The 56,855-nt window shown below is 33.4% G+C and carries 62 protein-coding genes and 5 tRNA genes (2 of these 67 only partly in view); 31 read left to right on the top strand and 36 right to left on the bottom strand.

The window, feature by feature from the left end; all coding sequences use genetic code 11:
- Positions 1 to 5, top strand: the final stretch of a protein-coding gene (gene lpxK, locus QO190_RS03905; RefSeq protein ID WP_371461887.1) for a tetraacyldisaccharide 4'-kinase. 1,027 nt of this gene lie to the left of the window's left edge; the window shows 5 of its 1,032 coding nt (coding positions 1,028-1,032); its start codon lies beyond the left edge, outside the window; the stop codon is at positions 3 to 5.
- Positions 1 to 804, top strand: partial view of a purine-nucleoside phosphorylase gene (locus QO190_RS03900; protein WP_371461886.1) — the 3' portion only. Its footprint begins 12 nt before the window's first position; the window shows 804 of its 816 coding nt (coding positions 13-816); the start codon falls outside the window, past its left edge; it ends in the stop codon at positions 802 to 804. The genes lpxK and QO190_RS03900 overlap by 17 nt, the downstream gene beginning before the upstream one ends.
- Before the next feature lie 365 nt (positions 805 to 1,169).
- Positions 1,170 to 1,493 carry a PadR family transcriptional regulator gene (locus QO190_RS03895; RefSeq protein WP_069799540.1) on the top strand — a complete coding sequence of 108 codons (324 nt, stop codon included), beginning with the start codon at positions 1,170 to 1,172 and terminating at the stop codon, positions 1,491 to 1,493.
- Between the two features lie 10 nt (positions 1,494 to 1,503).
- Positions 1,504 to 2,205 carry a hypothetical protein gene (locus tag QO190_RS03890; protein ID WP_371461885.1) on the top strand — a complete coding sequence of 234 codons (702 nt, stop codon included), beginning with the start codon at positions 1,504 to 1,506 and terminating at the stop codon, positions 2,203 to 2,205.
- Position 2,206: 1 nt separating this feature from the next.
- A complete protein-coding gene (locus QO190_RS03885) occupies positions 2,207 to 2,935 on the top strand; it encodes a hypothetical protein (RefSeq protein WP_371461884.1) in 729 nt (242 codons plus the stop codon).
- A 4-nt stretch (positions 2,936 to 2,939) separates the two neighbouring features.
- On the top strand, positions 2,940 to 3,653 hold the full coding sequence (locus QO190_RS03880) for a hypothetical protein (protein ID WP_371461883.1): 714 nt from the start codon (positions 2,940 to 2,942) through the stop codon (positions 3,651 to 3,653).
- An 87-nt stretch (positions 3,654 to 3,740) separates the two neighbouring features.
- Positions 3,741 to 4,832, top strand: a complete 1,092-nt coding sequence (dinB, locus tag QO190_RS03875; RefSeq protein WP_213196712.1) for a DNA polymerase IV — start codon at positions 3,741 to 3,743, stop codon at positions 4,830 to 4,832.
- 76 nt (positions 4,833 to 4,908) lie between these two features.
- Complete coding sequence (locus tag QO190_RS03870) at positions 4,909 to 6,387, top strand: alpha-amylase (protein ID WP_371461882.1); 1,479 nt, start codon at positions 4,909 to 4,911, stop codon at positions 6,385 to 6,387.
- 1 nt (position 6,388) lies between these two features.
- On the opposite strand, the gene QO190_RS03865 is transcribed toward QO190_RS03870, so the two are convergent.
- The 24 genes from QO190_RS03865 to truA form a co-directional block, all read right to left on the bottom strand.
- Complete coding sequence (locus QO190_RS03865; RefSeq protein WP_371461881.1) at positions 6,389 to 7,666, bottom strand: ectonucleotide pyrophosphatase/phosphodiesterase; 1,278 nt, start codon at positions 7,664 to 7,666, stop codon at positions 6,389 to 6,391.
- A 94-nt stretch (positions 7,667 to 7,760) separates the two neighbouring features.
- Positions 7,761 to 8,063, bottom strand: a complete 303-nt coding sequence (locus tag QO190_RS03860; protein WP_069799559.1) for a DUF3467 domain-containing protein — start codon at positions 8,061 to 8,063, stop codon at positions 7,761 to 7,763.
- A gap of 89 nt (positions 8,064 to 8,152) precedes the next feature.
- Positions 8,153 to 12,421 (bottom strand): DNA-directed RNA polymerase subunit beta', encoded by a 4,269-nt coding sequence (gene rpoC, locus QO190_RS03855; RefSeq protein ID WP_371461994.1) that lies wholly within the window; start codon positions 12,419 to 12,421, stop codon positions 8,153 to 8,155.
- Between the two features lie 30 nt (positions 12,422 to 12,451).
- The gene (rpoB, locus tag QO190_RS03850) at positions 12,452 to 16,279 is read right to left on the bottom strand and encodes a DNA-directed RNA polymerase subunit beta (protein ID WP_213196716.1); all 3,828 of its coding nucleotides are present in this window, start codon (positions 16,277 to 16,279) and stop codon (positions 12,452 to 12,454) included.
- Between the two features lie 307 nt (positions 16,280 to 16,586).
- Positions 16,587 to 16,955, bottom strand: a complete 369-nt coding sequence (gene rplL, locus QO190_RS03845; protein WP_104794381.1) for a 50S ribosomal protein L7/L12 — start codon at positions 16,953 to 16,955, stop codon at positions 16,587 to 16,589.
- Positions 16,956 to 17,022: 67 nt separating this feature from the next.
- A complete protein-coding gene (gene rplJ / locus QO190_RS03840; RefSeq protein ID WP_371461880.1) occupies positions 17,023 to 17,625 on the bottom strand; it encodes a 50S ribosomal protein L10 in 603 nt (200 codons plus the stop codon).
- A 13-nt stretch (positions 17,626 to 17,638) separates the two neighbouring features.
- The gene (gene rplA, locus QO190_RS03835; RefSeq protein ID WP_069799569.1) at positions 17,639 to 18,331 is read right to left on the bottom strand and encodes a 50S ribosomal protein L1; all 693 of its coding nucleotides are present in this window, start codon (positions 18,329 to 18,331) and stop codon (positions 17,639 to 17,641) included.
- A gap of 11 nt (positions 18,332 to 18,342) precedes the next feature.
- The gene (gene rplK / locus QO190_RS03830; protein WP_274780699.1) at positions 18,343 to 18,786 is read right to left on the bottom strand and encodes a 50S ribosomal protein L11; all 444 of its coding nucleotides are present in this window, start codon (positions 18,784 to 18,786) and stop codon (positions 18,343 to 18,345) included.
- 317 nt (positions 18,787 to 19,103) lie between these two features.
- A complete protein-coding gene (locus tag QO190_RS03825) occupies positions 19,104 to 19,898 on the bottom strand; it encodes a GLPGLI family protein (RefSeq protein WP_371461879.1) in 795 nt (264 codons plus the stop codon).
- 61 nt (positions 19,899 to 19,959) lie between these two features.
- Entirely contained in the window at positions 19,960 to 20,139 is a 180-nt protein-coding gene (locus tag QO190_RS03820; protein ID WP_371461878.1) for a hypothetical protein, read from the bottom strand.
- A 63-nt stretch (positions 20,140 to 20,202) separates the two neighbouring features.
- Positions 20,203 to 21,474 carry a DUF4113 domain-containing protein gene (locus QO190_RS03815; protein ID WP_371461877.1) on the bottom strand — a complete coding sequence of 424 codons (1,272 nt, stop codon included), beginning with the start codon at positions 21,472 to 21,474 and terminating at the stop codon, positions 20,203 to 20,205.
- A gap of 147 nt (positions 21,475 to 21,621) precedes the next feature.
- Positions 21,622 to 22,164 carry a transcription termination/antitermination protein NusG gene (gene nusG, locus QO190_RS03810; RefSeq protein ID WP_069799576.1) on the bottom strand — a complete coding sequence of 181 codons (543 nt, stop codon included), beginning with the start codon at positions 22,162 to 22,164 and terminating at the stop codon, positions 21,622 to 21,624.
- Between the two features lie 10 nt (positions 22,165 to 22,174).
- Positions 22,175 to 22,381, bottom strand: coding sequence for a preprotein translocase subunit SecE (secE, locus tag QO190_RS03805; RefSeq protein ID WP_069799577.1), 207 nt, complete (start codon positions 22,379 to 22,381; stop codon positions 22,175 to 22,177).
- Between the two features lie 12 nt (positions 22,382 to 22,393).
- A tRNA-Trp gene (locus QO190_RS03800) sits at positions 22,394 to 22,464 on the bottom strand.
- 53 nt (positions 22,465 to 22,517) lie between these two features.
- Positions 22,518 to 23,705 (bottom strand): elongation factor Tu, encoded by a 1,188-nt coding sequence (tuf, locus tag QO190_RS03795; protein WP_069799579.1) that lies wholly within the window; start codon positions 23,703 to 23,705, stop codon positions 22,518 to 22,520.
- 212 nt (positions 23,706 to 23,917) lie between these two features.
- Positions 23,918 to 23,989 (bottom strand) — tRNA-Thr (locus tag QO190_RS03790).
- Between the two features lie 49 nt (positions 23,990 to 24,038).
- A tRNA-Gly gene (locus tag QO190_RS03785) sits at positions 24,039 to 24,111 on the bottom strand.
- 85 nt (positions 24,112 to 24,196) lie between these two features.
- Positions 24,197 to 24,279, bottom strand: a tRNA-Tyr gene (locus tag QO190_RS03780).
- Positions 24,280 to 24,300: 21 nt separating this feature from the next.
- Positions 24,301 to 24,374 (bottom strand) — tRNA-Thr (locus QO190_RS03775).
- Positions 24,375 to 24,481: 107 nt separating this feature from the next.
- Complete coding sequence (locus QO190_RS03770; RefSeq protein WP_069799581.1) at positions 24,482 to 24,772, bottom strand: HPF/RaiA family ribosome-associated protein; 291 nt, start codon at positions 24,770 to 24,772, stop codon at positions 24,482 to 24,484.
- Between the two features lie 35 nt (positions 24,773 to 24,807).
- Positions 24,808 to 25,692, bottom strand: a complete 885-nt coding sequence (locus tag QO190_RS03765; RefSeq protein WP_371461876.1) for a tyrosine-type recombinase/integrase — start codon at positions 25,690 to 25,692, stop codon at positions 24,808 to 24,810.
- Positions 25,693 to 25,777: 85 nt separating this feature from the next.
- Positions 25,778 to 25,975, bottom strand: a complete 198-nt coding sequence (rpsU, locus tag QO190_RS03760; RefSeq protein WP_371461875.1) for a 30S ribosomal protein S21 — start codon at positions 25,973 to 25,975, stop codon at positions 25,778 to 25,780.
- A 70-nt stretch (positions 25,976 to 26,045) separates the two neighbouring features.
- The gene (locus QO190_RS03755) at positions 26,046 to 27,797 is read right to left on the bottom strand and encodes an ABC transporter ATP-binding protein (protein ID WP_371461874.1); all 1,752 of its coding nucleotides are present in this window, start codon (positions 27,795 to 27,797) and stop codon (positions 26,046 to 26,048) included.
- 7 nt (positions 27,798 to 27,804) lie between these two features.
- On the bottom strand, positions 27,805 to 28,536 hold the full coding sequence (gene truA / locus QO190_RS03750) for a tRNA pseudouridine(38-40) synthase TruA (protein ID WP_371461873.1): 732 nt from the start codon (positions 28,534 to 28,536) through the stop codon (positions 27,805 to 27,807).
- A gap of 467 nt (positions 28,537 to 29,003) precedes the next feature.
- Between truA and QO190_RS03745 the strand changes: the two genes are divergently transcribed.
- From QO190_RS03745 to QO190_RS03735, 3 genes are read left to right on the top strand one after another with little or no spacing between them, the layout of a single operon-like run.
- Positions 29,004 to 29,495: a metallophosphoesterase gene (locus tag QO190_RS03745; RefSeq protein WP_371461872.1), complete on the top strand. Its 492-nt coding sequence runs from the start codon at positions 29,004 to 29,006 to the stop codon at positions 29,493 to 29,495.
- 11 nt (positions 29,496 to 29,506) lie between these two features.
- Positions 29,507 to 29,851: a hypothetical protein gene (locus QO190_RS03740; protein ID WP_371461871.1), complete on the top strand. Its 345-nt coding sequence runs from the start codon at positions 29,507 to 29,509 to the stop codon at positions 29,849 to 29,851.
- Between the two features lie 7 nt (positions 29,852 to 29,858).
- Complete coding sequence (locus QO190_RS03735; RefSeq protein WP_371461870.1) at positions 29,859 to 30,353, top strand: Smr/MutS family protein; 495 nt, start codon at positions 29,859 to 29,861, stop codon at positions 30,351 to 30,353.
- Here QO190_RS03735 and QO190_RS03730 read toward each other — a convergent pair.
- Positions 30,340 to 30,657: a DUF6370 family protein gene (locus tag QO190_RS03730; protein WP_371461869.1), complete on the bottom strand. Its 318-nt coding sequence runs from the start codon at positions 30,655 to 30,657 to the stop codon at positions 30,340 to 30,342. The two genes, QO190_RS03735 and QO190_RS03730, sit on opposite strands and share 14 nt — an antisense overlap.
- A 66-nt stretch (positions 30,658 to 30,723) precedes the next feature.
- Here QO190_RS03730 and QO190_RS03725 point away from each other — a divergent pair, with 66 nt between their 5' ends.
- The 3 genes from QO190_RS03725 to rsmD are packed head-to-tail and all read left to right on the top strand — an operon-like array spanning position 30,724 to position 32,408.
- A complete protein-coding gene (locus QO190_RS03725) occupies positions 30,724 to 31,434 on the top strand; it encodes a DUF3822 family protein (protein WP_371461868.1) in 711 nt (236 codons plus the stop codon).
- Between the two features lie 11 nt (positions 31,435 to 31,445).
- Positions 31,446 to 31,799: a four helix bundle protein gene (locus tag QO190_RS03720; RefSeq protein ID WP_213189810.1), complete on the top strand. Its 354-nt coding sequence runs from the start codon at positions 31,446 to 31,448 to the stop codon at positions 31,797 to 31,799.
- A gap of 33 nt (positions 31,800 to 31,832) precedes the next feature.
- Entirely contained in the window at positions 31,833 to 32,408 is a 576-nt protein-coding gene (gene rsmD / locus QO190_RS03715; protein WP_371461867.1) for a 16S rRNA (guanine(966)-N(2))-methyltransferase RsmD, read from the top strand.
- Positions 32,409 to 32,417: 9 nt separating this feature from the next.
- Here rsmD and murI read toward each other — a convergent pair whose 3' ends face one another.
- From murI to QO190_RS03690, 5 genes are all read right to left on the bottom strand, one after another.
- Positions 32,418 to 33,239, bottom strand: a complete 822-nt coding sequence (murI, locus tag QO190_RS03710) for a glutamate racemase (protein WP_371461866.1) — start codon at positions 33,237 to 33,239, stop codon at positions 32,418 to 32,420.
- A gap of 63 nt (positions 33,240 to 33,302) precedes the next feature.
- Positions 33,303 to 34,427 carry a radical SAM family heme chaperone HemW gene (gene hemW / locus QO190_RS03705; RefSeq protein ID WP_371461865.1) on the bottom strand — a complete coding sequence of 375 codons (1,125 nt, stop codon included), beginning with the start codon at positions 34,425 to 34,427 and terminating at the stop codon, positions 33,303 to 33,305.
- Positions 34,428 to 34,503: 76 nt separating this feature from the next.
- Positions 34,504 to 35,454 carry a PorP/SprF family type IX secretion system membrane protein gene (locus QO190_RS03700; protein ID WP_371461864.1) on the bottom strand — a complete coding sequence of 317 codons (951 nt, stop codon included), beginning with the start codon at positions 35,452 to 35,454 and terminating at the stop codon, positions 34,504 to 34,506.
- Between the two features lie 56 nt (positions 35,455 to 35,510).
- Positions 35,511 to 36,575, bottom strand: coding sequence for an RluA family pseudouridine synthase (locus QO190_RS03695; protein WP_371481259.1), 1,065 nt, complete (start codon positions 36,573 to 36,575; stop codon positions 35,511 to 35,513).
- 68 nt (positions 36,576 to 36,643) lie between these two features.
- Complete coding sequence (locus QO190_RS03690) at positions 36,644 to 37,612, bottom strand: PASTA domain-containing protein (protein WP_371461862.1); 969 nt, start codon at positions 37,610 to 37,612, stop codon at positions 36,644 to 36,646.
- A gap of 105 nt (positions 37,613 to 37,717) precedes the next feature.
- Here QO190_RS03690 and QO190_RS03685 point away from each other — a divergent pair, with 105 nt between their 5' ends.
- From QO190_RS03685 to QO190_RS03670, 4 genes are all read left to right on the top strand, one after another.
- Positions 37,718 to 38,701, top strand: coding sequence for a D-alanine--D-alanine ligase (locus tag QO190_RS03685; protein ID WP_371461861.1), 984 nt, complete (start codon positions 37,718 to 37,720; stop codon positions 38,699 to 38,701).
- 76 nt (positions 38,702 to 38,777) lie between these two features.
- Positions 38,778 to 39,236 (top strand): pantetheine-phosphate adenylyltransferase, encoded by a 459-nt coding sequence (coaD, locus tag QO190_RS03680; protein WP_069799615.1) that lies wholly within the window; start codon positions 38,778 to 38,780, stop codon positions 39,234 to 39,236.
- Positions 39,237 to 39,286: 50 nt separating this feature from the next.
- On the top strand, positions 39,287 to 39,646 hold the full coding sequence (locus QO190_RS03675) for a four helix bundle protein (protein WP_371461860.1): 360 nt from the start codon (positions 39,287 to 39,289) through the stop codon (positions 39,644 to 39,646).
- A 36-nt stretch (positions 39,647 to 39,682) separates the two neighbouring features.
- Positions 39,683 to 40,315, top strand: a complete 633-nt coding sequence (locus QO190_RS03670; protein WP_371461859.1) for a trimeric intracellular cation channel family protein — start codon at positions 39,683 to 39,685, stop codon at positions 40,313 to 40,315.
- A 155-nt stretch (positions 40,316 to 40,470) separates the two neighbouring features.
- Here QO190_RS03670 and QO190_RS03665 read toward each other — a convergent pair whose 3' ends face one another.
- Together QO190_RS03665 and QO190_RS03660 are read right to left on the bottom strand one after the other, a co-directional pair.
- Positions 40,471 to 41,037 (bottom strand): hypothetical protein, encoded by a 567-nt coding sequence (locus QO190_RS03665; RefSeq protein ID WP_069799619.1) that lies wholly within the window; start codon positions 41,035 to 41,037, stop codon positions 40,471 to 40,473.
- A 51-nt stretch (positions 41,038 to 41,088) separates the two neighbouring features.
- On the bottom strand, positions 41,089 to 41,583 hold the full coding sequence (locus QO190_RS03660) for a dihydrofolate reductase (RefSeq protein WP_371461858.1): 495 nt from the start codon (positions 41,581 to 41,583) through the stop codon (positions 41,089 to 41,091).
- A gap of 88 nt (positions 41,584 to 41,671) precedes the next feature.
- Between QO190_RS03660 and QO190_RS03655 the strand changes: the two genes are divergently transcribed.
- Genes QO190_RS03655 through QO190_RS03645 form a run of 3 tightly spaced genes read left to right on the top strand, consistent with a single transcriptional unit; the run spans position 41,672 to position 43,483 of the window.
- A complete protein-coding gene (locus QO190_RS03655) occupies positions 41,672 to 42,280 on the top strand; it encodes a LemA family protein (RefSeq protein WP_371461857.1) in 609 nt (202 codons plus the stop codon).
- Entirely contained in the window at positions 42,280 to 42,708 is a 429-nt protein-coding gene (locus QO190_RS03650) for a TPM domain-containing protein (RefSeq protein WP_371461856.1), read from the top strand. Before QO190_RS03655 ends, QO190_RS03650 begins: the two co-directional genes overlap by 1 nt.
- Entirely contained in the window at positions 42,689 to 43,483 is a 795-nt protein-coding gene (locus QO190_RS03645) for a YgcG family protein (protein WP_371461993.1), read from the top strand. Before QO190_RS03650 ends, QO190_RS03645 begins: the two co-directional genes overlap by 20 nt.
- A 98-nt stretch (positions 43,484 to 43,581) precedes the next feature.
- On the opposite strand, the gene QO190_RS03640 is transcribed toward QO190_RS03645, so the two are convergent.
- The gene (locus tag QO190_RS03640; protein ID WP_371461855.1) at positions 43,582 to 44,385 is read right to left on the bottom strand and encodes a head GIN domain-containing protein; all 804 of its coding nucleotides are present in this window, start codon (positions 44,383 to 44,385) and stop codon (positions 43,582 to 43,584) included.
- Positions 44,386 to 44,510: 125 nt separating this feature from the next.
- On the opposite strand from QO190_RS03640, the gene QO190_RS03635 reads away from it, so the two are divergent.
- From QO190_RS03635 to QO190_RS03625, 3 genes are all read left to right on the top strand, one after another.
- A complete protein-coding gene (locus tag QO190_RS03635) occupies positions 44,511 to 46,640 on the top strand; it encodes a M3 family metallopeptidase (protein WP_371461854.1) in 2,130 nt (709 codons plus the stop codon).
- A gap of 129 nt (positions 46,641 to 46,769) precedes the next feature.
- Complete coding sequence (locus QO190_RS03630) at positions 46,770 to 47,219, top strand: DUF4442 domain-containing protein (protein WP_371461852.1); 450 nt, start codon at positions 46,770 to 46,772, stop codon at positions 47,217 to 47,219.
- A 155-nt stretch (positions 47,220 to 47,374) separates the two neighbouring features.
- The gene (locus QO190_RS03625) at positions 47,375 to 48,025 is read left to right on the top strand and encodes a ComF family protein (protein ID WP_069799636.1); all 651 of its coding nucleotides are present in this window, start codon (positions 47,375 to 47,377) and stop codon (positions 48,023 to 48,025) included.
- 3 nt (positions 48,026 to 48,028) lie between these two features.
- On the opposite strand, the gene upp is transcribed toward QO190_RS03625, so the two are convergent.
- Together upp and der are read right to left on the bottom strand one after the other, a co-directional pair.
- Positions 48,029 to 48,679, bottom strand: a complete 651-nt coding sequence (upp, locus tag QO190_RS03620; protein ID WP_371461850.1) for a uracil phosphoribosyltransferase — start codon at positions 48,677 to 48,679, stop codon at positions 48,029 to 48,031.
- 139 nt (positions 48,680 to 48,818) lie between these two features.
- On the bottom strand, positions 48,819 to 50,126 hold the full coding sequence (gene der, locus QO190_RS03615) for a ribosome biogenesis GTPase Der (RefSeq protein ID WP_069799639.1): 1,308 nt from the start codon (positions 50,124 to 50,126) through the stop codon (positions 48,819 to 48,821).
- 253 nt (positions 50,127 to 50,379) lie between these two features.
- On the opposite strand from der, the gene QO190_RS03610 reads away from it, so the two are divergent.
- Genes QO190_RS03610 through murA form a run of 4 tightly spaced genes read left to right on the top strand, consistent with a single transcriptional unit; the run spans position 50,380 to position 53,263 of the window.
- Positions 50,380 to 50,871 carry a heme-binding domain-containing protein gene (locus tag QO190_RS03610; protein ID WP_371461847.1) on the top strand — a complete coding sequence of 164 codons (492 nt, stop codon included), beginning with the start codon at positions 50,380 to 50,382 and terminating at the stop codon, positions 50,869 to 50,871.
- Position 50,872: 1 nt separating this feature from the next.
- Positions 50,873 to 51,277, top strand: coding sequence for a thiol-disulfide oxidoreductase DCC family protein (locus tag QO190_RS03605; protein WP_371461845.1), 405 nt, complete (start codon positions 50,873 to 50,875; stop codon positions 51,275 to 51,277).
- Positions 51,278 to 51,323: 46 nt separating this feature from the next.
- Positions 51,324 to 51,950: a DUF4290 domain-containing protein gene (locus QO190_RS03600; protein ID WP_371461844.1), complete on the top strand. Its 627-nt coding sequence runs from the start codon at positions 51,324 to 51,326 to the stop codon at positions 51,948 to 51,950.
- The gene (gene murA / locus QO190_RS03595; RefSeq protein ID WP_371461842.1) at positions 51,950 to 53,263 is read left to right on the top strand and encodes a UDP-N-acetylglucosamine 1-carboxyvinyltransferase; all 1,314 of its coding nucleotides are present in this window, start codon (positions 51,950 to 51,952) and stop codon (positions 53,261 to 53,263) included. Before QO190_RS03600 ends, murA begins: the two co-directional genes overlap by 1 nt.
- 31 nt (positions 53,264 to 53,294) lie before the next feature.
- On the opposite strand, the gene QO190_RS03590 is transcribed toward murA, so the two are convergent.
- A complete protein-coding gene (locus QO190_RS03590) occupies positions 53,295 to 53,753 on the bottom strand; it encodes a DUF1801 domain-containing protein (RefSeq protein ID WP_371461841.1) in 459 nt (152 codons plus the stop codon).
- Positions 53,754 to 53,857: 104 nt separating this feature from the next.
- On the opposite strand from QO190_RS03590, the gene QO190_RS03585 reads away from it, so the two are divergent.
- From QO190_RS03585 to murB, 3 genes are all read left to right on the top strand, one after another.
- The gene (locus QO190_RS03585) at positions 53,858 to 55,051 is read left to right on the top strand and encodes a pyridoxal phosphate-dependent aminotransferase (protein WP_371461839.1); all 1,194 of its coding nucleotides are present in this window, start codon (positions 53,858 to 53,860) and stop codon (positions 55,049 to 55,051) included.
- 59 nt (positions 55,052 to 55,110) lie between these two features.
- Positions 55,111 to 55,629, top strand: a complete 519-nt coding sequence (locus tag QO190_RS03580; RefSeq protein WP_213189831.1) for a DUF2199 domain-containing protein — start codon at positions 55,111 to 55,113, stop codon at positions 55,627 to 55,629.
- A gap of 110 nt (positions 55,630 to 55,739) precedes the next feature.
- Positions 55,740 to 56,759: a UDP-N-acetylmuramate dehydrogenase gene (gene murB / locus QO190_RS03575; protein WP_371461837.1), complete on the top strand. Its 1,020-nt coding sequence runs from the start codon at positions 55,740 to 55,742 to the stop codon at positions 56,757 to 56,759.
- Positions 56,760 to 56,855 lie beyond the last annotated feature (96 nt).

The raw sequence follows: 56,855 nt of genomic DNA, 5'->3' as shown, positions 1-56,855 counted from the left end.
ATTAAACAAACCGCCGAATTCATCCAAAATATCATTCAAGAAACTCCTGATTTCGCCATCGTTTTGGGTTCTGGTTTAGGCAAATTACAAGAAGAAGTAGAGGCTATTCACACTTTAGAATATCATGAAATTCCTAATTTCCCGCAAACTACAGTAGTAGGACACGGTGGAAAACTCATTTACGGGATTTTAGAAGGCAAAAAAGTATTGATGATGAGTGGTAGATTTCATTACTACGAAGGTCATTCTATGGAAACAGTAACTTTTCCTTTCAGAGTTTTTAAACTTTTGGGAATTCAAAATTTAATCGTTTCTAATGCTTCTGGAGGAGTAAATCCTAATTTCAGAGTTGCAGATATTATGATTATCGAAGACCATATCAATATGATGCCAGAACATCCGCTTCGTGGTAAAAACATTGATGAATTAGGACCAAGATTCGTAGATATGAGCGAACCTTATAACCGAAAAATGATTGCAGTAGCAGAAGAAACCGCTAAAAATTTAGATATTAAAGTGCACAAAGGTTGTTACCTTGCGCTTCAAGGTCCTACTTTCGAAACACCTGCGGAATACGGGATGGTAAGAGCAATTGGTGGAGATGCAGTAGGAATGAGTACCGTTCCAGAAGTGATTGTAGCGAAACACATGGGAATGGATTGTTTCGGAATTTCTATCATTACGGATGTTGGCGGACCAGAAATCGCTTTCACCGTTTCTCATGAAGAAGTTTTACAAGCTGCCAATAAAGCAATGCCTAATGTGATTAAAATTGTAAAAGGCTTGGTGAAAAATTATCAATAAATGAATTTTTGCTTCGCAGTGAATTTTCTGCAAGTGAATTTTTAAAATATTACGCTTCAATTTTTTGGAGCGTTTTTTTATGAAAATTCTATAACGTTACTATAAAATTTTGTAAAAACTAAATGGCATTCTTAGCATAATTTTGCTTCAAAGTAAAAAAGGAAAAAAATGAATACGTTTAGATTAGTTGCCTTTAAAGTAGCCTATCTCCTTCTCAGAAGGAAAGATAACTATACCTAATCTAAATATTTTTCATAGGAAGCACCTCGATTTTCGAGGTGTTTTTTTTGTTTCTAAGTTTTTAAAAAAAATTTTCACACATAAGAAAATTATGTATATATTTGTAATGCATAATTTATATAGGTATGAAGAAAAACGCATTATATAAAGGAACTTTACAAAATATTATTCTGAAACTTCTCGCTTCAGAAGTAAAAATGTATGGTTATCAGTTGACGCAACGCGCTAAAGAACTTACAAAAGGTGAACTGGAGATGACAGAAGGTGCGCTTTATCCTTTGTTACACAAATTAGAAAATGAAGGAGTTATTTATTCTGAAATGCAACAAGTAAATGGTAGAGATAGAAAATATTATTTGCTGACCGAAAAAGGAAAAAAACAACAAGCCTTACAAGAAGAAGAAATGAAATCTTACCTATTTAATCTGAATGCAATTTTTAATATTTAAAAACTAAAGCATGATTACCAAACAACAAGAATCAGAAATCCGCAATTATCTGCTCTCAAAAAAACTGCCGATTGATATTTTAATAGAAGTAAATGACCATTTTGTTTCTCAGATTTCAGATTTGCAAAGAGAAGAAAATTTGAGTTTTGAAGAAGCTTTTGAGAAAAGTAAAGAAAATTGGAAAGAAGAGTTAAAGACTACTGTTCCTTTTTATGTTCTTGCCAACAAAGACAAAGGAGCTATCACAAATTTTGAAAAAAAGATTAGAAAAATAGAAAACTATAATGTGTTAAAAACTTCTTTAGCTATTTCCTTTATTCAATTGTCTCTATTTTTCATATTATCAAATTTTTATGATGTAAAAAATTTAAGAACCTATTTTTTCATATTTTTCATTTTTCCCGTTTTAACTATCGTTTATAATTATATTTTCAATTCTTTTGCCTATAAAGAGAAATTTAAGGAAATCAGATTTTCTGTTTATCATTGGCGAATTTTCTTAATCTTTTCTTTAGGATATTTTGGTTTACAATACATAAAACCTTTTGATGAAGTCATTTCTAATTTATATCAAAATAAGCTGGATTTTGAAACCATTACTAAACTTATTGTTTTTATTATTTTAGTAATTGGTTTCAATTATACCGGAGTTGCACAATTTAAATTTGCAAAAACAATGAAAAAAGTAAAACCTTTCTTAAAATATTTATAAAATGCTTTCAGAATCACAACTCTCAGAAATCCGCAATTATCTGCTTTCAAAAAAACTGCCGATTGATATTTTAATAGAAGTAAATGACCATTTTGTTTCTCAAATTTCAGATTTGCAAAGAGAAGAAAATCTATGTTTTGAAGAAGCTTTTGAAAAAACCAAAGAAAATTGGAAAGAAGAATTAAGTTTTAGCACAATTTATTCGAATAACTCAGACGTAGTACTATTAAAAAAAATCAAACAGAGACAAAATCTTAATTTTTTCATATTATCTCTAAAAATATTCTTTGCTATTCTTATAATTAGTTTAATGATTTCTAATTTTAGTAATGTTAAAATTTTTACCTACTATTTTTCTTTCATTCAAATTATTCTATTTACATTACCAATAGTGATTAAAATAGTAAACTATAATGATTTTGAACTTTCAAGCAAATACAAAAAAATTAAACTTAATTCATTACAGAGCATCTCAAATGTTGGAGCGGTCTCCATCTTTTATATCTTAACCTTTTCAAAAGATATATTAAAAAGAGCAGAACAAATATTTTATATTCTAAATGGTAATTACAAAAGAATTTTAAATATCAATGAGACTAATGCAACATTACTCTGCATATTAACATTCTTAATCATTTTAATGTTTACTTTCTTTTCTATAAAATTATACTTTTACATCAAAAAAATTAAAGAGGTAAGACCATTTTTATCTGATTATCTAAAAAACTAGTAAAATGACTGAACGTCAACTCACAGAAATCCGCAATTATCTGCTCTCAAAAAAACTGCCGATTGATATTTTAATAGAAGTAAATGACCATTTTGTTTCTCAAATTAATGATTTGCAGAGAGAAGAAAATTTGAGTTTTGAGGAAGCTTTTGAGAAAGTAAAAGATGATTGGAAAGAAGAGTTAACACTTTCTTGGAACGGAAGCATAGATTTATTAGACACGAGTCCATTTATTAGAGGTGTAAGACAACAACTAGCTGTAGAGAATCTTATTTCTGCATCAAAATATACAATTTTAACAATCAGTTTAATTATTATATCTGCATTGATATTTAATAAAAATATTTTTAAATACTTTTGCCTTTTAACTTTTTTATCTTTTTCTATATTTCCTTTATTTGTTTATATTAAAAATTTTAAAAAATTTCAGCTAGCGAGAAAATATAGCAATTATATTTTAACACTTCATCAAGGTGGCTCCTTTTTATTCCTAGGAATACTTGGTTTATCATTACAATTTACGGCAAAATTTTTTGACTATTCTGATGAAGTTCAAAAATTAATTCATTCTGGGAAAACTAATTTTGAAATAACACAAATATTACTTTTAATAATTGGAACATTAATTCTTACATTAATTAGTTTTTTTAGTATTATTTCCCAAACTAAATATATCAAACAAATAGAAAAAGTAAAACCTTTTTTGAAATATTTATAATATTCTCAAACCTTAAAGGATTTAGAATCCTTTAAGGTTTCATTTTTATAATAATTTTTTAAAATCCCCAATTCCTTATCTTTGTGTATGCAAATTCCACAGAGAAAAATCATACATGTAGATATGGATGCGTTTTACGCTTCTGTGGAACAGCACGATAATCCTGAACTCAAAGGAAAACCCATTGCTGTAGGCGGTGAACATAGAGGTGTAGTAGCCGCAGCAAGTTACGAAGCTAGAAAATTTGGCGTTCGTTCTGCTATGTCGAGTAAAATTGCCAAAGAAAAATGTCCGCATCTGATTTTTGTAAAGCCAAGATTTCATCGTTACAAAGAAATTTCGCAGAAAATCAGAGAAATTTTTCATGAATATACTGATTTGGTAGAACCGCTTTCTCTAGACGAAGCCTATTTAGACGTTACCGAAAACAAGAAAAACATAGAATCTGCCAATGAGATTGCAAAAGAAATTCGTCAAAAAATTTTTGAAGAAACAGGACTCACTGCTTCTGCTGGAATTTCGGTGAATAAATTTTTGGCCAAAGTAGCTTCAGACATCAATAAACCAAACGGACAAAAAACCATTCATCCTACTCAGATTTTAGATTTTTTAGAAGAACTTCCGATTGAAAAATTCTACGGAATCGGAAAAGTTACCGCCAATAAAATGTACAGTTTACAGATTTTCAAAGGCAAAGATTTGAAGGCAAAATCTATGGAAGAACTGGCAAGACTTTTCGGGAAATCTGGAATTTATTATTACAACGTGGTTCGTGGAATTCATCATGGAGAAGTAAAACCTCACCGAATTCAAAAAAGTGTAGGTGTAGAACATACTTTTTGGGATGACATCAACGAAGATGAAGAACTTTACCAAAAACTAAAATCACTAAGCGAAGAACTAGAATCTAGACTTTCGAAAAGAGAAATTAAGGGAAAAACTTTGACTTTAAAAATAAAATACAAGGATTTTTCTCAATACACTCGTAGCAAAACACAAGAAGTGTATTATGAAAACGCTGAAGATTTCTACGAAACTGCCCAAAAACTTTGGGAACTAAGACCTTATAATAAAGCCATCAGATTGCTTGGTTTATCACTTTCTAACCTAAACACAGAAGAGAAAAAACAAATTTCTGTACAACTCAAAATTCCTTTTGAAGAATTCGAAAACGAATAATTATAAAATAATTCCCTGAAAATCTGTAAATTAATTTCGCTTCATCGTTCTAATTTTGCAACATAAAAAAACAGAAATGATGAACGGAACTATGATTCAATATTTCCATTGGTACACAGAAGGCGATGGAAAACTTTGGGAAGAAGTACAACAAAACGCAGAATATTTAGCAGAACTTGGCATTACAATGGTTTGGTTACCACCTGCTTACAAAGCTAATGGTGGCGGATTTTCTGTGGGTTATGATCCCTATGATTTATTTGACTTGGGAGAATTTGACCAAAAAGGAGGAATTCCTACCAAATATGGAACTAAAGAACAATATGTTTCTGCTATCAATGCGCTTCGTGAAAAGGGAATTGGAGCAATTGTAGATATTGTGCTGAATCACAAAGCTGGCGGTGATGAAAAAGAACGTTTTCAAGTGTACAAAGTAGACCCAAACAATCGACAGAACTTCATTTCTGAGCCTTTTGAAATAGAAAGTTACACTAAATTTACTTTCCCGGGAAGAAATAAAAAATATTCAGATTTCGAGTGGAATTTCACTTGTTTTACAGGCGTAGATTTTGCCGAAGGTGAAGAAGGTGATTTCATTTATCAAATTATTACCGAACATGGTGATGGTTGGGAAGAAATGACCAGCGATGAAAAAGGAAATTACGATTTTTTGATGTACAATGACATCGAACATCGCAATCCTCATGTAAGAGAAGAGCTCAATTATTGGGGAACGTGGTATCATGAAACCGTCGGTTTTGAAGGCGTTCGTTTAGATGCTGTGAAACATCAATCGCCAGAATTTTATAAAGAATGGCTTCAGTTATTACGAGCCAATACTGGTAAAAACCTCTTTGCAGTAGGAGAATTCTGGGCTCCTGGTGAATTGCCACTTTTAGAAAAATATATTGAAGAAACCGAAGGTTGTATGAGCCTTTTTGACGCTTCTTTGCATCATAATTTGCATATTGCGTCACAATCGGGAAGCGAATTTGACTTGCGTACAATTTTTGACAATACTTTGGTTCAATCACAACCAAATTTGTCAGTTACGGTGGTTGATAACCATGATACTCAACCTTTGCAAGCTTTAGAAGCTCCTGTAGAACCTTGGTTTAAACCGATTGCTTATGCATTAATTTTGCTGAGACAAGAAGGTTTTCCTTGTGTTTTTTATCCAGATTTATTTGGAGCCACTTACAAAGATTATGGAAGTGATGGCAATGAACACGAAATTTTCTTAGAAAAAGTAGACCAAATAGAAGAACTTTTGAAATTGAGAAAAAATAATGCTTACGGAATGCAAAGAGATTATTTCGAAGATGCTAATTGCATCGGTTGGACTCGAGAAGGTGATGGCGAATATAAAGGTTGTGCAGTAGTCATCAGCAATAAAGAACAATACGAAAAACCTATGGAAATGGGAACACAATATGCTGGTCAGTATTTTTATGACGCATTAGGAAGATTCGAACATACTGTTCAAATTGATGAAAATGGTTGGGGAAATTTTACCGTTCCTGCTGGAAATGTAAGCGTTTGGATTCCTGAATAATTTATTTCAAAGCTTTTTTAACCTCTGAAAATTTCCCATCAATAGGTTCTGAAATTTTTAAACCGAGAATTTCCGCAACCAAAGGATAAACACTCACGTTCTGAAATTCATCGATTTCTGTTTGGTTTTTGAAAACATTTCCCCAAGCGTAAAAAGCAGCTTTCATTTCTGGTGTTTTTCTAGGATTGTAGCCATGTTTTCCCGCAGAAGTAGATTTTTCTTTTTCTAAAAATATTTTTGGAGCATTTGGAACTAATAAAATCTGACCGATACGGCTATATTTGTCATCTTTTGTTCTATAATGCAGTTTTCTAGGAAATTTTTTGGTCAAAAAAACTTGATAATCTTCAGTTTTTGAATTTTTCAATTCACGATATGCTGATTTTACCTCATCAGGATTTTTAACCACCACTCTGAGTAAGGTTTGAGAATTATAAATATCAAATCTTTCTTTATTGAGAAGCATTTCTGGAATAGAAAGCGGATTTTCTTTATCTACTTTAATCATTCCGTGGTCAGAAACGAAGATGAAATTCACGTTTTTCAAACCCAATTGATTCACTTTTTCCACCAAATTTCCGATAGTGTTGTCTACCAATTGTACAGATTTTTCGGCTTCTGGAGATTCTGGTCCAAATCGATGACCTGCTCCATCTACTTCTGGAAAATACAGTGAAATAAAGTGCGGACGAACATTTTCTGGCAATTTTAACCAGTTCACTACTTTATTAATTTTTTCTTCTGGTGAAAATTTTTCGTGGTAGTGATAATAGTATGTTGGTCTTGTTTTTCCAGCGTCACTTGCAGAACCAACCCATTGTAGAGAAGCGGTAACCATTCCTTGTTGCTCGGCCAAGCTCCAAAGCGGAATTCCGCCGTACCAAGAACCATCTTCTGCATTTTCTTTTTTATTCATTGCATACGCTTCTTTTCTGGAGTAATCATAGAAAAAATTATCTATCAAACCGTGATGAGAAGGATATAAACCCGTAATAATAGACCAATGATTCGGGAAAGTAATGCTTGGATAACTTGGCAACATGGCTTTTGCTTTTACGCCTTCATTTGAAAATTTTTGAAGATTTTGAGCATTATATTTATCGGTATAATCATATCTGTAACCGTCTGCAGAAATAAAAATAAGATATGGCTTTTCTAATGCTTTTGCTGAATTAAATCTATTAGGAGTAATAACTTGGGCTGTATCAAACGCGAGATTATGTTGAGCAAAAAAGAGAGAAAACAGAAAAATAGTGAAACCCGAAAATATTTTTTTCATTGCAGATGATTTGTTACAAAAATACACGTTTTTGCAAAAAAAAATCCTAGCCATTTTAAATGACTAGAATTTAGAATATTTTATTAAGTTTTGATTATGCTTGAGCATTACCAGCACCTACTACGAAAGGTTCAACTTCTTTGATTTCTCCGAATTGAGCTTCATAGTTTTGGATATTTTGTTGAAGAGCAGCTAAAACTCTTTTTGCATGAAGGGGAGCAAGGATTACTCTGCTTCTTACTTGAGCTTGCTGAACTCCTGGCATTAATTGAATGAAATCTAATACAAACTCAGATGGAGAGTGGTTTACTAATGCTAGGTTGCAATAAGCACCAGCTGCTACCATTTCGTTTAATTGAATATTAATGTTTTGATCTTGGTTTTGGTTGTTATCCATTTGTATAAGTTTTAATAAGTTAATATTTTACATTCAAAAAAAAGAAGGTTTAAAGAACAGTAAAACTGTCTTTAAACCTTACATTCATATTAATTTAAATCTTCGAATTCTTTTTTAGAACCCACGATTACACTTTGATAATCTTTAAGACCTGTACCTGCAGGAATTCTATGTCCTACTATTACATTTTCTTTAAGACCGTTTAGTTCGTCTACTTTACCAGACACTGCTGCTTCGTTTAGAACTTTAGTAGTCTCTTGGAATGATGCTGCAGACATGAAAGACTTAGTCTGTAAAGCTGCTCTGGTAATACCTTGTAATACAGGTGTTGCAGTTGCAGTAAGTGCTTCACGAACTTCTACTAATTGAAGATCTTCTCTCTTCAGCTTAGAATTTTCGTCTCTCAATTCTCTAGCGGTAATCATTTGACCAGCTTTGAAAATTTTAGAATCTCCTGGTTCAGTTACAACTTTCAATCCGAAAACTCTGTTGTTTTCTTCAAGGAAATCATATTTATGTTCTAGACTATTTTCAAGGAATTGGGTATCACCTCCGTCTACAATTTCTACTTTAGTCATCATCTGTCTTACGATGATTTCGAAATGCTTATCGTCAATTTTTACCCCTTGTAAACGGTAAACTTCTTGAATTTCGTTTACTAAGTACTCTTGAACAGCTGTTGGACCTTTGATTCTTAAGATATCATCTGGTGTTACAGAACCGTCAGAAAGTGGCGAACCAGCTCTCACGAAGTCGTTTTCTTGAACTAAGATTTGATTAGAAAGTTTTACTAAATATTTCTTAATCTCACCCGTTTTAGATTCTACGATTAATTCACGGTTACCTCTCTTAATTTTACCATAAGAAACTACCCCGTCAATTTCTGTAACTACAGCAGGATTAGAAGGATTTCTCGCTTCGAATAATTCGGTTACTCTTGGTAAACCACCGGTAATATCCCCTGCTTTTGCAGATTTTCTAGGAATTTTGATTAAGACTTTACCCGCCTTAATTTTTTCACCATCATTTACCATTAAGTGGGCTCCTACTGGTAAGTTGTATGCTTTTTGCTCAACTCCTTTAGAATCTACCACTTTCAAGGTAGGAATGGCTTTTTTATTTCTAGATTCTGAGATTACTTTTTCTTCGAAACCTGTTTGTTCGTCGATTTCTAATTGGAAAGAAACCCCTTGAATAATATCTTCGTATTCTACTTTACCAGCAGTTTCTGCGATGATAACCGCGTTATATGGATCCCATTTTGCAATAAGGTCTCCTTTTTTCACTTTATCACCTGGTTTTACAGAAAGTGCAGAACCATAAGGTACGTTTGCTACCATTAATGGAGTTCTCGCTGCATTATCTGCCACTAAACGGAATTCTGTAGAACGAGAAATTACGATATCTGCTTCATTACCATTTTCATCTTCAGAAATAATGGTTCTTAATTCGTCAAATTCTACGATACCATCTCTCTTAGCAACGATAGTAGGATTTTCTGAAACGTTTCCTGCAGTACCCCCTTGGTGGAAAGTTCTCAGTGTAAGCTGAGTACCTGGTTCCCCAATTGATTGTGCTGCAATAACCCCTACAGCTTCTCCCATGTGAATCATCTTACCAGTAGCTAGGTTTCTACCGTAACATTTTGCACAGATACCTTTTTTAGCTTCACAAGTTAATGGTGAACGAACTTCTACGGTTTCTATACCCGCTTCTTCTACTTTTTTAGCAAGGTCTTCGTTAATTAACTCATCAGCGTGAACTAAAATTTCGTCGTTTTCTGGGTTATAGATGTCGTGAAGAGAAACTCTACCAAGAATTCTTTCTGATAGTTTTTCTACGATTTCATCATTTTTCTTCAATGCAGCTACTTCTGTACCTCTTAATGTACCACAATCATCTTCTGTAATGATTACGTCTTGAGCTACGTCTACTAATCTTCTTGTTAAGTAACCAGCATCCGCAGTTTTAAGAGCGGTATCCGCAAGACCTTTACGAGCACCGTGGGTAGAGATAAAGTATTCCAAAATTGATAAACCTTCTTTAAAGTTCGCAATAATTGGGTTTTCGATGATCTCTGCTCCTACTGCACCAGCTTTTTGTGGTTTTGCCATCAAACCTCTCATACCAGATAACTGACGAATCTGTTCTTTAGAACCCCTCGCTCCAGAATCTAGCATCATATATACAGAGTTGAATCCACCTTGGTCAGATTTCATTCTGCTCATAATCATTTCAGTAAGACCAGCATTGGTATTGGTCCAAACGTCGATTACTTGGTTATAACGTTCTGTATCTGTGATAAGACCCATGTTATAGTTCCCTTTAATCTCGTCTACTGTTTCAATTGCTTGAGCAATCATGGTTTTCTTTTCTGCTGGTACTACAATATCAGCCAGTGAGAAAGATAGACCGCCTTTGAAAGCGTTCATATAACCAAGATTTTTCATATCATCAAGGAACTTAACAGTAGTTGGGAAATCTGTATCTGCTAAGATTTTACCAATTACGTTTCTTAATGATTTTTTAGTCAATAATTCATCAATATAACCTACTTGTTTAGGAACAATTTGGTTAAATAAAATTCTACCAACTGTAGTATCTTGAAGTTTAGTTACGATTTCTCCTTCTTCTGTTTTAAATGGAAGTCTACATCTTACTTTAGCGTTAAGAGAAACTTGACCTTCAGAGTAAGCAATTTCTACTTCTTCTGGAGAATAGAATACTAAACCTTCACCTTTTACCTTGTGCGTTTCTGTAGAATGCGCTTCTTTGGTCATGAAATATAGACCAAGAACCATGTCCTGAGAAGGTACGGTAATAGGAGAACCATTAGCTGGGTTCAAGATATTCTGAGAACCTAGCATTAATAACTGAGCTTCTAGAATCGCTTCTGGGCCTAAAGGTAAGTGTACCGCCATCTGGTCACCATCGAAGTCGGCGTTGAATGCCGTAGTTACTAACGGGTGAAGTTGGATAGCTTTACCTTCAATCATTTTAGGCTGGAACGCTTGGATACCCAATCTGTGAAGGGTAGGTGCACGGTTCAATAGAACTGGGTGACCTTTCATCACGTTTTCTAGAATATCATAAACTACTGGTTCTTTTCTATCAATAATTCTTTTAGCAGATTTTACTGTTTTTACAATACCTCTTTCAATTAGCTTTCTAATGATAAATGGTTTGTAAAGTTCTGCTGCCATATCTTTAGGGATACCACACTCGTGTAATTGTAAGTTAGGACCTACAACAATAACCGAACGTGCAGAGTAATCTACCCTTTTCCCTAATAAGTTCTGACGGAAACGACCTTGTTTTCCTTTCAATGAATCTGAAAGGGATTTCAATGGTCTATTAGATTCTGATTTTACAGCAGATGATTTTCTAGTGTTATCAAATAATGAATCTACCGCTTCCTGAAGCATACGCTTCTCATTTCTCAAGATAACTTCTGGAGCTTTAATCTCTAAAAGTCTCTTTAGACGGTTGTTTCTAATGATAACTCTTCTGTATAAATCATTTAAATCTGATGTAGCGAATCTACCACCATCTAGTGGAACTAATGGTCTTAATTCTGGTGGAATTACAGGAAGAACACGCATCACCATCCATTCTGGGCGATTAATCATTCTGGTATTAGCACCTCTAAGAGCTTCTACTACAGATAATCTTTTTAATGCTTCAGTTCTTCTTTGTTTAGAAGATTCATTGTGAGCTTTGTGACGAAGATCGTAAGAAAGAGCATCTAAATCAATTCTCTTTAACAATTCTTCCACTGCTTCAGCACCCATTTTAGCAACAAATTTGTTAGGGTCTGTATCTTCTAAATATTGGTTTTCGATAGGAAGGGTTTCTAAAACATCTAGATATTCTTCTTCTGTTAAGAATTCTTTGTCTTCGAAATCAGAACCGTCTGCTTTTTTAGCGATACCTTGTTGGATTACTACATATCTTTCGTAGTAGATAATCATATCTAATTTCTTAGAAGGTAATCCTAAAAGGTAACCAATTTTGTTTGGAAGTGAGCGGAAATACCAGATGTGAGCAACTGGAACCACTAAGTTAATGTGTCCAATTCTCTCTCTACGTACTTTTTTCTCGGTAACTTCTACACCACAACGGTCACAAACGATGCCTTTGTATCGAATTCTCTTATATTTTCCACAAGCACATTCGTAATCCTTTACAGGACCGAAGATTTTCTCGCAGAATAAACCATCTCTTTCTGGTTTGTGAGTTCTATAGTTAATCGTTTCTGGTTTTAGCACCTCTCCTTTTGACTCTTGAAGAATGATTTCAGGAGAAGCTAAACCGATCGTGATTTTACTAAATCTACTTGTTTTATTTTTTGACATAATCTGTTCAAATAAAAATTAAAAAAATGAGGATTACTCTTCCAATCTTATATCAAGACCTAGACCTTGTAATTCGTGTAACAATACGTTGAAAGATTCTGGAATACCAGGTTCTGGCATAGCCTCACCTTTTGCGATTGCTTCATACGTTTTCGCTCTACCGATTACGTCGTCTGATTTCACGGTTAAGATTTCTCTCAAGATGTTAGACGCTCCGAATGCTTCTAGAGCCCAAACCTCCATCTCTCCGAATCTCTGTCCACCGAATTGTGCTTTACCTCCTAATGGTTGCTGAGTAATTAATGAATAAGGACCGATAGAACGTGCGTGCATCTTATCATCTACCATGTGTCCTAGTTTCAACATATAAATTACCCCAACTGTAGCAGGCTGAGTAAATCTCTCACCAGTACCACCATCATATAAATAAGTACTTCCGTAGATAGGAAGACCTGCTTTTTCGGTGTATTCTGTGATTTGTTCTAAGCTTGCACCATCAAAGATAGGAGTAGCAAATTTTAATCCTAATTTTTTACCAGCCCATCCTAAAACGGTTTCGTAAATCTGCCCAATGTTCATACGAGAAGGTACACCTAGTGGATTCAATACGATATCTACTGGAGTTCCGTCTTCTAAGAATGGCATATCTTCTTCTCTTACGATTCTAGACACGATACCTTTGTTACCGTGACGACCTGCCATTTTATCACCTACGTTTAATTTACGTTTTTTAGCGATGTATACTTTAGCTAGTTTAATGATACCTGCTGGAAGTTCGTCTCCGATAGAAATAGCATATTTCTCACGGTTTTTAACTCCTTGAATATCATTATATTTAATTTTATAATTATGAATTAATTGTTTAATTAAATCATTTTTATCAGCATCTACAGTCCAATCTGCACCACTTACGTTTACATAATCTTCTACAGATTGAAGAAGTTTAAGCGTAAACTTAGCTCCTTTTGGAATGATTTCTTCTTCTAAGTCGTTATTAACACCTTGAGAAGTTTTACCATTAACAAGAGTATTTAATTTTTCAAGAAGGGTATTTCTTAATTCATCGAATTGAGCTTTGTATCTGTTTTCGATTTCTTCAAGTTTTAACTTCTCTTCAGTTCTTTTCTTCTTGTCTTTGATATTTCTTGAGAATAATTTTTTGTTGATAACAACACCTCTTAGTGAAGAATCTGCTTTTAATGAAGCATCTTTTACATCACCAGCTTTGTCACCGAAGATTGCTCTCAATAATTTTTCTTCTGGAGTAGGGTCAGATTCACCTTTTGGCGTAATTTTACCAATTAAGATATCACCAGGTTTTACTTCTGCACCAATTCTAATCATACCGTTTTCATCAAGGTCTTTCGTAGCCTCTTCAGAAACGTTAGGAATATCTGCAGTTAGTTCTTCCATACCTAGTTTGGTATCTCTTACCTCTAGTGAATACTCATCTACGTGGATAGAAGTAAACCAGTCTTCTCTTACTACTTTCTCGTTGATTACAATCGCATCCTCGAAGTTATACCCTTTCCAAGGCATGAAGGCTACAGTAAGGTTTCTACCAATAGCTAATTCTCCTTTTTCAGTAGCGTAACCATCACAAAGCACTTGTCCTTTTACTACGGTATCACCCACTCTTACGTTTGGTCTAAGAGTAATGGTAGTAGATTGGTTGGTTTTTCTGAACTTAGTTAAGTTATATGTTTTAGTAGCAGATTCGAATTGTACTAAATCCTCATCTTCGCTTCTTTCGTATTTAATTACGATTTTGTCTGCATCTACATATTCTACTACACCATTTCCTTCAGCATTAATTAAGATTCTAGAATCTGTAGCCACTTGTTTTTCTAAACCTGTACCTACGATTGGAGCTTCTGGTTTTAACAATGGAACAGCCTGACGCATCATGTTAGATCCCATCAATGCACGGTTCGCATCATCATGCTCCAAGAAAGGAATTAAAGATGCAGAAATACCAGCAATCTGGTTAGGTGCGATATCTAATAAGTCTACTTGACTAGGCTCTACTACTGGATAGTCACCATCAAGACGAGCAATAACTCTTTCTGTATTGAAGGTACCATCATCTGCTAAATCTACGTTTGCCTGAGCAATGATTTTAGATTCTTCGTCTTCTGCATTTAAATAGATTGGTGCTGCAGAGAAATCTACTTTACCATTTTCTACTTTTCTATACGGAGTTTCGATGAAACCTAAAGTATTGATTTTTGCATAACATCCTAATGAAGAAATCAAACCGATGTTTGGTCCTTCTGGAGTTTCAATCGGACAAATTCTTCCGTAGTGAGTATGGTGAACGTCACGCACCTCGAAACCTGCTCTTTCTCTTGATAAACCACCAGGTCCTAAAGCTGAAAGTCTTCTCTTGTGAGTGATTTCAGATAGGGGGTTGGTTTGGTCCATGAACTGAGAAAGCTGGTTGGTACCAAAGAATGAGTTGATTACTGACGTTAATGTTTTAGCATTTACTAAGTCTAGTGGCGTAAAGATTTCGTTATCTCTTACGTTCATTCTTTCTTTAATTGTTCTCGCAATTCTAGAAAGACCTACACCGAATTGACCAGCTAATTGCTCACCAACAGTTTTAATTCTTCTGTTTGATAAGTGGTCAATATCATCTACTTCAGTTTTAGAATTAGCTAATTCTATTAAGTGTCTTACGATAGAGATAATATCTTCTTTAGTAAGAACTTCTGTAGTAGTAGGGATGTTAAGACCTAATTTTTTGTTCAATCTGTAACGTCCTACTTCACCTAATGAATATCTTTGTTCTGAGAAGAATAATTTTTCAATAATTCCTCTTGCTGTTTCTTCATCTGGTGGATCTGCGTTACGTAACTGACGATAAATGTATTCTACCGCTTCTTTTTCTGAGTTGGTAGGGTCTTTTTGTAGTGTATTTTGAATGATAGAGAATTCACCGCTATTTTCGTTGTGGATTAAGATAGACTTAACACCAGCATCTAAAATAAGGTCTAAGTGTTCTTTTTCAAGAACAGTTTCTCTGTCAAGGATAATTTCATTTCTTTCGATAGAAACTACCTCACCTGTATCTTCGTCTACGAAATCTTCGAACCAAGTATTCAATACTCTCGCTGCTAAAGTTCTACCTTGAACTTTTTTAAGATTCGCTTTAGATACTTTTACTTCTTCTGCCAAGTCAAAAATCTGAAGAATTTCTTTATCAGACTCATAACCGATTGCTCTAAGTAATGTAGTTAAAGGTAATTTCTTTTTACGGTCAATATACGCATACATTACGTTATTGATATCCGTAGTAAATTCCATCCAAGATCCTTTGAAAGGGATAATTCTTGAATAGTACAATTTAGTTCCGTTTGCGTGATACGTCTGTCCAAAGAATACACCTGGAGATCTGTGTAACTGTGTTACAATTACACGTTCTGCACCATTGATGATGAATGAACCAGAAGGAGTCATGTAAGGAACTGGACCTAAATATACATCTTGAATTACTGTCTGGAAATCTTCATGTTCCGGGTCAGTACAGTATAGTTTAAGTCTTGCTTTAAGAGGCACACTGTAAGTAAGTCCTCTTTCCACGCATTCGTCAATAGAATAACGAGGAGAATCTACCAAATAATCTAGAAATTCTAATACGAATTGATTTCTAGAATCTGTAATAGGAAAGTTTTCTTGAAAAGTCTTGTAAAGACCCTCATTCACTCTGTCCTCAGGAAGTGTATCTAACTGGAAAAATTCTTTGAAAGATTGCAACTGGATGTCTAAGAAATCCGGAGTCACAACGTTCCCTTTCGCAGAAGAAAAGTTAATTCTTTGATTTTCCTGAGTGCTTGTGATAGCTTTTGATTTACTCATAAAATGGTAAGAAAAGTTGGGTTAAAAAATATTTTACTTTATTTTGAAAAATATCAAAAATGCGGGGTGTATGATGTTTGATTCCAGATGTTTAACATCCTGCTTCTTGCATCTAGCTTCCTACATTTTTAACTGCAACACTGGTATATCTTTTCACAGTGTAGTGCAAAATATTTTTTCTTTAGAATTTAAAATTTCCAAATAATTGAAAATCAGTGAGTTATAATTTTAAAACAATTTAACTCTTAAAATAGACATAGACCTACCCAATTCTGGGAAGGTCTAAGTCTTATACGGTGTAAATAGATTATTTTAATTCTACTTCTGCACCAGCTTCTTCTAATTGCTTCTTAAGAGCTTCAGCTTCATCTTTAGATGCACCTTCTTTAATTGCAGTTGGAGCACCATCTACCATATCTTTAGCTTCTTTAAGACCAGCACCAGTTAAATCTTTTACTAATTTAACGATAGCTAATTTAGAAGCACCAGCTGATTTAAGGATTACGTCGAATTCAGTTTTTTCTTCAGCAGCATCAGCAGCTCCACCAGCAGCTACAACTACAGCAGCAGCAGCAGGCTCAATTCCGTACTCATCCTTAAGGATAGCAGCAAGTTCGTTTACGTCTTTTACAGTTAAGTTTACTAGCGTTTCAGCTAAATTTTTTAAATCTGACATTGTATTAATGTTTAAATTGTTGAACGATTTATGTTATTTTTTTTGAGTGTCTATTGAGACGGTTTAATTATTCAGCAGCAGGAGCTTCACCTTCAGCTGCAGGAGCTTCTGGAGTTTCTTCTGTTGCAGGAGCTTCTACTTCTGGAGCAGCTTCTACAGCTGGAGCTTCTTCAGTTTTAGCACCTTTTGCTTCTTCTTTATTTTCTAAAGCAGAAATTAATCTTTGGATAGGAGATTGAAGTAATCCGATGATTTCACCAATCATTTCTTCTCTAGACTTGATATTTGCAAGAGTATCTAGGTTGTTATCTCCAACGTAGAACGTTTCTTGTAAATAAGCAGATTTAAGAGCTGGGAAAGCTTCTTTCTTTCTGAATCCTTGAATTAATTTAGCAGGAGCGTTTGCAGTTTCTGCAATCATTACAGCAGTATTCCCTTTGAAAGTTGGGAACATTTCTGAATAATCTACACCTTCAATTTGCTCCATTGCTTTTTGTAATAAAGTATTCTTTACTACTTTAAGCTTAATATTATTTTTAAATGCTTGTCTTCTAAAATCTGAAGTCTGAGCAGCATTCAATCCTTCAAGATTTGCTACATACACTACTTTAGCGTCTTGTAACATATCTTTAATCTCTTGTATTACTAATACTTTTTCTTCTTTTGTCATTGTCTTTCAGATTTTAGTTAACAGATTTAGTATCAATTGCAATCCCCGGACTCATTGTAGAAGAAAGATAGATAGATTTTACATAAGTACCTTTAGCAGCGGTAGGCTTAAGCTTAATTAATGTGTGAATTAATTCAGCAGCATTTTCTTTCAATTGTTCTGGAGAGAAAGAAACTTTACCAATACCAGCGTGTACAATACCGTATTTATCTACTTTGAAATCAATTTTACCAGCTTTTACTTCTGCAACAGCTTTACCTACTTCCATAGTTACAGTACCTGATTTAGGGTTTGGCATTAAACCTCTAGGACCTAAAATTCTTCCTAATGGACCTAATTTACCCATTACAGCAGGCATAGTAACGATTACGTCTACATCTGTCCAACCGTCTTTGATTTTTTGTAAATACTCATCAAGACCTACATAATCAGCACCAGCTTCTTTAGCTTCTGCTTCTTTATCTGGAGTTACTAATGCTAATACTTTAACATCTTTACCAGTTCCGTGAGGAAGAGATACTACACCTCTTACCATTTGGTTTGCTTTTCTAGGATCTACCCCTAATCTAACTGCAAGGTCAACAGAAGCATCAAACTTAGCATAGTTTAATTCTTTTACTAATGCAGAAGCTTCATCAAGGTTATATACCTTGTTTTTCTCTACTTTGCTCGCAACTTCTTTTTGCTTTTTCGTTAATTTTGCCATTTCAATAAGTTTTAAGCGTTAGACGGTTTAGTTCCAGTTACTCTCAATCCCATAGATCTTGCAGTTCCTGCAACCATTGATAATGCAGAATCCATTGTAAAGCAGTTCAAATCAGCCATTTTATCTTCAGCGATTTTTTTCACTTGTTCCCAAGATACTGAACCTACTTTTACTCTGTTTGGTTCTCCAGAACCTCCTTTTACCTTAGCAGCTTCCATTAATTGGATTGCAGCTGGTGGAGTTTTAATTACGAATTCGAAAGACTTATCTTCGTAAACAGTAATTAGAACCGGTAAAACTTGCCCTGGCTTGTCTTGTGTTCTTCCATTAAATTGTTTACAAAACTCCATAATGTTTACACCAGCAGAACCTAATGCAGGACCAACTGGTGGTGAAGGATTGGCAGCGCCACCTTTCACTTGGAGTTTCACCATTTTAAAGACTTTTTTAGCCATTTTTTAATTTTTAAAAATTTTTAATTTATGAATGTGGAAGCATTTATAAATCAGCAAGTTAGATTATCTCACCTTCCTAACTTACTTTTTGTGGGTGCAAAATTAAGAATTTTTTTGGAATCTGCAATAGTTAATGCGTTGATTTTTAGAAAGAATTTATAAAAAATTATTTGTCAAGATTGCAAAAATTGGGTCACGGATTACAAATCCACGACATCGGGGAATTTGATTATAATAAAAAATATAAAGCCAACTTATTAAAAGTTGACTTCTTGCTTACTAGTCACGGATTACAAATCCGCGACATCGGGAAAGTTTTATTTGTAGTTTATTTTGTGATTTAATTCAATTGGATTATTTTTTTGTAAAATATAATTTTGCATTTCTTTATTCTTTATTGAAATATCCATTACATTACCTTTCGGATCAGTAAATGTTACCGTTTTTCCCATCATCACTTTTGAATTTATATCATATGGATCATCAAAAAAAGATTTTGCAAGTGTTTCATATTTTGTCCAATCAATTTTTATTGCTTTTGTGCGTGCATCAAAAATATCCCCGCCTTTTTTGACTTCTATCAAATTAAATGAATATTCATTGTTTGAATCCTGAATAGAAACAATCAAACCAGGTAAACCATTGAAAATATATGGACCATCTCCAAAAGGTAATTCAGCAGTAAACCAAGCAATCCAGTTTCTCCCTCCATAATTTGTTTCTGCTTTTTGACATTCATATACTCCAATTACTCTTTTCTCAGAAGTTATTTTCCAATTTAATGTTTCCTCGATTGGAAGAAAATAATTTCTTCCCAAATAAGTTATTACTTTTTCAATTCTTTTTTCTGTTAGATTCTTTCTGACATAGAATTGGTGTTCAACACCCATTTTAAACCTTCCGTTTCCATTATTCAACTTTATTGAATCTGTTTTTTTGTCTTGAGATTCTCTAAAAATTGAAATATTATTTTTTAAATCCAAAATCATATTATCGGAATAAACATCATTTGGTTTTTCTGAATTCAATCTATATTTTGTTTCGTAAATAAAACTTATTTTTTGCGAGAAGCAAAATGAAGAAAGTCCAAGAAAGATTAATAAGTATTTCATTTATAAAGTTTATTTGAGTAAATATTCCCGATGTCGCGGATTTGTAATCCGTGACCATTATTTATATTCTATGATTATCCCAGCCCATAAAAACTACTTCTACTTTTAGTGCATTGTCTAAATCTGCATAATTCCTTGCAGAACAAAAATAATAATTTTCTGCCTCTATTACAATCATTTCTTTTACTGGGTTTTCGTGAATGTATTTTATTTTCTCTTTTATCCAATTATTTGAAAACACTTCCCGATGTCTCGGATTTGTAATCCGTGACTATTTTCACACTATAAAACTACAAAAAATCTCTCAATGAAACCTAAAATTAGCTTCGGGCAAAGTATTGTGTTTTAGAAATTCTTCATATTCTTTTGACAATAATTTTCTTTCGTAGGTAGGCTTTCCGTTTTGTGAGGCCAATCTTATTTTATTTTTGCCATATTTCTTGTTCAGAGAATCCATGGCTTTCATAATCGGAAGGTGTTTATTTTCTACATCTTCTTCAAAAATATTAATCAGTCTTTGATTTTCTGGAACAAAATCAGATACCATTACGCCAGCCTTTTTATACAAAAAACCATCTTTATAAATGGCTTCAAAAATAGCATTTGCGGCTTTAGATAAAACTATGGAAGAACTACTTGGGTTAGGCAAAACCACAGAAAATCCGTTTTTGTATTCTGGCAAATCTTTTCTAAATCTATTCGTTTGTAGAAATACCGAGATGACTTTACAGCAACTGTTTTGTTTCCTTAACTTTTCGGCACAAGAGAAAGCAAAGGTTTCTACGCGCTCTCTCAGCATTTCTTTATCCGAAATCATCTCCATAAAGCTTCTGGTAGTAGCAATAGATTGTTTTTTAGAAGGAGAATCAAGTTCTAATTGTTTAATTCCCTTTAATTCATTAATCATTCTCACACCATGAATTCCCATCAATTTTCTAACCCAAATTTCTGGTTTCTTAAGCAAATCTGCCGCTTTATAAACGCCAGCATCTTTCATCTTATTCCCCAATCTTCTACCAATTCCCCAAACATCACCAATCTCTAACCACAGAAGTGCTTTTTCTATTTTTTCTGGAGTATCAAGTGTGCAAACTCCTTGAAATTTTTCTGGATATTTCTTGGCAATTCTATTGGCTACTTTTGCCAATGTCTTCGTAGGCGCAATTCCTATACTCACAGGAATTTTTGTTTTCTGTAAAATAAGGTCTTTGATATTTTGAGAGTACTCTTCCAAATTAAAATATTTGAACCCATGAAAATCTAGAAATAGTTCATCTATACTGTAAATTTCAAAATTGGGAGAAAACTCACTGGCAATCGCGGAAACTTGTTGACTTTTGAAATTGTAATATTCAAATTTAGCGGAGAAGCATTTCACTCCATGTTGCTCAAACAATTCTCTATATTTAAAAACTGGCGCTCCCATAGGAATTCCTAAAGCTTTTGCCTCGTTACTTCTAGACACTACACATCCGTCATTATTAGACAAAACCACAACTGGAACCTCCTGTAAAGAAGGGTCTAAAACTCTTTCGCAACTCACAAAAAAATTATTACAGTCTAATAGCGCAAACATAATAGAAGAAATTTAGAAGAATTAAACGCCAAAAATGAGAGTGTAAAATTAGAAAGATTGTACGACAAAAGAGGGCGTTTTTAGAAAGACTTATCCACAAAAAAAGCCACTCTAAATAGAGTGGCTCATTATATTGTATGATAAATTTTACAATTTTTCTACTTGCATGTAAGAAAGTTCCATAGGAGTTTTTCTACCGAAAATCATTACAGAAACTTCTAATTTCTTCTTGTCTTCTAAGATTTTTTCTACAGTACCATTAAATCCATTGAAAGGACCATCGATTACTTTTACACTTTCTCCTACTACGAAAGGAATTTCCATTTCAGTAGCAAATTCAGAAAGTTCATCCATTTTACCAAGCATTCTGTTTACTTCAGATTTACGCATCGGAACAGGATCACCTCCTTTTGTAAGACTTAAAAAAGAAATTACACCAGGTAAATTTTTAATAATATGTGGGATTTCTCCTATCAGATTAGCTTCTACCATTAAGTAACCAGGGTAAAAAGGTTTTTCTTTAGGCACTTTTTTACCATTTCTTACTTGGATTACTTTTTCCATAGGAATAACTACTTGAGTAACGTAAGCTTCAAGATTTAATCTTTTAACTTCGCTCTCAATGTAGGCCTTAACTTTATTTTCCTGGCCACTAATAGCTTTTAATACATACCATTTTAAATCGCTCATGGAAAAATTTTTAATTAAAGAAACCTATGAAAATTGCTAATATATTTTTAATAGCTGTGCTAAATAATGAATCTACTCCGAAAGTAAACAATGCTAATATAACAGTAGCTACAGCCACTACTATTGTAGAAGATTGTAAATCAGCCCACTTTGGCCATTCTACTTTATATCTAAATTCTGAATAAGAATCTTTTAAAAAATTGATAAGTGAGTTCATAATTTATATTTGCACGGGCACAAGGATTCGAACCCTGATCAACGGTTTTGGAGACCGGTATCCTACCATTGGACGATGCCCGTAGTTAAAAAAGCTCCGTAAGTTTCCTTACGGAAGCTTTATTTATTTAAGATGATTAATCTAAGATTTCAGTAACCTGACCAGCACCAACTGTTCTACCACCTTCTCTGATCGCAAATCTAAGACCTACGTTAAGAGCGATTGGTTGTAACAATTCTACAGTGATAGTTAAGTTATCACCAGGCATCACCATCTCTACACCTTCTGGTAAGAAGATTTCACCTGTTACGTCAGTAGTTCTTACATAGAACTGAGGACGATATTTGTTGTGGAATGGAGTGTGTCTACCACCTTCTTCTTTAGAAAGAACGTAAACCTCAGCTTTGAATTTCTTGTGTGGTTTCACAGAATCTTTCTTAGCGATTACCATACCTCTCTTGATGTCAGTTTTCTCGATACCTCTTAATAATAGACCTACGTTATCACCAGCTTCACCTCTATCTAAGATTTTTCTAAACATCTCAACACCAGTGATAGTAGAAGTTAACTTCTCATCACCCATACCTACGATGTCTACTGGATCACCTGTATTGATAACACCTGATTCAATTCTACCAGTTGCTACAGTACCTCTACCTGTAATAGAGAATACGTCTTCGATTGGCATTAAGAATGGCTTATCTTGATCTCTAACTGGTAATTCAATCCAGTTATCAACAGCATCCATAAGAGCTTCTACAGTTTCAACCCATTTTGGTTCACCGTTAAGTGCACCTAGAGCAGAACCTTGAATTACTGGAGAGTTATCACCATCATATTCGTAAGAAGATAATAAATCTCTTACTTCTAATTCTACTAATTCTAATAATTCAGCATCGTCTACCATGTCAACTTTGTTCATGAAAACAACGATTCTTGGTACGTTTACCTGACGGCAAAGTAGGATGTGCTCTCTAGTTTGTGGCATTGGACCATCAGTAGCAGCAACTACTAAGATAGCTCCATCCATTTGAGCAGCACCAGTAACCATGTTTTTAACATAATCGGCGTGACCTGGACAGTCTACGTGAGCATAGTGTCTATTTACAGTTTCATACTCTACGTGAGCAGTATTAATAGTAATACCTCTTTCTTTTTCTTCTGGAGCAGAGTCAATTGAAGAGAAGTCTTTCATTTCAGCTAATCCTTTCTCAGCTAATACTTTAGTAATAGCAGCAGTAAGGGTAGTTTTACCATGGTCAACGTGACCAATAGTACCAATGTTTAAGTGTGGTTTGTTACGATTAAACGTTTCCTTTGCCATGATTTTAATATTTAATTTATTAACTATTGAAATTTTCAGTGCGCAAATATAGTGATTTTTTGAATATCAAAATCTTTTTATTAAAAAAAATTTCAACATTCAGTTTCAATACGTTTGACGCTATGATATTATCTTATTTTTGAGGGTACAAATTTAAGAATTTATTTTAAATAAAAAAGTCTCTCAAAATATTTTGAGAGACTTTTATTTTGAGCCAACTATGAGATTTGAACTCACGACCTCTTCCTTACCAAGGAAGCGCTCTACCCCTGAGCTAAGTCGGCTTGGAAAAAAAAATCACATACCGCTTATTTGGAATGTGATTTTTTTTAGAGCGGAAGACGGGGGTCGAACCCGCGACATTCAGCTTGGAAGGCTGACGCTCTACCAACTGAGCTACTTCCGCAATTTGTGTTTACAAATTATTGTTGGTAAACGGTGTGCAAATTTATAAAATTTTTCTAAACCTGCAAATTAAATTTATAAAAAAGTGGGGAGAGCAGGATTCGAACCTGCGAAGTCGTAAGACAGCAGAGTTACAGTCTGATCCATTTGGCCACTCTGGAATCTCCCCGCTTGTTTTTTATAAATTATGAGCCTCCAGAGGGATTCGAACCCACGACCCCGAGATTACAAATCACGTGCTCTGGCCAACTGAGCTATGGAGGCAAAATTTGAGATTTCAAAAGAACTGTTATTCCCTTTTTGCGAGTGCAAATATAATACAGTTTTTTTGAAATCCACAAATATTTTTTAAAAAATTTTTAATTATTTTTCTATGCCATTTCTTTTTTCTTGATTAACAGTTTCTTAGCAGTATCATAACACTGGTCTAAACTTTCTTCAAAACTAGCACTTGTCTTCTTTACCACAATATCATCACCTGGAACATGTAATCTAATCTCAGCAGTCTTGTTTTCTTTTTCAGAAGAATTCTCTACTTTTAGAAACACTTCGCACTCGATAATTTTATCATAAAAGGTTTCTAACTTATTTAATTTTTTGTCTAAATATTCTTCTAGTGGTGCATGTGGTGTTAAACCGATTGATTGTACTGTAATTTTCATAACGCTAACATTTTTTTTAATTAAAAAAAGAAAAACTAGTCTTCTTTTTTATAGGCTCTGGGATGAGCCTGATTAAACACTCTTTTTAATTGCTCTATATTGCCATTCGTGTAAACTTGTGTAGAAGCTAAACTAGAATGACCTAAGATTTTTTTAACTTTAGAAATTTCCGCGCCATTATTCAAAACATGAGTAGCAAAGCTATGCCTTAAAATATGTGGGCTCTTTTTTTTCTTTAAAGTTATAAGACTAAGGTAGCGATTTACCACTGAATACACAAATTTTTCGGATAGTTTTTTTCCATTTTCACGAACGAAAAAATAAATCCCAGAATCTTCATTAGGCTTTCTAATTACCATGTATTCCCGCATCTGTTTTAGTAGATTTTCAGAAATGGGAACTACTCTTTGTTTATTTCCCTTTCCTTTGATGGAAATTTCGGATTTAGAAAAATCTACTTGCTCTAATAATATATTGCAGAGTTCCGATTTTCTCATTCCAGTTTGGTAAAGCGTTTCTATAATGAGTTTTTCTAAAAAATTATCTGATTCACTTTCTAAAACCTCTCCTAAATTTTCCATTTCCTCTTCAGAAATAGGAATTTGCTTTTCAGCATAAAATTTAAGAGAAGGAATTGTTTCTAAAGGAGAAACTTGAATTTCACCTATTTTCAGAAGATATAAATAAAAACTCCTTAAACTAGAAAGTTTACGGTTAATGCTTCTTTTTTGGATTTTTTTCTCAGAAAGTGAGACAATGAAATTACGAATGATTTTTTTATCTACCTTTTTTAAATCTTCCGTTCCTTCTGTTTCTGAAATGTACAGCAGCAAGTCTTCTAAATCTTTTTTATAACTCACCAGCGTATTTTGAGAATAACGCTTCTCTACAGAAATATAATCTAGAAACTTGTTAATCATGAATTAATAGGTATATAAAACAAAAATCACTTCTCAAATATAAGAATTTGAAAAGTGATTTCGATATTTTTTAAAGAAAAACTAATTAAGCTTGTTCTTCTTTGCTTAATTCTCTTTGCTTATGAGCTGCTTTAAGTTTTGATTGTCTTAAAGTCACAGAAGGTTTTGTGAACTGTTGTCTAGCTCTTAAAGCTCTTACAACACCAGTTTTATCAAATTTTCTTTTATACTTCTTAAGTGCTCTGTCGATAGACTCTCCGTCTTTTACTGGAATTATTAACATATATTACATCTCATTTTGTGGTTGCAAAAGTATAAAAATTTTTAAACTCCACAAAATTTAATTACAAAAATTAAAAAATTTCTTTGTGAAGCTGTGCTTTATACAAATTTGCATAATATCCATTTTTTGCAAGCAACTCTTCGTGTTTGCCTTCTTCTACTACTTTACCAGAATCCATCACGAGAATTTTGTCGGCTTTTTCTATGGTTGACAATCTATGTGCAATGATAATTGAAGTTCTGTTTTGAGTAATTTTCTCAGTAGCTTTCTGTATCAATTTTTCACTTTCTGGGTCTATAGAAGAAGTTGCTTCGTCTAAAATCAAAATTTTAGGATCAGAAAGATAAGCTCTTAAGAAAGATAACAACTGTCGCTGACCAAGAGAAATACTGCTTCCTCTCTCGCTTACTACAAAGTCATAACCTCCCGGTAATCGCTCAATAAATTCATCTACTTCTATATCTTGAGCAACTTTTTTAATTTTTTCAAGCGGAATAGTGTCCCCTAAAGTAAGATTTTCATAAATACTCCCATGAAAAAGGAAAACATCTTGTAGAACTACTCCTACTTTGCTTCGCAAATCGTACAATTCATAATCTCTGATATCAATATCATCTAACAAAATTTTGCCAGAATTAATATCATAAAATCTTGTAATCAACTGAATAATGGTAGATTTCCCAGCACCTGTTGCTCCAACTATCGCCACTGTTTCGCCCGGATTCACTTTGAAATCGACTCCTTTCAGAACTTCTTGCTTTTCATCATAAGAAAATCTCACATTTTGGAATTCTATCTTTCCTTCGATATGGTCTTTTTTGATAGCACCGAGATTCGGCATTGAGTTTTCTTCGTCCATAATTCCTAAAACTCTTTCTGCACCTACCAAACCACGCTGAATATTATTAAATCTATCTGCAATCTGACGAAGCGGACGAATCAACATATTAATATAAGAAATAAACGCAATCACTTGTCCCGGAGAAATATCTCTAGAAGTCAATGCATTATATCCTGCCACAAAAAGAATCAACCCTATAAAAACAGAAGAAATCAGTTCCACCACAGGAAAAAACAATGAAAAATAGAAAACCGTTTTCAGTAAAGCTGCCTTTAAATTGACATTAATATCATCAAATTTCTTAAATTCTGCTTCTTGTCTATTAAAAACTTGAATGAGTGACATTCCCGAAAGTCTTTCTTGCACGAAACTGTTTTGAGTAGAAGTCCAAGCTCTTTCGTCACCAAATGCTTTTCTTAGTTTTTTCTGAAAAAACCTTGTAATCACCAACATGATAGGTAAAATGGTAAGCGAAATATAACTCAGCTCAGTATTTACCTGAAACATCGCTACCAAAACGAAAACCACTTTCAAAATATCTCCAAAAACCATCAAAAATCCATCCGTATAAACCGTGGCAATGGTTTCTACATCACCTACTGCTCTGGTCACCAAATTTCCGATGGCTGTTTTATCAAAGAAAGCAGTTTTAAAATAAATAAGTTTATGATACAGTCTTTCTCTAATGTCTCTAATTACATTTTGAGCGATATAATTAGAAAGAAAAACAAGAAAGAAATTCAAAATAGTTTCTGCTACTACCAAACCAATTAAGAAATAAATATCTTTCATCAAGACGTTATTGTCTTTCAGTTTCAGGATATCAATATCTACGATCTGCTGAGTAAGAATAGGTCTATACACCGAAACTATCGCTAAAATAATAGAAATAATCAGGGCTAAAATAAACCACGTTCTAAATTTCATTCCTATGAAAAAAAGACGCTGAATGATATTGTTGGTGGTTGGTTTTTTGTTCATAATTTTTTTAAAAATTGTATCCTACATCTACTAAAAATAATGCATGAGCTGGCGCAGAAGTTCCTGCAACACCTCTATTTTTAGCTTCTATCACATTCCTTAAATCGGCAGGTTTTAGTTTTCCGCTGCCTATTTCTACCATAGTTCCTACAATCGCACGAACCATATTTCTGAGAAATCTATCTGCTGAGATGGTAAATTTAAGTTCATTTCCGTTTTGTTCCCAATTTGCGTGATAGATTTTACAAATATTGGTTTTATTATCCGCTCCCACTTTTGCAAAACTTCCGAAATCTTCGTACTCAAAGAGAATTTTGCACGCTTCATTCATTTTTTCTACATCCAAAGATTTTCTCCAATGTTGCCAAGCAAATTTTTCAGAAAAAGGATTTTTCTCTAGCGAAATATAATATTCATACGTTCTGTATTTTGCTGAAAATCTCGCGTGAAAATCTTCTTTCACCTCAAAAACCTTCTTCACAGCAATACTTGGCGGAAGAAAAGAATTCAGTTGATGCACTAATTTCTCAGAAATTTCTCCATCAAAATCAAAATGTGCAAACATTTTCTTGGCGTGAACTCCAGTATCAGTTCTTCCTGCTCCCGTAGTTTTAATTTCAGTTCGTAAAATCGTAGAAAGTGCTTTTTCTAATTCTTCTTGCACAGAAATCTCATTTGGCTGAATTTGATAGCCAAAAAACGTAGAACCATTATAGGAAAACTCAATAAAGTAGCGCATAATTTTCGGCAAATTTAATGAAATTTTTAGGAGCAAGAAGATTTTGTTTCTTTTCATTATCTGTCACGCTGTGCATTACAATTCCTCACGCCAAAGCTACCACCAATGCTTGTTGCGGGATTTTCATTTCCATCGTGGCTAATTTCACGGGCAGTTATTCATTTCAACCATGCGCAATTCGGAAACTTCTACGCTCGCTTCGCTCGCGCCAGAATATTTTTTTTTGTGTCATTCCTACGGAACTTATTAAAAACAATTTACATTTTCCTACAAACCTGTCGTTCCTACGGAACGGAACTTTAAAAATATAATATAAACTCATAAAATTTAAAACCGTTTCGTACGAACGAAATGTGTGTAATAATGCTGCAAAAAACAAATAGCGTTCCGTAGGAACGCAATGTCAAATTACAATGAAAATTTTATAAATATTATTTTAATTAAAGAAATTTAAAGAAATTAGCAAAATGAAAATCCTTCTACTTTCCGACACCCATTCTTATATAGACGATAGAATTTTAGAATATGCCAAAAATGCTGATGAAATTTGGCATGCTGGTGATTTTGGAAACTTAGAAGTGATAGACGAACTGAAAAAAGTAGGAACATTACGAGGTGTTTTCGGAAACATAGATGAGGCAAAAATAAGAGCTGAATTCCCAGAAATAAATATTTTCGAATGCGAAAAAGTAAAAGTAGTGATGATTCACATTGGCGGATATCCAAATAAATATGCACCACGAGTGAAACAAATATTAAATGAAGAAAAACCTCAAATTTTTATTTCTGGGCATTCTCACATATTAAAAGTGATGTATGACAAAGAGTTAGAAATTCTGCATCTCAATCCTGGCGCTGCTGGAAAACATGGTTGGCATAAAATGAGAACCATGTTGAGATTTGAAATTAATGGTGAGAAAATTGAAAATTTAGAAGTTGTGGAATTGGGAGCGAAGTAAATTATAAGAATTTGGAAAATTTAGAAAACTTATTGAAGTTAAATCTCGAGTTTGATAGTGTTGAGAATATTTTAAAACTTATTTCAAAAGCAGAAAATCTAGAACTTCATTCAATCGTTCTAGAAAAAAAATATTGTGAGGAGATCTATGCATTAAGGTATGAAATAAGTGAAGAACTAGGAAATCAACCGCCATATTTTATGAAAGCCTTTCATAAGCTTGTTGAAAATTTAAAACACAGCAATACCGCAAATATTGGAATTACTAGTTTTAATTTAGAAGATGATAACGATAGATTTTACATTATTTTCTTTGAAAAAATCGAAAATAAAATTTTAGGAATATTGTCAAAATAACTTTAAAATGAAAATAGGCGATTTGGTTTCGGTGATAGATGATGATTTGAAAGGGAAAATTTCTGCTTTCAAAGAAAATCTAGTGCAAATAGAAGACGAACACGGTTTTCATTATGACATTGAAAAAAGCAAAGTCGTACTCCACAATCATAATATTTATGATGATATTTCTATCACTGCAAAAAAGGAAACGTCTACCAAAATTTCTAAAAAAAATCAAAATAACCCGCAGTCCATCGATTTGCATTTCGAAAAGTTGGTCAATAATCCTCAAGATTTTGAATCTTGGGAAAGATTAATGATTCAGCGTGAAAAACTCATTGAAAAATTAGAATATTGCAGAAGCAACAACATGAAAAAACTGAACATCATCCACGGAATTGGGGATGGAGTTTTACAAAATATGGTGCACGAAGTTTTACAAGGTTTCGCGGGAATAGAATATGAAGACCATGATTTTTTCTATCACAGCACGGGAAATGTCTTGGTTACTTTTTTGTAGAATTAGGCAGTAATTTGAAATAACTTACCACAAATTTTCCATCCTTCACTTCACCGATGACTTCTGCTTTTTTGATTGCATTGCAAAAACCGTCATCAGCATGAGCGTCTCCGTGGTCATTAATTTTAGTACCTTCTACAAAATAGCTTTTCCCGTCAATTCTTACGGCTAAATCACATCCTTTTTTGTCTTTCATTTTGAACTGACATTGTCCGCAAGCTGCTTCTACAACTTGCTTCTTTTTCTCTTGAGAGAATACAAAAGTGAAACTCAAAAGTGTAATGAATAGAACGAGATTTTTCATATTACCTTAACTATCTTTCAAAAATAGTTTAAAAATCAATACCTTTGCATTTATTGGTAAAAAACTATGAAAAAACTTTCTTTACTTTTCACCAAAGATGGTTTACAATGGCACATTTCTAAAGGAAAAACAGTGCTAGAAGAAGCATTTCATTTCGTGACAGAAGAAACTTCGCCTCATTTAGTTGAAGAAAAACTAGATGATGTGTTAAAATTTGATGACTACAAAGAAATAGAAGTGATTTCTGCGCTCAATCATTTTTCGCTTACTCCAGATAGTTTTACAGAGCACGAATTAGGCTATAAACTGATTTCTTATAACGCTCCTGTAGACGAAGCAAACGAAGAATTGATGCTTTCTGTGAACAAAAAATTTGCGGTGCAATTTTACTACACTTTTCCAAAGCATTTTTACCAAAAAATTAAAGCAAAAAAATTACCTACGAAATTTAATTTCTCTGGCGAAAAATTTTTAAATGCTTTAACTGTTAAAAACCACAAAGAAATTCATATCAATCTATATCATCATCAAGTAGAGTTTTTCGCTTTTGAAAATAAAAAAGTAGTGCTTTACAATAACTTAGATGCTGATTCTGAAGTAGATTTCTTGTATTTCATTATGTTTTCTTTGAGTAAAATAAATTTTGGAACTGCAGAAACGCATTTTCATATTTATGGAGAAACTCACGAAAACGAAACCTTTATTTCGGAGTTGAAGAAATTTGTGAAGAACATTAAATTGAAGGATGCTGGATGTTGGATGCTGGATGTAAAATAAGAAACGTAATTATGAGTTTTAAATTTGAAAAGTTAACAATATGGCAGGATTCTATGGATTTTGGTGAGAAAATTTTTAAAATTTCAATCAATTTTCCAAAAGAAGAAACATTCAATCTAACATCTCAAATTAGAAGAGCATCTGATTCTATTGCGCTAAACATTTCTGAAGGAAGTATTTTACAAAGTAATTTAGAATTCAAAAGATTTTTAGGTTTTTCAATTCGTTCGTTGGCTGAAGTTGTTACTTGTCTTTATAAAGCAAAAAATAGAAATTATATTGATGAACAAAATTTCAGCGAATTTTATAAAGAATCATACAAACTAATGAACTCAATGATTGCTTTTAGAAGCAAACTTGATTAACACCCATCATCTAACATCTAACACCCAACAAAAATGTATAGAATTATCTCTGGCAAATGGAAAGCAAAAAGAATTTCTGCGCCTAAAAATTTTGATGTAAGACCTACCACAGACTTTGCTAAAGAAGCACTTTTCAGCATTTTGGCGAATCGTCACGAAGTAGAATTTTGCTCCGTTTTAGACCTTTTTGCAGGAATTGGCTCTATCAGTTTAGAGTTTGCCTCTAGAGATTGTAAAGACGTTACCGCTGTAGAAATGAATCCTAAACATGCTGCTTTCATTAATTCTACTGCTGCAGAACTAGAAATGGCACTTCAAATTAATGTACAACGTGGTGATGTTTTCGAATGGTTAAAGAAAAACAGAACCAAGAAAACTTTTGACATTGTTTTTGCAGATCCACCTTTTGAATTAGAAGAAAAAAAGTACAATGAATTGATTTCTTTGGTTCTCAATAATAATTCCTTAAAAGAAAATGGGACTTTTGTTTTAGAACATCAGTCTAAAATGAAATTAGAGCATCCTCAATTAATCGAAACCAGAAAATACGGAAATGTGAGTTTTTCTTTCTTTGAAGCAAAAGAAAATATTGAAACTTCTGAAGTTTAATTTTCGATTCTAAAGTTTTTTAAGCTCTAGACTAATTTTATTTCCAAAGAATTTTTTCGAAATTTTCTCGAAGTTTTTCGTGATATCAGAAAGGTAAAACTCTGTGTTTCCTTCTTCGTGTTGAGGATTAAGCAAGTCATTTTTACTCAAAATATCCCTTACATAACTCGCCACAATTTTAGGTGAATCAATGACTCTTACTCTGGTTCCGTAATATTTTTTAATCTCTTCAATCAAAAGCGGATAATGCGTACAACCTAGAATAAGGGTTTCTATATCTTTTAACTTTTTGTCGCTCAAATAGTTATAAATAATCGCATGTGTAATTGGATGATTTACAAAACCTTCTTCGATTGCAGGAACCAATAAAGGTGTCGCCAATTCATCTACTTGAATATATTTATTCAGCTTTCGGATGGATTTTCTATACAAACCAGAATTTACCGTTGCTTTAGTGGCAATAACTCCTACATTTTGGTGAATCTCAAAAGCTACTTTTTCTGCAACCGGATTAATCACATCAAAAACCAAAGCCTGATTTCCCACCAATTCTTTCACCTCTTGCAAAGCATTTGCTGTGGCTGTATTACACGCAATAACAATGGCTTTACAATTATTTTCTAATAAAAATTGGGTAATCTTTAAAGAAAAACCGATAATCGCTTCTCTAGATTTTTCGCCGTAAGGTAAATGTGCTGTGTCACCGAAATAAATAAAATTTTCGTGCGGCATTAATCGTTTTATTTCTTTGGCTACGGTAAGTCCACCAACACCGGAATCAAAAATCCCTATCGGTTGTGATGATGAAAGATGAGAATAATCTGGTTTCAAAGGCTTGAAATTTTTACAAAAATACTAAAGATTTTAGATTTTAGATTTTAGATTTTAGATTTTTTAAAGAATAAACAGGTCTGAAGCAATTCCATCGGCTAAAAACCAATGTTTTTCTGGAATTTTCAAGTGATTTTCTTCTATCACAAGAATTCCTTCTTCTAATTTTGGCTGAATGCTGTTTTTAAAAATTTCTAAAATTTCGCCAGAAAATTTTTCGTTGAGCTTTCCTAAATCTACACCCCAAATCGTTCTGAGACCAATCATGAGCATTTCATTGTACTGGTCTTTTTCAGAAAGTTTTTCGGTTTCCTTGGGAAGGATGTTTTCTGCTAAATTTTTAATGTAAAGGGTATTATTAGCAACATTCCAACTGCGCTCGTTTCTACCGTTATAAGAATGTGCAGAAGGCCCGATTCCTAAATATTCTTTATATTTCCAATACGCTGAATTGTGCTTCGATTCAAAATCTTTTTTAGCAAAATTAGAGATTTCGTAGTGTATGAAACCGTTGTCTTTTAGAAAATCAGACATGTAATAAAACTCTTTATTTTGCTCTGTTTCTTTCGGTTCTGCGATTTTATTTTTCTTAATCCAAGCATTCAAAGCTGTTTTGGGCTCGATGGTCAATGCATACGAAGAAACGTGAGGAACTTGAAGCTCTATGGTTTTCTCAAGATTTTTTTTCCAGATTTCAAAATTGGAAGTCGGCGAACCATAAATTAAATCAATGCTTAGATTTTCAAAGCCAAAATCTTGCGCCCTTTTTACAGAACTTTCGGCTTCAGAAGCATTATGAGCACGATTCATGAGCTTTAAATCTTCTTCAAAAAAACTTTGAGTCCCTATGGAAAGTCGATTGATTTCGGTTTTGGCTAAATCTTTCAGAAAATTTTTATCCAAATCATCAGGATTAGCTTCTAGCGTGATTTCAATATTTTTTTCAAAGTTAAAATACTTTAAAACCTCATCTATTAAAGATTTGATTTCATCCACAGAAAGAATAGACGGAGTTCCGCCACCAAAATAAAGCGACGAAAGTGTTTTGTTTTCCAGTTCCTCTTTTCTTAGAAAAATTTCTTTTTTTATTGCCGAAATCATTTCGTCTTTCTGCTTCAATGAAGTAGAAAAATGAAAATTGCAATAACTGCATTTCTGCTTGCAAAAAGGAATGTGGAGGTAAATCATTTGATTGATGATTGACGATTTTTGATAGACAACTTTCTGATAAATCGTAAGTCTGAAATCGTAATTCTAAAATTAATTAGCGATATCTAAATCCTCTTTGATTGATAAAATTAGGAATATCATAACCTAAACTGAGCATGAAAGAATTTCCGCCGTATTCTTGAATATCAGACAATCCTAAATTATAAGAAGCTCCGAAATGGAGTTTATTAAGTTTAAATTTAATAATAGGTGACATGCTTAACTGTTGGCTTCCCACAGCACTTTTTGCAGTTCTGTAATTGATTCCCGCAGCAAAATAGTCACTTTCACCATACAATTTCATCAGAACATTGATGTCAAACATTCTTGATGAATTGGTATTCAAATTCATCATCACAGAAGGTTCTACCGAAAATCCTTCGGTAATTTCCCAGTCATATCCTGCATTAAGGTAAAATCTGGTTGGCGACGGTTCTATACCATTTACCACTGGTGTACTGTTACTCAATGGAATATCTGCAACAGAAATTCCCGCAAAAGCTCTGCTATAAGTAGCTTGTAATCCTAAGTTAGCATAAGCAATGAAAATACTATTGTTATTTTCGTTAAGCAAAGGATCATTTGGATCTTGCGCATTTACTTTAGAAACATCAAAGTTCTGATTGTAAAAATTTACTGATGTCCCGAAAGAAAATTGGTCTTTTCTGCCATCTTCATCACTGAGTGGAACAAAGTAAGAAGCACCAATTGCAATTCCGTTTGCAGAAATTGGCCCGTTTTGGTCATGAAAAAAATAAGCGCCTATTCCTACTCTATCAAAAGCATTGGCATGAATTCCTACCGATTGCACATTGGGAGATTCATCAAATTTCGAAAATTGTTTTTGATAATTGGCAACCAAATTTACATCATCTGTTTTACCAATATGCGCAGGGTTAAAGAGAAATTCACTATCAAATAAATACTGCTGATACATAGGAATAGTTTCTTGAGCATAGCTTAATCCTGAAAAAGCAGCAAAAAATGTGAATAATATTTTTTTCATGGTCGTGAATTTCTAAAAGTCAAATTTAAGTAAAATTGTTTTATGATACCAAAATTTTAAGAATTTTGCAAGTAATTTCTCCATTTTTCTACCGCATCTTGCATATCTTTTGGCATCGGTGATTCAAAATACATTTCTTTTTTTGTAGTAGGATGAATGAAACCTAAAGTATGAGCGTGTAAAGCATGTCTAGGTAAAACTTCGAAGACATTTTTTACAAATTGCTTGTATTTTGGTAAGTTTACCCCACGCAAAATCTGATGACCTTCATATCTTTCGTCGTTAAAAAGTGTATGACCAATATGTTTAAAATGCGCTCTAATTTGGTGAGTTCTTCCCGTCTCCAATTTACATTCTACCCAAGTCATGTATTTGAATCTTTCTAAAACTTTATAATGCGTTACGGCATGTTTTCCTTGGCTTCCATCTTCATAAACTGCCATTTGCATTCGGTTTTTCTGATGTCTTCCGATGTGTCCTCTGATTGTTCCTTCGTCATTTTCTAAATTCCCCCAAACAAAAGCCCAATACAAACGTTTGGTTTTTCGGTCAAAAAATTGCTTGGCCAAAAAGCTCAATGCATATTCATTTTTGGCTAAAACAATCAATCCAGAAGTGTCTTTATCAATTCTATGAACCAAGCCTACTCTATCTAAATCTGAAGTAAATCCATTTTTCTGAAAATGAAACGCAACTGCATTCACCAATGTTCCTTGCCAATTCCCAAAACCTGGATGCACCACAATTCCCGGTTCTTTGTCTACCACCAAAACATCATCATCTTCATAGACAATTTTAAAAGGAATATCTTCAGGAATAATAACATTTTCACGCGGAGGATGCGTTAATAAAACCGAAATTTCATCTCCCGGCTTTACACGATAATTTTGTTTTACAGGATTACCATTTACGATGACGTTTCCTGCTCTACACGTTTGCGAAATTTTATTTCTAGAAGAATTTTGGCGATAAATCAAAAGAAATTTATCTATTCTCAAAGGTTCTTGCTTTTTATCCACGGTAATATTGAGATGTTCAAACAACCCTGAGTTTTCTTCGTCATTAGAATTTTCGTCTTCTAACAATAACTCTTCTTCTAAAAAATCTTCTTTTTCGTTCATATTATTCAAAAAAACTTTGCCAAAAGATTTTCGGCAAAGTTCTATAAATTATTTTAATTTCTAAAAAACTACTCTACAATTACCTTTTTAGCAGGTTTTTCTTCTGCAGGTTTTGTGCTATTTGTATTCGTAGTTGGTTTGGGTTTTTCTACCGGTGGTTTTGGTGTAGTATTTACAGGCTCTTCACTAGGAACAGGAACAAACTGATTATCAGACGGCTCTGACATGAATTCATCATCCTTAGTTTTATAAATACTATTTAGTTTTTGAATTTGAGACTGCATTTCGGCAGGTGTTTTTTTACTCGCCCATAAATCTATTTGCATTCCTTGGTCTCTTACAGAACCACTTGCAGGATCTTGATAGTAAATAATGTCAGAATCATCACTTGATCCATCTTCATGTTCTACCAATCCTACTTCAAAGTAATTTTGTGTGATTATTGCTTTAGCTTCTGCCACAGTTCTTCCTACCAAATTAGGAATCACCACGTTTCTCATCGGTCCAGAACCAATGACTAAATCAAGCGTAGAATACATCGGCACTTTTTCTCCCGGTTTGATTACTCTGCCATTAAACATCATTCTAATGACCGCATCTTTCTGAATATTAGGCTCATAAATAGTGTCTCCTACCTTTAAACCTAATAAGTCAAACTTTCTGAAAGCCAAATACTTATATCTATCCAAAACATCAGGAACCGCAACTGGCGCATAAGTTTTAGGATTAACTTTTAAAAGAATGGCTCTACCATTTTTCACTCTAGAACCTGGATTTGGATAGATTTTAAGAACTTGCAATGGCTTAAATTTTGGATCGTATTTAAAACTATCTACTTCATATTCTAAGCCTTGGTCATCTAAAACCTCTATTGCTTGTTGTACCTTCATATTGACAACATTCGGAACTTGAATTTCTTCACCATGATTGGTGTGAAATTCTAGCCATCGAAAGGTAAGCCAAACTACTCCTACAAAAATTACAAGTGCTACTATTAAGTTTACAAAAACTTTCCAGTGGAAAAAAGATCGAAGCATAAATTTTTTATTTATTCGAAATATAAACGCAAATATAAATATAAAATTATGAAATATTTAAGTTGAAAAATAATTACATTTGCGTTTATTAGTTTTTTAAAAAGTATGAGCAAGAAAAATGTAGCCGTAGTAATGGGTGGCTTCTCTGATGAATACAAGGTTTCTCTGAAAAGCGGCCAATTGATTTATGACTCTCTAGACAGAGATTTATATAATGTTTATAAAGTAGTAGTTCTAAAAGACGAATGGTACTTTTTAAACGAAAACGAAGAAAAACTTCCCATTAACAAAGGAGATTTTTCGGTAACGCTTTCAGACGGAGCAATTTTAAAATTTGACGTTTGTTTCAACATTATTCATGGTGCTCCTGGAGAAAATGGTGAATTACAAGGCTATTGGAACGCTATTGGTCAAAAATATACAGGCTGTGATTTCTACAAAAGCGCTCTTACTTTCAACAAAAAAGATACTCTTGCCGTTTTAGCAAAGTATGGAATTCCTTCTGCAAAAAGTTTTTACCTGAGAAAAGGAGAAAACATTAATGAAGACAAAATTGTAGAAGAATTAGGTCTACCTTTATTTGTAAAACCAAATCAAAGTGGCTCTTCACTTGGGATTTCTAAAGTAAAAGAAAAGTCTGAATTGGCTTCAGCTATTGAATTTGCCTTCAAAGAAGATGATGAAATTTTAATAGAATCTTTCTTAAACGGAATGGAAGTTTCTGTAGGTGTTATCGATTACAAAGGAGAAACCATTGTTCTTGGAATTACAGAAATTGTTCCGCACAAAGAATTTTTCGATTACGAAGCAAAATATGAAGGTGCTTCCGAAGAAATTACACCAGCCAGATTAGACGAAGAAACCAGATACAAAGTAGAAAAAATCGCAAAACATGCGTATGAATCTTTGGGAATGAGCGGTTTTTCTAGAAGTGAATACATCATTATGGACGGAACGCCTTACATGCTAGAAATGAATACCAATCCTGGATTTTCGCCAGCTTCTATCTTACCTAAACAAGCAAAAATTTACGGAATTTCTATCAAAGACCTTTGTGGAAACGAAGTAGAAAAAGCGCTGAAAAAATAATTATAAATTAAAAATTCTAGATTTTAGATTATTTAAAAAAATTTAAAATCTAAAATTTAAAATCTAAAATTTAGAAATGAAAATCGCTGTATTTCCAGGATCTTTTGACCCGATTACTTTAGGACATCTTGACATTATTGAAAGAGCCGTTCCTCTGTTTGATAAATTAATCATCGCTATCGGACAGAATTCTCAGAAAAAATATATGTTTCCGCTAGAAAAACGCATGGAATTTATTCAAAAATCTGTAGCGCATTTCCCCAATGTAGAAGTAGATTATTTTGAAGGATTAACCATCGATTATTGCATCAAAAAAGAAGCTCAATTTATTCTGAGAGGTCTCAGAAATCCTGCCGATTTTGAATTTGAAAAAGCAATTGCTCATACTAACAGAACTTTGGCGAGAAGAAAATTAGAAACCGTTTTCTTACTTACCTCTTCTGGAAAATCATTTATCAGCAGCAGTATTGTGAGAGAAATTATTTCTAACAAAGGAGAATATCAATTATTTGTTCCTGATGCAGTGAGAGTATGAGTAATGGGTAATGAGCAATGTGTAATGTGTAATATTAATAACCATATTTTATGAAAAACTTTAATCAAGAGTTTAGGGATAGAACCAAAAAAAATTCTATTTCAATAATCAAATCATTAGCTCCATTACCTTATTCTGATGATTTATCAATTATCCGAAAACAAATAATTCGTTCTAGTACATCTGTAGCCGCAAATTATAGAGCAGTAACAAGGGCTCGGTCTGAAAAAGAGAAATATGCCAAAGTTTGTATTGTAGTAGAAGAGGCTGATGAAACCCAGTTTTGGCTAGAAATTATAGAAGAACTTGAATACCTTTCTATTGAAAATCTTCAAATTTTAAAAAATGAAACTGATGAAATTGTAAAAGTTATGACTACTTATAAGAAAAAATTATTAGAAATTTTATAAACATTACTTATTGCTTATTACTAATTACTTATAATTGTGCTTCCAGATTTTACCTTTTTAATAGAAGTCCTTGGTACGATATCTTTTGCGATGTCGGGAAGTTTTGCGGCTATGCAAAAGCGTTTCGATCCTTTTGGCGTTCTCATCATTGCATTTGTAACATCTGTAGGTGGCGGAACAGTAAGAGATTTATTACTAGATGTCCCTGTTTTTTGGATGCACGATTTATTAGCCGTGAGTTTGATTTTTTTCACTGCTATTTTTACGATGATATTCAAATTAATTGAGAAAAAATTTCAGGTAACGCTATTCATTTTTGATAGTCTTGGATTGGGCCTTTTTACAATTATTGGAGTTCAAAAAGGATTAAACGCAGACTTACATCCCGTTATTGGAGTCGTTTTAGGCACGATTACTGGTTGTTTTGGTGGAATTATCCGAGATATTTTACTGAACAGAATTCCTTTGATTTTCAGAAAAGAAATTTATGCGACTGCAGCAATTGCAGGTGGAATAGTCTACATCCTTCTGAGAAATTTCAGTGGTTTGTCTGAAGAAATCAATCAAATCTTAACCATTCTTCTTATTGTAAGTATTAGAACACTAGCGGTAAAATACCATTGGCAAATGCCAAAATTCTACGGAAATTTTAATGATGCAGAAATGTAGAAAGTTTGGAAGTCCGAAGTCGGAAGTAAAAAACCTATATCTCGCAACTCTTTGAAGGACAATATAAACCATAAAAAAAACTTCTGAAATATTTCTCAGAAGTTTTTTTTATAACATGCCAGTTCCTTGGCTCTTTTTACTTTTAACTTGGCTCTTTAGAAAAATTTTCCTCTGTGTCTCATTTGTGGATTATGCATGTGTTTTTGCATAGAAGGCATTTTCAATTGATCTTTCATCATTTTTATTTGATCCGCCATCATTCCTTGATCGTCTAATCTTTTGGCTTCTTCTAATAATTTTTGAGCTTCTGCTTTTCTTCCTTTAGAAAGTGCTGCTGCAGCTATATTTAAGGTAGCCATTGCTCTATCGTGCTTCATATTTAAGCCATATTCTAAAGCTTTTTTCATCAATGGTTCTACTTTTGCGGGATGTTCTTGCGCCAAAGTTAGACCTTGTAAATAATGGAAATAACCATATTGAGATTTGTGCAACTGAGATTGGTAGTTTTTAATGTAAGTTAACCAATGTGCAGCTTTTACAAAATTCTGTTTTCTCATTTGCCAAAAAGCCAATAAGATGTATTCATTTTTGAAAAATAATAAAATAGGACTCAGCGAAAAGAATATTACTACAATTCCCCATCCTATTTGACGGTTCATCATCAGGTAAACTCCCGCAGCAATCATTAAGCCAGCAATTAAAAATTTTATGTACTTATTCATCTCTTAAAATTAAGTGTGCAAATATAAAAATTAGATGTTAGATTTCAGACATTAGACGCTAGTCTTTTTTGTAAAAGTTTGAAAACAAAAATCATATTGATTTTTTTCGTCTTTTTCATGACAAGTTTCTTGAGTTTTCTGCCAAATTTTCTCGTCTATTTTTGGAAAATAAGTATCAGCTTCTAAAGTAGCATCTACCAAAGTAATCTCTAATTGATCTGCCAAATCTATTGTTTGTTCATAAATAGTACCTCCACCAATCACAAAAACATTTTCGTCTATTTTTTTTGCAAATTTCAGTGCTTCTTTAATACTTCCTACGATAAGAATTCCTTCTTCAAACCAATCATTTTTTCTGCTAATCACAATATTAGTGCGATTAGGAAGCGGTTTACCAATACTTTCGTAGGTTTTTCTGCCCATAATAATAGGGTGACCACTGGTAAGTTCTTTAAAATGTTTTAAATCTTTAGGTAAATGCCAAAGCAACTGGTTATCAATACCAATTTCTCTGTTTTTTCCCATTGCTACTACTATTGTAATCATTTGAAGGTATATTTTACAAAATTAGCATAATATTTGTATATTTGAGTTACTTAATCACTTTATAAACACTATTAAAAAAAATTAAACTATGAACAACAAAGGATGTTTTGGCATTGGAACAATAGGTTTGGTTACATTAATTTTAGGTGTAGCTATATTATCTTGGGGAATTTATATTAGAAATATTTTTGTAGGAAGCGAACAAAACGTAAACGAAAAATGGGCAAATGTAGAAACCGTTTATCAAAAAAGAGCTAACCTTATTCCGAACTTAGAAAGAACCGTAAAATCTTATGCTAAATTCGAGCAAGAAACTTTAACCAAAGTAATCGAAGCACGTTCTAAAGCGACTCAAGTAACGATAGACCCAACTAATATGACCGAAGCTGATTTGGCAAAATTCCAAGCTGCACAAGGTGAATTATCTGGCGCTTTGAGCAGATTAATGGCAGTGGTAGAACAATATCCTAATCTAAAAGCTGACCAACAGTTTATCGATTTCCAAAGAGAATATACCGCGATTGAAAACAGCATAAGAGCAGAAACCGTAAACTATAACGCTGCGGTGAAAGAATACAATACTTCTATTAAAGTTTTCCCGAATAACATCATCGCAAATTTTTCTAATTTCAAAGAAAAACCTTTATTTAAAGCAGATGCAGGTACTGAAAAAGCTCCTGAAGTTTTCACTGAATAATGAGTAATTTTTTAAACAATATTCAAATGGCTTCCCTAGTGGAAGCCATTCAACAAGCGGAAGACCATTCTACCGGAGAAATTCGTGTGCATATAGACCAAAACTCAGATGACAATAATGCAAAAATTGCTTTTGACGTTTTTAAATCTCTGGGAATGGACAAAACCAAAGAAAGAAATGCCGTACTTTTTCATGTAAATTTTGAAGAAAAATACTTAACCATTATTGGCGACAAAGGTATACATGAAAAAGTGCATCAAAAATTTTGGAATGATTTGCATGACAAAATAACCTCAGCTTTCTCTCAAGGTCAATATTTCGAAGGTTTGCGAGATGCTATTTTAGAAACCGGATTAGAATTGAAAAAATTCTTCCCTATTGACGGAGAAAATCACAATGAATTACCTAATGAAATTACCTTCTCTTAAAAATTTCTTCGTTTTAGTTTTACTTAGCTGTTATAGTTTTATTTCAGCACAATATAACGTTCCAGAACCTCCCAGTAAAATTTATCCTGTTTATGACGAAGTAGGCTTACTCAATGCTACGGAAACAGAAGAAATTAATCAAAAACTCATCAAATTTGCAGATTCTTCTTCTACAGAAATTTTGGTAGTCATTATTCCTACCACCAATGGAGAAGATGTAAATTTTGTAGCGACACAATGGGGAGAAAAATGGAAAATAGGAGAAAAAGAACAAGATAACGGCGTTGTTTTCCTCATTGCAACCGAAGACAGAAAAATGTCTATTCAGCAAGGTCGTGGTGTAGAGCAATATCTTACCGCTTCGGTTTCTGGGCAAATTCTAGATTATTTGGTAACACCAAATTTCAAAAAAGGGCAATGGTTTGCAGGAATAAACGCTGGAACTTCTGCAATAATAGATGCTGTAAGAGGTAAATTTAAACCACTTTCTGAATCAGAACCTCAACCGATTGATATTTCCCTGAAACACGTTCTTATTTTCGCACTTATTCTGTTCTTCATTATTTATATTTTGTCAAAAAGCAATAATGGTGGCGGTTTTGGCAATGATGATGGAGATGTAATTATTACCAGAAGAGGAAGAAGAGTCTATCCAGGTGGTTTCTTCCCAGGAAGTTTTGGAGGAGGTTTCGGAGGCGGAAGTTCAGGTGGCGGATTTGGCGGTTTCGGTGGTGGCGGAAGTTTTGGCGGAGGTGGCGCTTCTGGAGGTTGGTAGAAAATTTTGAATCAAGACAAAAATTAAAAAAATAAAAAAGCATCCAAAATTTGGATGCTTTTTCGGTTTAATAATTGGAATATGAAGAAAAATGAATTTTAATTTATATTTACGCTTCCACTGCTGCTTTCAGAAGAAGAAATAACAGGATTTCCCAGTTTTTTAAGATTTACATCTCCACTAGAAGAAGCTTGTGCTGAAGCTTTTTGAGAAACCATCGCAGAAATACTTGCTGATGAAGAAGCATGAAACTCTCCTTCTTTTACTTCTAAATTTCTCCCGTTAAAATCACCAGAAGAACTCGCGTGAATGCTTCCATGTTGCACTTTTCCATCTACAGAAAAATCACCACTAGAAGAAACTTCGAAACGAGCATAATCTGCCCAAACTTTTCCAGAAAAACCGCCACTACTTCCCACAGAAATATCCAATTGATTGGCTTCTAAATGTCCATCAATATCAGCAGAGCTGGAAACATCTACTTTCAGTTTATCTTGCATAAAAGTATCTTTCACCTTTACAGAAGCACTAGAATTCGCTCTCAATTCATCAAAATCTTTAGCATAAACAACGGCTTTTACTCTTTCTGTAGAAATAGGATTTCTATAATCAGAATCTACATAAATTCTTACGTTTTGTCCGTTTTGTTCTACTTTCACAAATTCTAAAATATCTGAAGGCGCAGAAATAACTACTTTTTCTACATCAGATTTTACAATATCTGCATGAATAGAAGTAGAAACTTCTATGCTATTGAAATCTCCCGAAAATACTTTTTCAGTCATCGGTCCATTTCCTTTTTTGCCAGTGAAAATATCACCAATGCTTCCATCATCAGATTTTACATTGATGCAAGAAGCTAATGATAAGCTTAAAAGAAAGACAGGAATCGTTTTTTGCATGATTAATATTTTAATAATTAGACGTTTAGATTTATTTTTTGTTACAAAATTGCTTTTGGCAGAATACTGAATCGCTTTCTACAAATTTTGTATCTTTAACCCTATAAATATTCAACAATTTAACAATGAAAAATATTACATCAATTTTGCTGATGTCTGCATTAGGTTTCAGCATTTCTTGTTCTACCATGAAAGAAAATACCACAAAAATTGATGATACTGCTGTTTTAAACAATCCTTTTTATAAGAAAAGTACATTGCAGTATCAGGCTCCAGAATTTGACAAAATTAAAGACGAACATTTTGCTCCCGCTTTTGATTATGGTTTAAAAGTAAACGAAGCAGAAATTGCTACAATAGTGAGCAAAAAGGAAGCCGCAACATTTGAAAATACCATTTTGGCACTTGAAAAAAGCGGTGAAGTACTGAAACGTGCACAAATTGTTTTCTACAACCTTACTGGTTCTAATACCAATCCTACTATACAGAAAATAGAAGAACAATACGCTCCCATTTTTGCATCTCATGCAGATAAAATTTATTTAAATTCTGCACTTTATAATAGAATTAAAGCCATTAAAACAGATGGTTTAGATGCAGAAGATCAAAGATTATTAGAAGTGTACAAGCAACGTTTTGAATTGGCTGGTGCTAATCTTTCAGACTCTGACAAAGAGCAAATGAAAAAAATAAATGCAGAATTGGCAACACTTTCTACTCAGTTTTCTAGTAAATTATTAGAAGCGAGAAAAAAAGGAGCTGTTTTAATTTCAGACGTTAAGGAATTAGACGGATTATCTGCTGATGAAATTGCTGCTGCAGCTACAGATGCTAAAAATGCTGGTTATGAAGGCAAATATCTTTTGACTTTGCTCAATACAACTCAACAACCGCTTCTTCAAAATCTTAAAAACAGAGCGACCAGAGAAAAATTATTCAAAGCTTCTTGGTACAGAGCAGAAAAAGGAGACGAAAACGATACAAGAGCGATCCTCGAAAGACAAGCAAAACTGAGAATGGAGAAAGCGCATCTTATGGGAAAATCTTCTTACGCTGAACTGAATTTGGTAGACCAAATGGCAAAAAAACCAGAAAACGCAATGGATCTACTTTACCAATTAGGAAAACCTGCGGTAGAGCAAGCGAAAAGAGAAATTGTAGATATTCAAGCGCTAATTGATGCTCAAAAAGGCGGCTTCGAACTCGCACCTTGGGATTGGAATTTCTATGCAGAACAAGTGCGTAAAGCAAAATATGATTTAGACGAAAACCAAATCAAACCTTATTTTGAAGTGTCCACCGTTTTAGAAAAAGGCGTTTTCTACGCTGCAGAAAAATTCTACGGAATTACTTTCAAAGAAAGAAAAGATTTACCAGTTTATCATCCAGATGTAGTAGCTTATGAAGTTTTTGATAGAGACGGAAAATCTTTAGCGATTTATTACTTAGATTTTTACACCAGAGATAATAAAAATGGTGGCGCTTGGATGAGCAACTTCGTAGAACAATCATTCATGACGGGAACTAAACCTGTAATTGTAAATGTTTTCAACTACCAAAAACCTGCTCCAGGAAAACCTTCATTAATTTCTTATGATGATGTTTCTACCATGTTCCACGAATTTGGTCATACTTTACACGGACTTTTTGCCAACCAAAAATACATTACCATTTCTGGAACCAATGTTCCTAGAGATTTTGTAGAATTCCCTTCTCAAATCAATGAATTTTTTGCGCTAGAGCCTTCAGTTCTTAAAAATTATGCACTACACTACGAAACCAAAGAACCAATGCCTCAAACTTTGGTAGATAAAATTAAAAAAGCGGCTACTTTTAACCAAGGTTATGCCACTACAGAATTGGTTTCTGCAGCAACATTAGATATGGCTTGGCATTCTGTAAAATCTGATGCCGAAATAAAACCTACTTTAGATTTTGAAAAAGAAGTCTTAACCAAATACGGATTTACTTTGCCACAAGTTCCGCCGAGATATCATTCTCCTTATTTCGCTCACATTTGGGGAGGCGGTTATTCTGCAGGTTATTACGCTTATATGTGGAGTGATGTTCTGAATGCAGATGCTTGGAAATGGATTACCGACAATGGTGGAATGACCAGAGAAAACGGCGATCGTTTCAGAAAATATATTCTATCTGTAGGAAATTCTGTAGACTTGAATCAAGCGTTCAAAGATTTTACAGGAAGAACTCCAGACATTAAACCACTTTTACAAAACAAAGGATTTGTGAAATAAATAAAATTTGAATTTTACTTCGCTAGTCAATAGTGAATAAAAAACCGCAGAAGTCGTTTCTGCGGTTTTTTGTATTTTAAGAATAGTAAATTTTCTTTTTCCAAAGATTAAAATTTTTAGATTTGTGACATGAACAAATTCCAATTACACTTATTTCTGTTTTTAAAAATCCCAATTTCTTGGATTGCAGGAGTACGTCTAAAAGAAATGAATGATGAAATCTGCATCACCAAAGTAAAATTCGGTTGGCTGAACCAAAACCCTTTCAATTCTATGTTTTGGGCAGTTCAAGGAATGGCTGCAGAGTTTTCTACGGGGTTTCTTTGCGCCGAAAAAATTAGAAAATCAGGCAAAAAAATATCTATGTTGGTAGTTCATAACCAAGCTGAATTCACCAAAAAAGCTGTGGGTAAAGTTACTTTTTCTTGTCATCAAGGAAAAGAATTGGATGCTGTTTTACAAAAAGCCATCGAAACTGGAGAAGGACAAACTTTAACCATGTTTTCTGAAGGAAAAGACCAAAAAGGCGATTTGGTTTCTAAATTTGCTTTTACCTGGAGTTTTAAAGTGAAAAACTAGAGAAACTTTTGCTAATAAAGCAGATTCAGCAGATATAATCAGCATAATCAGCCAAATTTGTGACAGGAATAAACCTATTCAAAATCATTTATTTAAAAACGAAAGGTTTGTTTTTTTTCACTAATTTAGTTTTCTAAAACTAAAAACCATTTTCTATGCTACTGGATTTACTGTTTCCGAACAGATGTCTACATTGTAATACCATCATTTCAAAAGACGAATTGGTTTGCCATGTATGTTTTCCTCAAATTAAGTTTTCTCATTTTAATTTCTACGAAGAAAATCCTCTGAAACAGAGATGTAAGCTTTTATTCCCTGTGAAAAACGCTTATGCTGTGATGGAATTTCAAGAAGAAGCATTGAGCCAAAAAATCATTCACCAACTCAAATATCGTTCTCAGGAAAAAGTTGGAAAAATCATGGCTGAATGGACTTTGGAAAGAATCTACCTTTCAGAAAAACCAGATGTTTTGATTACGGTTCCGCTTCATCCTAAAAAATTAAAAAAACGAGGTTATAATCAGTTGCATGTTTTTGCAGACACGCTTTCTAAAAATTGGGAAATTCCTCATCATAAAGAAGCGCTCAAAAGAAATTCTTACCAAAAAGCACAAGCTCAAAAAGACAAATCTCATCGCGCCGAAACGAAATACGATTTCTCGCTCACCGAAGAAATTTCTGGCAAACATGTTTTGTTAATAGACGATGTTTTCACCACGGGAAATACTATAAGCGCCATTGCTTGGGAAATTTTGAAAAATCCAAGGAATGAAGTTAGCGTTTTGGTGATGGCTTTTGATTCGTAGTGATTATCTCTGTAATTTTTGTCCGTAAGACAAATCTCCAGCATCTCCTAATCCCGGAGAAATATAACCTTTTGACGTAAGATTTTCATCGATAGCTCCTACCCAAATATGAGCATCTGGAAATGCATTGGAAAGCGTTTCTACACCTTGTTTACTTGCAATAACGGCTACAATGTGGAGTTGAGAAGGTGTTCCGTGGTTTAATAAATCTTTCAGCGCTTCAATTAAACTTGCTCCTGTTGCTAACATGGGATCTGCTACAATTAATGGTCTTCCGTCTACACTAGGACAAGTAAGATAATCTTGTTTTATGGAGAAATAATCATTGGCATCGTGTTTTCTGTAAGCGGCAACGAAACCACAGTCTGCTTTGTCAAAATAATTAAGAATTCCTTCAAAAAGAGGAACTCCTGCTCTCAAAATAGTCGTAATTACAGGTTGAACTGCAATTTCTTTCACCATAATTTTGTCTAATGGAGTAGAAATTTCTATTTCTTTGACTTCTAAACCTTTAGAAATTTCAAAAGCTGCAATTTCGCCGATTCTTTCCATGCTTTTACGGAAATTGGCTCTATTGGTTTGGGTTTCTACGTTTCTTAGTTCGTTGATCCAAGAATTGACTAATGAGAAATTTTGAGAAAGAACAGTTACCATGTGGATGTGAGGATTTATTAAAAATAATTTTTACAAATTTATTGATATTTTTTATGTGATTGAAATGATTTTGAACATCAATTTCATTTTGAATGAAAAAACCCTTTCAGAATAGAGCATTCTAAAAGGGCTTAATCATTTATTTTTGTCTGAAATATACATCAATAGGAACTCCTGTAAAATCAAATTGCTTACGCAATTGGTTTTCGATGAACCTTCTGTAAGGTTCTTTCACATATTGTGGTAAATTACAGAAAAACGCAAACTGCGGAACTGGAGTTGGTAATTGGGTGATATATTTGATTTTCACATATTTTCCTTTGATTGCAGGAGGTGGAGTTTGTTCAATAATAGGTAATAAAATTTCGTTAAGCTTAGAAGTTTTGATTCTTTTCTTACGATTTTCATAAACCATCATGGCAGTTTCTACCGCTTTTAAGATTCTTTGTTTCGTTAATGCAGAAACAAAAAGAATAGGAACGTCATTAAACTGAGCGATTTTTTCTTTGATTTTATTCTCAAAATCTCTCATGGTATTGGTTTCTTTTTCTACCAAATCCCACTTATTTACTACAATTACGATTCCTTTTCTATTTTTTTGAGCCAAAGAAAAGATATTCATATCCTGAGATTCCCAACCTAAAGTAGCATCTACCATAATAATCACCACATCAGAATGCTCAATGGCTCTAATAGAGCGCATTACGGAATAAAACTCTAAGTCTTCAGAAACTTTAGACTTTCTACGCATTCCGGCAGTATCTACCAACACGAACTCATGTCCGAATTTATTATATAAAGTTTCGATGGAATCTCTGGTTGTACCAGCAATATCAGTAACAATGTTTCTGTTATCATCCAAAAGTGCATTGGTAAGTGTAGATTTTCCTACGTTTGGTCTTCCTGCAATGGTAATTTTTGGCAAGCCTTCGAAAGGATCTTTGTATTCTGTAGTTGGGAAATCTGCAACCAAGTCATCTAACAATTCACCCGTTCCAGAACCTGTAGCAGAAGAAAGCGTATAATATTTTTCTACTCCTAACTGATAAAATTCTGTAGCAGCAAGCATTTCTTTAGCAGAGTCAACTTTGTTTACCACTAAATATAGAGGTTTATTGGCTTTTCTTAAAAGATTATAGATTTCGTGGTCTATATCTTGAAGTCCTTCTTCTACGTTTACCATAAAAATGATAGAAGTGGCTTCATCTACTGCCAACTGAACTTGTTTACGGATTTCTTCTTCGAAGATATCATCACTACCTACATCATAACCACCAGTATCTATTACGGTAAAGTCTACTCCATTCCAGTCAGATTTACCATAATGACGGTCTCTGGTTACACCAGCTGTAGAATCTACGATGGCTTCTCTTCTCTCTAATAAACGATTAAATAATGTAGATTTTCCTACGTTGGGACGACCAACGATTGCAACGATATTACTCATAAAAATTGTATTAATAATCCCTAAAAATTATAAAATAGGATTAAGTTATTAATTAGGTATCTCCCACTTTGGGAGCCTTAAAATTTTTGCAAAGATAAGATTTTAAATTTATTTATTGAATAAGGTCATGATTTTCAATTCTTATGAAGAAATATTTTTATGATATGAAATTCATAAAATTTGACTAAAAGGATGACAACTTAGAAAAATATGAATATATTTTGTAACTTCACACATCAAATAAAAACCAATCATGAAAAAACTATTTTTTCTTTTAGTTCTGGCTTTTACGTTATTACAATTTTTTCAAATTGATAAAACCAATCCACCAGTAGACAAAAACATGGATTTTTTAACCATTAAAAAAACACCTGAAGATGTAGCTCAACTCATCAAAACAAGTTGCTATGATTGCCACTCCAACGAATCTGTATATCCTTGGTACACCAATATTCAGCCATTCGGTTGGTTTGTAAAAGACCACATAGAAGAAGGAAGAAAAGAACTTAATTTTTCTACATTTGCCACTTACGAACCATTAAGACAAGCCAAAAAACTTAAAAAATCTGCCCACGAACTAGAGGAAGGCAAAATGCCATTAGAATCTTACCTTCTCATTCATCAAGATGCAAAACTTACTCCTGAACAAAAACAAAAACTACAGGCGTATTTCATTTCCATCAAAGAAGTAACTGCCATGATGAACAATCTAACAGATGAACAACTAAAAATTAAGGAAGAATAATTTGATAGACCAAAATAAATTTTACCTCTTTTACGATGGATACTGTGGTTTCTGCAATTTTTGGGTACATTGGATTTTAAAAAACGACTCCAAAGACCAATTCCTTTTTGCTTCATTACAAGGAAAATTTGGACAAGAATTTCTAAAACAAAGAGGTTTAGAACAAGAAAATCTCAACACTATTTATCTCTGGAAGCCAGAAAAATATTATCTCAATAAATCTAATGCAGCCATCACCATTGCCGAAAAATTAGGTGGAATATACTCATTAGCATCAATTTTTAGAATCATTCCTAGATTTTTGAGAGATTGGGTTTATGATTGTATTGCAAGAAATCGCCATCGATTAATAAAGAATTCTTGCGCAATACTCACTCCAGAACAACAGAAAAAATTCATAGACTAATTACCGAAATTAGTGCTTTATCATTCTAATCACTATCTTTGCAATTATGGAATACAATACACAAAGAACTCGTCTCCATTTACCAGAATATGGTCGTAATATTCAGCAGCTCGTAGAACGTTGCAAAGAACTTCCTACCAAAGAAGAACGCAACGAAATGGCTGCCGCAATGGTAGATTTCATGGGGCAGAGAAATCCGCACCTTCGTGACGAGGAAAATTATAAACATAAACTTTGGGATCATCTTTTTATATTAGCAGAGTATGACTTAGATGTAGATGCTCCCTATCCTTTCCCTACCAGAGAAGAATTGGCACAGAAACCCAATAAAATGGAGTACCCAAAACTTCAGGGAGATTATAAATTCTACGGCAAAAGCATCCTTCAATTGATAGACAAAGCCATAGAACTAGAAGATGGAGAAGAAAAAGAAGCTTTGATAGAAGTAATTGCCAATAACATGAAGAAATCTTATAATGTGTACAACAAAGAACACGTACAGGATGAGGTAATCTTCCGTCATTTAAAGGAACTATCAGAAAACAGATTAGACCTTACCAGTCTAGATTCTCTCGAAAAAAGCAGAATTTATTACTCTACCAACAAGAATAAAAACCAAAAAAACAACCCTAAAAAACGTTTCAACAACCATAATAAAAACCGAAAAAGATAATGAGTGAAGCATTTCAAATAAGAGGAGGAAAAAAATTACACGGCGAAATCACACCACAAGGTGCAAAAAATGAAGCGTTGCAAATTCTTTGTGCAGTGCTTTTAACTGACGAAGAAGTTAGAATTAAAAATATTCCAGATATTCATGACGTAAACCGTCTTATCGAAATTCTGGGAGATTTCGGGGTGAAGATTACTAAAAATGCGCACGGTGATTATACTTTCAAAGCAGACCACGTTAACTTTGATTACATAAAATCTAAAGAATTCAAAAAAGATGGAGCCAAATTACGTGGGTCTATCATGATTCTTGGACCTATGCTTGCTAGATTTGGCGAAGCGTATATGCCAACTCCAGGTGGTGACAAAATTGGAAGAAGAAGATTAGATACTCACTTTCAAGGATTTGTAGAACTCGGAGCAGAATTTCATTATGACGAAACTGAATATTTCTATACTTTAAAGGCTAAAGAACTTCGCGGTAAATTTATTTTATTAGAAGAAGCTTCTGTAACGGGAACTGCCAATATCATTATGGCTGCAGTTTTAGCCAAAGGAAAAACAAGAATTTACAATGCAGCGTGTGAACCTTACCTTCAACAATTATGCAGAATGCTCAATAGAATGGGCGCAAAAATTGAAGGAATTGGTTCTAACTTATTAACCATCGAAGGCGTTTCTCATCTTCATGGAACAGAGCACACCATGCTTCCAGATATGGTAGAAATTGGTTCTTGGATTGGTCTTGCAGCAATGACACGTTCTGAAATAACCATCAAAAATGTACATTGGAACCAATTAGGAATTATCCCGAATGTTTTCAGAAAATTAGGAATTCAATTGGAACAAAGCGGTGATGACATCTACATTCCAGAACAAGAACACTATAAAATTCAGAAATTTATTGACGGTTCTATTTTGACAGTTTCAGACGCACCTTGGCCAGGATTTACACCAGATTTATTGTCTATCGTTTTGGTAGTGGCTACTCAAGCCAAAGGAACTGTTTTGATTCACCAAAAAATGTTTGAATCGAGATTATTCTTTGTAGATAAATTGATTGATATGGGCGCTCAGATTATTCTGTGTGATCCTCACAGAGCAACTGTAGTAGGTCTTAACCATGAATTCCCATTGCGTGGAACCAACATGACTTCGCCAGATATTAGAGCAGGAAACGCACTTCTTATCGCGGCACTTTCTGCAGATGGAAAATCAATTATTCATAACATTGAGCAAATTGACAGAGGTTATGAAAACATTGATGGAAGACTAAAAGCTCTAGGAGCAGATATTGAAAGAATTCAATTATAAAACAAAACGCAACTTTTTCAAGTTGCGTTTTTTATTTCTTCACAAAAGCATTTTCATACTTTTCAATCCAATCTTGTGGAGTCATTTTTCGAGCCAATTCACCTATCAATTCATAAGGAATATCTTCAGGTTTTTTAAAACGCATACAAGATTTCCCCATGTCTAGTTTCTTTTTAGAATGTTTTGGAAACTCTTCTTGAAACCAATGCAAGAGTTTTTCGTCTGCATAAATTCCCATGTGATAAAGATTGATAGAATTTTTCTGCGAAGCTATACTAAGAAATGGCAAAGGCAATTCTGGAGTACAATGATAACCTTTAGGATAAATACTTTTAGGAACTACATAACCAATCATTCCATAGCTCAACTGTTCTTCGAAACCATTAGGTAAATTTTCAGAAATAACTTTTCTCAATTTTTCTATGGGTTCTTTTCGCTCATCGGGAAGATTTTCTAAATATTCTTGAACAGATTGGGCTTCTATTTTCATTTTCAATTTTTTTCAAATTTAAAAATAAATCAATACATTACCTCTTCGAGATACCACTACTTCATCAAAAAATTTCATTACTTTTGTGCTACAAAATTTCAGATATGCCAAAAACATCAGTAAGAGCAGGAAGAATGCCTGCTTCACCAATTAGAAAGTTAGTTCCTTATGCAATTGCTGCTAAAGCAAAAGGCACAAAAGTGTATCACCTGAACATTGGTCAACCAGACATCGAAACACCAAAAACCGCTCTTGATGCACTGAAAAATATCGATTTAAAAGTTCTAGAATATGCTCTTTCTGAAGGAAATTTAGAGTATAGAAAACAATTAGAAAAATACTACCACTCTCTTGGTTTTACCGATTTAACAACTGATAATTTCATCGTAACCAATGGTGGTTCTGAAGCACTAAATTTTGCACTTTCTGTATTGTGTGATGACGGAGACGAAATCATTATTCCAGAACCTTATTATGCAAATTATAACGGATTTACCAATGCTATTGGCGTAAAAGTAGTAGCCGTTCCTTCTACTATTGATACTGGTTTTGCTTTACCTTCTATTGAAGAATTTGAAAAGAAAATTACAGATAAAACCAGAGCAATTATCGTTTGTAACCCTGGAAATCCTACTGGTTATCTTTATACCAGAGAAGAATTACAAAAATTAGCAGAAATTGTTTTGAAACACGATATTGTTATCATTTCAGACGAAGTGTACAGAGAATATGTTTATGATGGCGAGAAGCAAGTATCTATGCTAGAATTTCCAGAAATTGCGGAACATTCTATCATCATTGATTCAGAATCTAAGCGTTATTCTATGTGTGGAGTAAGAATTGGTTGTTTAGTTACTCGTTCTAAAACGCTTCATGATGCTGCCATGAAATTTGCTCAGGCAAGACTTTCTCCAGTGCTTATTGGTCAGATTTTAGCAACAGCTGCGCATGATAATGACACAGAATACATTCAATCTGTTCGTGAAGAATATACCAAACGTAGAAATCTTTTGGTAGAATTATTAAATGAAATTCCGGGTGTGAAATGCCCAACTCCAAAAGGTGCATTTTACTGTGTAGCAGAATTACCAGTAGAAGATGCTGATGATTTTGCACAATGGTTGCTCGAACATTTTTCTGACAATGGCGAAACCGTAATGGTAGCACCAGCTTCAGGTTTTTATTCGGTTCCAGAACTTGGGAAAAAGCAAGTAAGAATTGCCTATGTTCTAAAAGAAGAAGACTTGCGAAGAAGCGTAGAATTAATCAAAATCGCTTTAGAGCAATACAAAAAATAAAATTTTTAAAAACGGACTTCGGTTCGTTTTTTTATTTTTAAATTTGAAAAAAACTTAACATGAATCAAGAATATAAATGTGGAATTTGTGGTGAAATTCACAATGATTATCCTGCTTTAGCATATCCAAGTCCAGACTCTTATTATTGGCTTTCTGACGATGAAAAGATAAAATACAACGCATATTTGGATTCTGATTTTTGTAAAATTGAATACCCAAACCAAACAGATAGGTTTATTAGAGTAGTTTTAAAACAAAAAATCATCAATTCTCAGATTACTTTAGAATATGGACTTTGGGTTTCTTTGAGTGAAAGTAGCTATAATGATTATTTTTTGAACTATAATAATGAAAATCATCAAACACAATACTTTGGCTGGCTAAATAATAACATACCTGATTATAACTTTCAAGAAAGTATTCCTACAACTGTAGTTACAAAATTAGGAAATGAGCGTCCTGAAATTTTCCCACACTCAGATTTTGAACATCCGTTTGTAAGTGATTACTATAATGGAATTACAAAAGATGAAGCCGAAAAAAGAATACATGAAATGCTTTCAAAATTGACAGAGTAAGTTTTATTGCTATAGTAAATATTTCTCCTAACTTATTTTCAGTAAATTTGTAAAAATTAGAAACTGAAGGCTTCGCAAATACTTTGCAGTCAAAAAGACTTTTGAAAAAAATGAAAATTCAAGAAAATATCTCCTTAAAGAATTACAATACTTTTGGTGTAGAAGCAAAAGCACATGATTTTGCCGAAGTACATGATTTGCACGAGCTAAAATATGCCACAGAATTTGCCAAAATCAATCATTTTAAAATCCTTTTTTTAGGTGGCGGAAGCAATTTGCTCTTCACCCAAGATTTTGATGGATTGGTCATTAAATTAAATTTAAAAGGGATTTCCGAAGAAATTTTAGACGAAAATCATGTGCACGTTTCTGCAAAAGCAGGAGAAAACTGGCATGAATTTGTACTCTACACACTTTCTAAAAATTATGGCGGATTAGAAAATCTTTCGCTCATTCCGGGAAATGTGGGAACTTGTCCTATTCAGAATATTGGCGCTTATGGAACAGAAATTAAAGACCATTTCGTTTCTTGCAAAGCTCTAAATTTAGAAACTTCAGAAATTGAGGAATTATCATTGGAAGATTGCAAATTTGGTTATAGAGATTCTATCTTTAAAACTTCTGCCAAAGGAAAATATGTAATTGTAGAAGTCACGTTTAAACTGACCACCCAAAACCATCACATCAAAACAGAATATGGAGCAATTTCTACAGAATTAAAAAATTTAGGAATTGAAAATCCTACTATTCAAGAGGTTTCTAAAGCGGTAATTAATATCAGACAAAGCAAACTGCCCAATCCTGCCGAAATTGGAAACGCTGGAAGTTTCTTCAAAAACCCTACTATTCCTTTGACACAATTTGAAAATTTAAAAGAAAAATTTCCTGAAATTCAAGGATATGCAAATGGTGATTGGGTAAAAGTTCCTGCGGGTTGGCTCATAGAAAATGCTGGATGGAAAGGCAAACAAATAGGAAATGTAGCTTCTCATAAATTACAAGCCTTGGTCATCATTAACGCCACTGGAAACGCATCAGGAAAAGAAATTTATGATTTTTCTACCCAGATTATTGACTCTGTTAAAGAAAAATACGGAATAGAACTAGAAAGAGAAGTCAATATTTTATAGAATTATCAATAAAATCAATTCAATAGCGTCCTAAATAAAAAAATAAGAAGGAATTAAAGTAACTCAAAGTATCTTTGAGGTTGTACAACAAAAAAA

The organism is Cloacibacterium sp. Arc13 (assembly GCF_041431305.1).
Taxonomy (GTDB): domain Bacteria; phylum Bacteroidota; class Bacteroidia; order Flavobacteriales; family Weeksellaceae; genus Cloacibacterium; species Cloacibacterium caeni_B.
The sequence above is the reverse complement of the archived record's forward strand: the minus strand, read 5'-3'. Positions and strand labels throughout refer to the sequence as shown.

Bases quoted from the DNA above. Each gene is read 5' to 3' on its own strand.
- QO190_RS03895 (WP_069799540.1), top strand. From the start codon at position 1,170: ATGAAGAAAAACGCATTATATAAAGGAACTTTACAAAATATTATTCTG.
- QO190_RS03890 (WP_371461885.1), top strand. From the start codon at position 1,504: ATGATTACCAAACAACAAGAATCAGAAATCCGCAATTATCTGCTCTCA.
- QO190_RS03885 (WP_371461884.1), top strand. From the start codon at position 2,207: ATGCTTTCAGAATCACAACTCTCAGAAATCCGCAATTATCTGCTTTCA.
- QO190_RS03880 (WP_371461883.1), top strand. From the start codon at position 2,940: ATGACTGAACGTCAACTCACAGAAATCCGCAATTATCTGCTCTCAAAA.
- dinB (WP_213196712.1), top strand. From the start codon at position 3,741: ATGCAAATTCCACAGAGAAAAATCATACATGTAGATATGGATGCGTTT.
- QO190_RS03870 (WP_371461882.1), top strand. From the start codon at position 4,909: ATGATGAACGGAACTATGATTCAATATTTCCATTGGTACACAGAAGGC.
- QO190_RS03865 (WP_371461881.1), bottom strand. From the start codon at position 7,666: ATGAAAAAAATATTTTCGGGTTTCACTATTTTTCTGTTTTCTCTCTTT.
- QO190_RS03860 (WP_069799559.1), bottom strand. From the start codon at position 8,063: ATGGATAACAACCAAAACCAAGATCAAAACATTAATATTCAATTAAAC.
- rpoB (WP_213196716.1), bottom strand. From the start codon at position 16,279: ATGAGTAAATCAAAAGCTATCACAAGCACTCAGGAAAATCAAAGAATT.
- rplL (WP_104794381.1), bottom strand. From the start codon at position 16,955: ATGTCAGATTTAAAAAATTTAGCTGAAACGCTAGTAAACTTAACTGTA.
- rplJ (WP_371461880.1), bottom strand. From the start codon at position 17,625: ATGACAAAAGAAGAAAAAGTATTAGTAATACAAGAGATTAAAGATATG.
- rplA (WP_069799569.1), bottom strand. From the start codon at position 18,331: ATGGCAAAATTAACGAAAAAGCAAAAAGAAGTTGCGAGCAAAGTAGAG.
- rplK (WP_274780699.1), bottom strand. From the start codon at position 18,786: ATGGCTAAAAAAGTCTTTAAAATGGTGAAACTCCAAGTGAAAGGTGGC.
- QO190_RS03825 (WP_371461879.1), bottom strand. From the start codon at position 19,898: ATGAAATACTTATTAATCTTTCTTGGACTTTCTTCATTTTGCTTCTCG.
- QO190_RS03815 (WP_371461877.1), bottom strand. From the start codon at position 21,474: ATGTTTGCGCTATTAGACTGTAATAATTTTTTTGTGAGTTGCGAAAGA.
- nusG (WP_069799576.1), bottom strand. From the start codon at position 22,164: ATGAGCGATTTAAAATGGTATGTATTAAAAGCTATTAGTGGCCAGGAA.
- secE (WP_069799577.1), bottom strand. From the start codon at position 22,381: ATGAACTCACTTATCAATTTTTTAAAAGATTCTTATTCAGAATTTAGA.
- tuf (WP_069799579.1), bottom strand. From the start codon at position 23,705: ATGGCAAAGGAAACGTTTAATCGTAACAAACCACACTTAAACATTGGT.
- QO190_RS03770 (WP_069799581.1), bottom strand. From the start codon at position 24,772: ATGAAAATTACAGTACAATCAATCGGTTTAACACCACATGCACCACTA.
- QO190_RS03765 (WP_371461876.1), bottom strand. From the start codon at position 25,692: ATGATTAACAAGTTTCTAGATTATATTTCTGTAGAGAAGCGTTATTCT.
- rpsU (WP_371461875.1), bottom strand. From the start codon at position 25,975: ATGTTAATAATTCCAGTAAAAGACGGAGAGTCTATCGACAGAGCACTT.
- QO190_RS03755 (WP_371461874.1), bottom strand. From the start codon at position 27,797: ATGAACAAAAAACCAACCACCAACAATATCATTCAGCGTCTTTTTTTC.
- truA (WP_371461873.1), bottom strand. From the start codon at position 28,536: ATGCGCTACTTTATTGAGTTTTCCTATAATGGTTCTACGTTTTTTGGC.
- QO190_RS03745 (WP_371461872.1), top strand. From the start codon at position 29,004: ATGAAAATCCTTCTACTTTCCGACACCCATTCTTATATAGACGATAGA.
- QO190_RS03735 (WP_371461870.1), top strand. From the start codon at position 29,859: ATGAAAATAGGCGATTTGGTTTCGGTGATAGATGATGATTTGAAAGGG.
- QO190_RS03730 (WP_371461869.1), bottom strand. From the start codon at position 30,657: ATGAAAAATCTCGTTCTATTCATTACACTTTTGAGTTTCACTTTTGTA.
- QO190_RS03725 (WP_371461868.1), top strand. From the start codon at position 30,724: ATGAAAAAACTTTCTTTACTTTTCACCAAAGATGGTTTACAATGGCAC.
- QO190_RS03720 (WP_213189810.1), top strand. From the start codon at position 31,446: ATGAGTTTTAAATTTGAAAAGTTAACAATATGGCAGGATTCTATGGAT.
- rsmD (WP_371461867.1), top strand. From the start codon at position 31,833: ATGTATAGAATTATCTCTGGCAAATGGAAAGCAAAAAGAATTTCTGCG.
- hemW (WP_371461865.1), bottom strand. From the start codon at position 34,427: ATGATTTACCTCCACATTCCTTTTTGCAAGCAGAAATGCAGTTATTGC.
- QO190_RS03700 (WP_371461864.1), bottom strand. From the start codon at position 35,454: ATGAAAAAAATATTATTCACATTTTTTGCTGCTTTTTCAGGATTAAGC.
- QO190_RS03695 (WP_371481259.1), bottom strand. From the start codon at position 36,575: ATGAACGAAAAAGAAGATTTTTTAGAAGAAGAGTTATTGTTAGAAGAC.
- QO190_RS03690 (WP_371461862.1), bottom strand. From the start codon at position 37,612: ATGCTTCGATCTTTTTTCCACTGGAAAGTTTTTGTAAACTTAATAGTA.
- QO190_RS03685 (WP_371461861.1), top strand. From the start codon at position 37,718: ATGAGCAAGAAAAATGTAGCCGTAGTAATGGGTGGCTTCTCTGATGAA.
- coaD (WP_069799615.1), top strand. From the start codon at position 38,778: ATGAAAATCGCTGTATTTCCAGGATCTTTTGACCCGATTACTTTAGGA.
- QO190_RS03675 (WP_371461860.1), top strand. From the start codon at position 39,287: ATGAAAAACTTTAATCAAGAGTTTAGGGATAGAACCAAAAAAAATTCT.
- QO190_RS03665 (WP_069799619.1), bottom strand. From the start codon at position 41,037: ATGAATAAGTACATAAAATTTTTAATTGCTGGCTTAATGATTGCTGCG.
- QO190_RS03660 (WP_371461858.1), bottom strand. From the start codon at position 41,583: ATGATTACAATAGTAGTAGCAATGGGAAAAAACAGAGAAATTGGTATT.
- QO190_RS03655 (WP_371461857.1), top strand. From the start codon at position 41,672: ATGAACAACAAAGGATGTTTTGGCATTGGAACAATAGGTTTGGTTACA.
- QO190_RS03650 (WP_371461856.1), top strand. From the start codon at position 42,280: ATGAGTAATTTTTTAAACAATATTCAAATGGCTTCCCTAGTGGAAGCC.
- QO190_RS03645 (WP_371461993.1), top strand. From the start codon at position 42,689: ATGAAATTACCTTCTCTTAAAAATTTCTTCGTTTTAGTTTTACTTAGC.
- QO190_RS03640 (WP_371461855.1), bottom strand. From the start codon at position 44,385: ATGCAAAAAACGATTCCTGTCTTTCTTTTAAGCTTATCATTAGCTTCT.
- QO190_RS03635 (WP_371461854.1), top strand. From the start codon at position 44,511: ATGAAAAATATTACATCAATTTTGCTGATGTCTGCATTAGGTTTCAGC.
- QO190_RS03630 (WP_371461852.1), top strand. From the start codon at position 46,770: ATGAACAAATTCCAATTACACTTATTTCTGTTTTTAAAAATCCCAATT.
- QO190_RS03625 (WP_069799636.1), top strand. From the start codon at position 47,375: ATGCTACTGGATTTACTGTTTCCGAACAGATGTCTACATTGTAATACC.
- upp (WP_371461850.1), bottom strand. From the start codon at position 48,679: ATGGTAACTGTTCTTTCTCAAAATTTCTCATTAGTCAATTCTTGGATC.
- der (WP_069799639.1), bottom strand. From the start codon at position 50,126: ATGAGTAATATCGTTGCAATCGTTGGTCGTCCCAACGTAGGAAAATCT.
- QO190_RS03610 (WP_371461847.1), top strand. From the start codon at position 50,380: ATGAAAAAACTATTTTTTCTTTTAGTTCTGGCTTTTACGTTATTACAA.
- QO190_RS03600 (WP_371461844.1), top strand. From the start codon at position 51,324: ATGGAATACAATACACAAAGAACTCGTCTCCATTTACCAGAATATGGT.
- murA (WP_371461842.1), top strand. From the start codon at position 51,950: ATGAGTGAAGCATTTCAAATAAGAGGAGGAAAAAAATTACACGGCGAA.
- QO190_RS03590 (WP_371461841.1), bottom strand. From the start codon at position 53,753: ATGAAAATAGAAGCCCAATCTGTTCAAGAATATTTAGAAAATCTTCCC.
- QO190_RS03585 (WP_371461839.1), top strand. From the start codon at position 53,858: ATGCCAAAAACATCAGTAAGAGCAGGAAGAATGCCTGCTTCACCAATT.
- QO190_RS03580 (WP_213189831.1), top strand. From the start codon at position 55,111: ATGAATCAAGAATATAAATGTGGAATTTGTGGTGAAATTCACAATGAT.
- murB (WP_371461837.1), top strand. From the start codon at position 55,740: ATGAAAATTCAAGAAAATATCTCCTTAAAGAATTACAATACTTTTGGT.